The organism is Paenibacillus turpanensis (genome assembly GCF_011421635.1).
Classification (GTDB): domain Bacteria; phylum Bacillota; class Bacilli; order Paenibacillales; family YIM-B00363; genus Paenibacillus_AK; species Paenibacillus_AK turpanensis.
The window spans coordinates 1-57671 of record NZ_WTLI01000020.1 but is presented as its reverse complement, the minus strand read 5'-3'; the positions used below and the strand labels follow the sequence as shown (position 1 = coordinate 57671).

49 protein-coding genes and 1 pseudogene (1 of these 50 running past the window's edge) are annotated in these 57671 nt (G+C 51.1%); 20 read left to right on the top strand and 30 right to left on the bottom strand.

Annotation, left to right across the window (positions count from 1 at the left end; all coding sequences use genetic code 11):
• Both GQS10_RS17765 and GQS10_RS17760 read right to left on the bottom strand, forming a co-directional pair.
• Nucleotides 1–948, bottom strand: partial view of an extracellular solute-binding protein gene (locus GQS10_RS17765; protein WP_243735244.1) — the 5' portion only. 654 nt of this gene lie to the left of the window's left edge; 948 of the gene's 1602 nt are visible here — the first part of the coding sequence; it begins with the start codon at nucleotides 946–948; the stop codon falls past the left edge of the window.
• The gene (locus GQS10_RS17760; RefSeq protein WP_166244660.1) at nucleotides 945–3284 is read right to left on the bottom strand and encodes a helix-turn-helix domain-containing protein; all 2340 of its coding nucleotides are present in this window, start codon (nucleotides 3282–3284) and stop codon (nucleotides 945–947) included. Before GQS10_RS17760 ends, GQS10_RS17765 begins: the two co-directional genes overlap by 4 nt.
• A 349-nt stretch (nucleotides 3285–3633) precedes the next feature.
• Between GQS10_RS17760 and GQS10_RS17755 the strand changes: the two genes are divergently transcribed.
• From GQS10_RS17755 to cydS, 3 genes are read left to right on the top strand one after another with little or no spacing between them, the layout of a single operon-like run.
• On the top strand, nucleotides 3634–4968 hold the full coding sequence (locus tag GQS10_RS17755; protein WP_166244658.1) for a cytochrome ubiquinol oxidase subunit I: 1335 nt from the start codon (nucleotides 3634–3636) through the stop codon (nucleotides 4966–4968).
• 15 nt (nucleotides 4969–4983) lie between these two features.
• A complete protein-coding gene (locus tag GQS10_RS17750) occupies nucleotides 4984–6012 on the top strand; it encodes a cytochrome d ubiquinol oxidase subunit II (protein WP_166244656.1) in 1029 nt (342 codons plus the stop codon).
• A gap of 7 nt (nucleotides 6013–6019) precedes the next feature.
• Nucleotides 6020–6136: a cytochrome bd oxidase small subunit CydS family protein gene (cydS, locus tag GQS10_RS23805; RefSeq protein WP_424991802.1), complete on the top strand. Its 117-nt coding sequence runs from the start codon at nucleotides 6020–6022 to the stop codon at nucleotides 6134–6136.
• Nucleotides 6137–6182: 46 nt separating this feature from the next.
• Here the strand turns inward: cydS and GQS10_RS17745 are convergent, their stop codons facing one another.
• The 5 genes from GQS10_RS17745 to GQS10_RS17725 form a co-directional block, all read right to left on the bottom strand.
• Nucleotides 6183–7571, bottom strand: a complete 1389-nt coding sequence (locus GQS10_RS17745) for a DUF4179 domain-containing protein (protein ID WP_166244654.1) — start codon at nucleotides 7569–7571, stop codon at nucleotides 6183–6185.
• Nucleotides 7564–8100: a sigma-70 family RNA polymerase sigma factor gene (locus tag GQS10_RS17740; RefSeq protein WP_166244652.1), complete on the bottom strand. Its 537-nt coding sequence runs from the start codon at nucleotides 8098–8100 to the stop codon at nucleotides 7564–7566. Before GQS10_RS17740 ends, GQS10_RS17745 begins: the two co-directional genes overlap by 8 nt.
• A gap of 173 nt (nucleotides 8101–8273) precedes the next feature.
• Nucleotides 8274–8981: a response regulator transcription factor gene (locus tag GQS10_RS17735; RefSeq protein WP_166244650.1), complete on the bottom strand. Its 708-nt coding sequence runs from the start codon at nucleotides 8979–8981 to the stop codon at nucleotides 8274–8276.
• Nucleotides 8982–9061: 80 nt separating this feature from the next.
• Nucleotides 9062–10846: a two-component system histidine kinase PnpS gene (gene pnpS / locus GQS10_RS17730; protein WP_166244648.1), complete on the bottom strand. Its 1785-nt coding sequence runs from the start codon at nucleotides 10844–10846 to the stop codon at nucleotides 9062–9064.
• Between the two features lie 22 nt (nucleotides 10847–10868).
• A complete protein-coding gene (locus GQS10_RS17725) occupies nucleotides 10869–12425 on the bottom strand; it encodes a fumarate hydratase (RefSeq protein ID WP_166244646.1) in 1557 nt (518 codons plus the stop codon).
• A gap of 178 nt (nucleotides 12426–12603) precedes the next feature.
• Between GQS10_RS17725 and yfbR the strand changes: the two genes are divergently transcribed.
• The gene (gene yfbR, locus GQS10_RS17720) at nucleotides 12604–13188 is read left to right on the top strand and encodes a 5'-deoxynucleotidase (protein ID WP_166244644.1); all 585 of its coding nucleotides are present in this window, start codon (nucleotides 12604–12606) and stop codon (nucleotides 13186–13188) included.
• A 91-nt stretch (nucleotides 13189–13279) separates the two neighbouring features.
• Here yfbR and GQS10_RS17715 read toward each other — a convergent pair whose 3' ends face one another.
• The 4 genes from GQS10_RS17715 to citZ form a co-directional block, all read right to left on the bottom strand.
• Complete coding sequence (locus GQS10_RS17715; RefSeq protein ID WP_166244642.1) at nucleotides 13280–13711, bottom strand: hypothetical protein; 432 nt, start codon at nucleotides 13709–13711, stop codon at nucleotides 13280–13282.
• 216 nt (nucleotides 13712–13927) lie between these two features.
• Nucleotides 13928–14872, bottom strand: coding sequence for a malate dehydrogenase (mdh, locus tag GQS10_RS17710; protein WP_166244640.1), 945 nt, complete (start codon nucleotides 14870–14872; stop codon nucleotides 13928–13930).
• A gap of 139 nt (nucleotides 14873–15011) precedes the next feature.
• The gene (gene icd / locus GQS10_RS17705; RefSeq protein WP_166244638.1) at nucleotides 15012–16313 is read right to left on the bottom strand and encodes an NADP-dependent isocitrate dehydrogenase; all 1302 of its coding nucleotides are present in this window, start codon (nucleotides 16311–16313) and stop codon (nucleotides 15012–15014) included.
• A gap of 33 nt (nucleotides 16314–16346) precedes the next feature.
• Nucleotides 16347–17459: a citrate synthase gene (citZ, locus tag GQS10_RS17700; RefSeq protein ID WP_166244636.1), complete on the bottom strand. Its 1113-nt coding sequence runs from the start codon at nucleotides 17457–17459 to the stop codon at nucleotides 16347–16349.
• A gap of 305 nt (nucleotides 17460–17764) precedes the next feature.
• On the opposite strand from citZ, the gene GQS10_RS17695 reads away from it, so the two are divergent.
• Nucleotides 17765–19285 (top strand): Ppx/GppA phosphatase family protein, encoded by a 1521-nt coding sequence (locus GQS10_RS17695; protein ID WP_166244634.1) that lies wholly within the window; start codon nucleotides 17765–17767, stop codon nucleotides 19283–19285.
• Nucleotides 19286–19293: 8 nt separating this feature from the next.
• Here GQS10_RS17695 and ppk1 read toward each other — a convergent pair whose 3' ends face one another.
• Nucleotides 19294–21369 carry a polyphosphate kinase 1 gene (ppk1, locus tag GQS10_RS17690; protein ID WP_166244632.1) on the bottom strand — a complete coding sequence of 692 codons (2076 nt, stop codon included), beginning with the start codon at nucleotides 21367–21369 and terminating at the stop codon, nucleotides 19294–19296.
• A 150-nt stretch (nucleotides 21370–21519) separates the two neighbouring features.
• On the opposite strand from ppk1, the gene ytvI reads away from it, so the two are divergent.
• Nucleotides 21520–22638: a sporulation integral membrane protein YtvI gene (gene ytvI, locus GQS10_RS17685; protein ID WP_166244630.1), complete on the top strand. Its 1119-nt coding sequence runs from the start codon at nucleotides 21520–21522 to the stop codon at nucleotides 22636–22638.
• 7 nt (nucleotides 22639–22645) lie between these two features.
• Here the strand turns inward: ytvI and GQS10_RS17680 are convergent, their stop codons facing one another.
• The 5 genes from GQS10_RS17680 to GQS10_RS17660 all read right to left on the bottom strand — a co-directional run bounded on the left by GQS10_RS17680 (nucleotide 22646) and on the right by GQS10_RS17660 (nucleotide 27026).
• Nucleotides 22646–23044 (bottom strand): FxsA family protein, encoded by a 399-nt coding sequence (locus GQS10_RS17680; protein WP_166244628.1) that lies wholly within the window; start codon nucleotides 23042–23044, stop codon nucleotides 22646–22648.
• A gap of 102 nt (nucleotides 23045–23146) precedes the next feature.
• Nucleotides 23147–24898 (bottom strand): pyruvate kinase, encoded by a 1752-nt coding sequence (gene pyk, locus GQS10_RS17675; protein WP_166244626.1) that lies wholly within the window; start codon nucleotides 24896–24898, stop codon nucleotides 23147–23149.
• A 26-nt stretch (nucleotides 24899–24924) separates the two neighbouring features.
• The gene (locus GQS10_RS17670) at nucleotides 24925–25887 is read right to left on the bottom strand and encodes an acetyl-CoA carboxylase carboxyltransferase subunit alpha (protein ID WP_166244624.1); all 963 of its coding nucleotides are present in this window, start codon (nucleotides 25885–25887) and stop codon (nucleotides 24925–24927) included.
• Nucleotides 25880–26749 carry an acetyl-CoA carboxylase, carboxyltransferase subunit beta gene (gene accD / locus GQS10_RS17665; protein ID WP_166244753.1) on the bottom strand — a complete coding sequence of 290 codons (870 nt, stop codon included), beginning with the start codon at nucleotides 26747–26749 and terminating at the stop codon, nucleotides 25880–25882. The genes GQS10_RS17670 and accD overlap by 8 nt, the downstream gene beginning before the upstream one ends.
• An 88-nt stretch (nucleotides 26750–26837) precedes the next feature.
• Nucleotides 26838–27026, bottom strand: a complete 189-nt coding sequence (locus tag GQS10_RS17660) for a glutamate decarboxylase (RefSeq protein WP_166244623.1) — start codon at nucleotides 27024–27026, stop codon at nucleotides 26838–26840.
• A 236-nt stretch (nucleotides 27027–27262) separates the two neighbouring features.
• Between GQS10_RS17660 and GQS10_RS17655 the strand changes: the two genes are divergently transcribed.
• The 5 genes from GQS10_RS17655 to GQS10_RS17635 all read left to right on the top strand — a co-directional run bounded on the left by GQS10_RS17655 (nucleotide 27263) and on the right by GQS10_RS17635 (nucleotide 33245).
• Nucleotides 27263–28615, top strand: a complete 1353-nt coding sequence (locus GQS10_RS17655; RefSeq protein WP_166244621.1) for a spore germination protein — start codon at nucleotides 27263–27265, stop codon at nucleotides 28613–28615.
• A gap of 18 nt (nucleotides 28616–28633) precedes the next feature.
• Nucleotides 28634–29764, top strand: a complete 1131-nt coding sequence (locus tag GQS10_RS17650) for a hypothetical protein (RefSeq protein ID WP_166244619.1) — start codon at nucleotides 28634–28636, stop codon at nucleotides 29762–29764.
• Entirely contained in the window at nucleotides 29757–30854 is a 1098-nt protein-coding gene (locus GQS10_RS17645; RefSeq protein ID WP_166244617.1) for a Ger(x)C family spore germination protein, read from the top strand. Before GQS10_RS17650 ends, GQS10_RS17645 begins: the two co-directional genes overlap by 8 nt.
• A 331-nt stretch (nucleotides 30855–31185) precedes the next feature.
• A complete protein-coding gene (locus GQS10_RS17640) occupies nucleotides 31186–31923 on the top strand; it encodes an HAD family hydrolase (protein ID WP_166244615.1) in 738 nt (245 codons plus the stop codon).
• Nucleotides 31924–31934: 11 nt separating this feature from the next.
• A complete protein-coding gene (locus tag GQS10_RS17635) occupies nucleotides 31935–33245 on the top strand; it encodes a sensor histidine kinase (protein WP_166244613.1) in 1311 nt (436 codons plus the stop codon).
• A 97-nt stretch (nucleotides 33246–33342) separates the two neighbouring features.
• Here GQS10_RS17635 and lepB read toward each other — a convergent pair whose 3' ends face one another.
• Complete coding sequence (gene lepB, locus GQS10_RS17630; RefSeq protein WP_166244611.1) at nucleotides 33343–33894, bottom strand: signal peptidase I; 552 nt, start codon at nucleotides 33892–33894, stop codon at nucleotides 33343–33345.
• Between the two features lie 37 nt (nucleotides 33895–33931).
• Complete coding sequence (locus tag GQS10_RS17625; protein WP_207952329.1) at nucleotides 33932–37648, bottom strand: DNA polymerase III subunit alpha; 3717 nt, start codon at nucleotides 37646–37648, stop codon at nucleotides 33932–33934.
• A gap of 157 nt (nucleotides 37649–37805) precedes the next feature.
• Between GQS10_RS17625 and GQS10_RS17620 the strand changes: the two genes are divergently transcribed.
• From GQS10_RS17620 to GQS10_RS17610, 3 genes are read left to right on the top strand one after another with little or no spacing between them, the layout of a single operon-like run.
• On the top strand, nucleotides 37806–38132 hold the full coding sequence (locus GQS10_RS17620) for a YtrH family sporulation protein (protein WP_166244748.1): 327 nt from the start codon (nucleotides 37806–37808) through the stop codon (nucleotides 38130–38132).
• Nucleotides 38133–38138: 6 nt separating this feature from the next.
• A complete protein-coding gene (locus GQS10_RS17615; RefSeq protein ID WP_166244609.1) occupies nucleotides 38139–38624 on the top strand; it encodes a sporulation membrane protein YtrI in 486 nt (161 codons plus the stop codon).
• 48 nt (nucleotides 38625–38672) lie between these two features.
• A complete protein-coding gene (locus GQS10_RS17610) occupies nucleotides 38673–38984 on the top strand; it encodes a YtpI family protein (RefSeq protein ID WP_243735243.1) in 312 nt (103 codons plus the stop codon).
• A gap of 19 nt (nucleotides 38985–39003) precedes the next feature.
• Here GQS10_RS17610 and GQS10_RS17605 read toward each other — a convergent pair whose 3' ends face one another.
• From GQS10_RS17605 to GQS10_RS17595, 3 genes are all read right to left on the bottom strand, one after another.
• Nucleotides 39004–40341: a DRTGG domain-containing protein gene (locus GQS10_RS17605; protein WP_166244605.1), complete on the bottom strand. Its 1338-nt coding sequence runs from the start codon at nucleotides 40339–40341 to the stop codon at nucleotides 39004–39006.
• A gap of 182 nt (nucleotides 40342–40523) precedes the next feature.
• Nucleotides 40524–40787 (bottom strand): hypothetical protein, encoded by a 264-nt coding sequence (locus GQS10_RS17600; protein WP_166244603.1) that lies wholly within the window; start codon nucleotides 40785–40787, stop codon nucleotides 40524–40526.
• 68 nt (nucleotides 40788–40855) lie between these two features.
• On the bottom strand, nucleotides 40856–42019 hold the full coding sequence (locus GQS10_RS17595) for a DUF445 domain-containing protein (RefSeq protein WP_166244601.1): 1164 nt from the start codon (nucleotides 42017–42019) through the stop codon (nucleotides 40856–40858).
• Nucleotides 42020–42123: 104 nt separating this feature from the next.
• Between GQS10_RS17595 and GQS10_RS17590 the strand changes: the two genes are divergently transcribed.
• Genes GQS10_RS17590 through GQS10_RS17570 form a run of 5 tightly spaced genes read left to right on the top strand, consistent with a single transcriptional unit; the run spans nucleotide 42124 to nucleotide 48339 of the window.
• Nucleotides 42124–43497, top strand: coding sequence for a YheC/YheD family endospore coat-associated protein (locus GQS10_RS17590; protein ID WP_166244599.1), 1374 nt, complete (start codon nucleotides 42124–42126; stop codon nucleotides 43495–43497).
• 15 nt (nucleotides 43498–43512) lie between these two features.
• Nucleotides 43513–44679 (top strand): YheC/YheD family endospore coat-associated protein, encoded by a 1167-nt coding sequence (locus GQS10_RS17585; RefSeq protein WP_166244597.1) that lies wholly within the window; start codon nucleotides 43513–43515, stop codon nucleotides 44677–44679.
• On the top strand, nucleotides 44676–46049 hold the full coding sequence (locus GQS10_RS17580) for a YheC/YheD family endospore coat-associated protein (protein WP_166244595.1): 1374 nt from the start codon (nucleotides 44676–44678) through the stop codon (nucleotides 46047–46049). The genes GQS10_RS17585 and GQS10_RS17580 overlap by 4 nt, the downstream gene beginning before the upstream one ends.
• Entirely contained in the window at nucleotides 46046–47194 is a 1149-nt protein-coding gene (locus GQS10_RS17575; protein ID WP_166244593.1) for a YheC/YheD family endospore coat-associated protein, read from the top strand. The genes GQS10_RS17580 and GQS10_RS17575 overlap by 4 nt, the downstream gene beginning before the upstream one ends.
• Nucleotides 47195–47223: 29 nt before the next feature.
• The gene (locus GQS10_RS17570; protein ID WP_243735242.1) at nucleotides 47224–48339 is read left to right on the top strand and encodes a YheC/YheD family endospore coat-associated protein; all 1116 of its coding nucleotides are present in this window, start codon (nucleotides 47224–47226) and stop codon (nucleotides 48337–48339) included.
• A gap of 52 nt (nucleotides 48340–48391) precedes the next feature.
• On the opposite strand, the gene GQS10_RS17565 is transcribed toward GQS10_RS17570, so the two are convergent.
• Together GQS10_RS17565 and GQS10_RS17560 are read right to left on the bottom strand one after the other, a co-directional pair.
• On the bottom strand, nucleotides 48392–49072 hold the full coding sequence (locus GQS10_RS17565; RefSeq protein WP_166244591.1) for an HAD family hydrolase: 681 nt from the start codon (nucleotides 49070–49072) through the stop codon (nucleotides 48392–48394).
• Between the two features lie 84 nt (nucleotides 49073–49156).
• Nucleotides 49157–50974 (bottom strand): electron transport protein, encoded by a 1818-nt coding sequence (locus tag GQS10_RS17560; protein WP_341805093.1) that lies wholly within the window; start codon nucleotides 50972–50974, stop codon nucleotides 49157–49159.
• A gap of 374 nt (nucleotides 50975–51348) precedes the next feature.
• On the opposite strand from GQS10_RS17560, the gene GQS10_RS17555 reads away from it, so the two are divergent.
• Nucleotides 51349–51492, top strand: coding sequence for a hypothetical protein (locus tag GQS10_RS17555; protein WP_166244587.1), 144 nt, complete (start codon nucleotides 51349–51351; stop codon nucleotides 51490–51492).
• Nucleotides 51493–51546: 54 nt separating this feature from the next.
• On the opposite strand, the gene GQS10_RS17550 is transcribed toward GQS10_RS17555, so the two are convergent.
• The 6 genes and pseudogenes from GQS10_RS17550 to GQS10_RS17525 all read right to left on the bottom strand — a co-directional run.
• Nucleotides 51547–52116, bottom strand: coding sequence for a manganese catalase family protein (locus tag GQS10_RS17550; protein WP_166244585.1), 570 nt, complete (start codon nucleotides 52114–52116; stop codon nucleotides 51547–51549).
• Nucleotides 52117–52140: 24 nt separating this feature from the next.
• A complete protein-coding gene (locus GQS10_RS17545; RefSeq protein WP_166244584.1) occupies nucleotides 52141–52431 on the bottom strand; it encodes a spore coat protein CotJB in 291 nt (96 codons plus the stop codon).
• Nucleotides 52421–52648, bottom strand: coding sequence for a spore coat associated protein CotJA (locus GQS10_RS17540; protein WP_166244582.1), 228 nt, complete (start codon nucleotides 52646–52648; stop codon nucleotides 52421–52423). The genes GQS10_RS17545 and GQS10_RS17540 overlap by 11 nt, the downstream gene beginning before the upstream one ends.
• A 178-nt stretch (nucleotides 52649–52826) precedes the next feature.
• A complete protein-coding gene (gene yfkAB, locus GQS10_RS17535) occupies nucleotides 52827–53936 on the bottom strand; it encodes a radical SAM/CxCxxxxC motif protein YfkAB (RefSeq protein ID WP_166244580.1) in 1110 nt (369 codons plus the stop codon).
• A gap of 1204 nt (nucleotides 53937–55140) precedes the next feature.
• A pseudogene (locus GQS10_RS23280) lies at nucleotides 55141–55432 on the bottom strand (FGGY family carbohydrate kinase); the annotation flags it as partial.
• 399 nt (nucleotides 55433–55831) lie between these two features.
• On the bottom strand, nucleotides 55832–57671 hold a 1840-nt coding region (locus GQS10_RS17525; protein ID WP_243735241.1), incomplete at its 5' end, for a condensation domain-containing protein.

Here is a 57671-nt window from a genome sequence, read left to right as displayed (position 1 = left end):
CGCCCGCCCCTGCTCGTACTGCTTCCACGTTTCGGTAACGTCGGCAATGGCAAAATCCCGGTTCAGGAGCCCCTCCTCGTAAAGCCTTCGGAACAGCTGTAACGCTTCAAAAAATAGCTCCGTCATAAAGTCCGGCGTAAACGTTCCATCTGTCACCTGCCATGTATTCGGCCCGCCCTGCGACACCACGATCCGCGTCAATGTCGAGCTGACCCCTTGGTTATAACGTTTTTCCAAGATCAGGCCGTACGTATCATCCTTGCCATTGCCGTCAGGGTCGTCCTTAGTTAGTGCTTTAATGACCGTATACCAATCCTCAATCGTCACAGGGAGCTGTAAACCAAGCCGATCAAACCAATCCTTGCGGTAATGAATCGAGGCGCGGCCGAGGTCTCTGTATAACGGTACCCCATATAATTTACCGCCTACCCGTATATTGTCATAGTATCGCGTGTCCACAGCGGATAAGTTTTTGTAATCCTTAAGATAAGGGCCGATATCCCAAAATTGTCCCGATTTCAGCGTCGAAATGATCGTGGATGTATAGATCAGTTTAACCAGCTTTGGCAGCTCTCCGGAGGCGATCATCACCTTCAGCTTCTCATCGTAGGCAGAAAAAGGCACCCACTGAATCTGGAGCTCCGTATGGGTGTACTCTTCCATCGCTTGCTCCAGCAAATTGTCTTTAGCGGGGGTCTCGCCGACTTGATTCACAACCAAGGAAATGACTGGACGCCCCTGTACCGCCCCGTGATTTTGTTTCGATTGGGGTGCCGCACATCCTGCAGCGGTAAATAAAGCCAGAATCGTCGTACCAGCAGCTATGAAAAAGGAAACGCGTTTTGCCCCGTGGAGACGAATCCCTTGATCCGTATTTTGCTGCATGCGTGCGTACCTGTTTACATCCCTTTGCCGTTCCAAGCGTCCCGTCCTTTTTCCTGCCCTCATCCTTTTTCACCTAGCCTTTCACGGTACTGACCTGGGGTGACATCATACAGCTTCCGGAACCCTCTGATGAAAGCGCTTATATTTTTGTATTGCAGCTTCTCGCCGATTTCGGAAATTTTCATGTCTGTCGTTTCGAGCATCACCTTGGCCATCTGCATCCGATAATCGGATAGGTAATCGCTGAACGTTGTACCGATTTCTTTCTTAAAAATGCGGCTCACATAAACCGGGTGGTAATTGAGCTCCTCCGCAAGCTGCTCCAGCGTAATTTCTTGATCGTACCGCTCCTGAATCATTGCGATAAGCTTATCAGCAATTTTTACATATTGGCGCTCCGTCTTCTCCGAAAGCACTTGAATGATGGGGGCAAGGAGCTTCGACTCAAACCAGTGCCGGATTTCCTCACGTGTCTGCAGCTGAAGCAGCCTTTCGACCGCGCCATCGTCCTTCAGCACTCTTTTGACGGAAATGCCTTGCTCCTGAACAATAAAAAGTACACGGGACACCAGCTGCATGAGCAGAATCTGATGCCCGTGGAGCGTACCATCCTTATGGAGAAGCCCGTTTAAAAATTGGTCGAAAAGCTCAACCGCCTTCCCGAGCTCCATTTCCCGGATCGTATACACGAGCTGCTCCTCGAGCACCTTTATGTGGGTATACACATACTTTTCTTCACCCGGCTGGTTTTCTATGTCCTCGTAATGAATGATGACATCCGAGCCTAGACTGATCCTTGCTTTTAAAGCCGCCAAGCTTTCTCCATACGCTTTGACACTGTCGGTTAAGGCTTTATACGGCTTGCTTATTCCGATGCTCACCCGCAATTTCAAATAACGCTCCGCATGCTCTTTTATCGATTTGGCCGCTTCGTACAGCAATATTCTAACCTCTGAAGGATGCTCTACATCGGTCGCCACAAGCGATACCTGGGAATGATTTAAAATAATCGGCGTAAACCGGTACGACGAGGGCAGCACCTCTTGCGCAATATTGTTCACTGCATAAAGCAGCAGCTCGCGGTCCCGCTCCTCATACTTCGTATCCTGCAGGTTATCAATTTGCAGCGCCAGCACGCCGAGATGCTTCCAGCCGGTAGGAAAGCGGTATAAATCCGAGCGAAAAATATAATCGTTTTCCGTAAGCTGACCTGTAAATAGCTTCAGCACAAAAAATTCCTTGAGCTGTCCCGCCTGCCCGATCATCTGCTGCTGCAATCGGCTTCGGGAATCGGCGAGCGACTCGATGCTCTCTTTAATGAAGTCCAGCTCGTCGTTTCGCTGCGGAGCGGTTTCCTCCTCATGCTTTCGACCAACCCCTTTGGCAACCTCTAGCAGAGATTGGATCGGACGATACATTCTCCGGCTTCCATATAATGCAAAAGCCGACGCCAACAATAAAATGATAGCGCATACAATTATCGTCAGCTGAGCGATCTTGCGCGTCTCCTTCGTAATCTCCGCAATGGATATGACGGAGACATAAGTCCAGCCGTTATAGTCGGACGTTCGATAGATCACGGCTGCCTGATCATCCCCTGTATTTGTGTTAAACAGTCCCTCCCGCTTCGCCTGCTCCGCTTCGAGCCGCTTCATAATGGCCTCATTCATCAAGCGGTAATCGGTATCTGCTGCCGTTGCCGCTGCCGTTAGGATGCTGGAGCCCGAACGGTCCATAATGTAGTTGGAATCCGCAAGATTGCCCGGCGTCAATGCCTGGCGGAAATCGGAAGCGGCAATTTTTACAACCACTAATCCCTTCGGCGTGCTCGTCTGCGGTAAAATCGGTATTTTTACCACAAGTGTCAACGTATCCTTCGCGTCGTAGACTTCTGTCGCATCTTCAATTAAAAGCGGCCCTTTATGGCGCTCCCCCGCCGCAGCCGGAATCCACTGGATGCTGCGCGTTTCACGAGCGTATTGCTGAAACTGCTCCTTCTCTTCCAGCTGGTCAAACGGGCGCAGTGTGTTCAAGTCGAGCGACCAGCCCTGCTCTAGATTCACCAAGTACGCCTGTGTGATGACGGCATCGCTCGATTGAAGATTGTAAAGCTCAGACGAGAGCGCACGAACCTGCTCGAAGTCGCTCGTATCATAGGAGGCGTTCATCGCCGAATTTACTAATGAGGAATTGGCAACCTGCGTCACCGATCTTTCAATCGATTTGAGCATTTGCTCCACACGCATCTGCGTTTGGGTAAGCCACTGCATGTGGCTCTCTTTCACTTTGCTCTCCAGATCCCGGGACGCAATAGAATAGGAGACGATCCCGATCATGACTGCCGGAATCACGCCAAGAATAAAGCTGAATGCCAACAACCGCAGCAAATACCTTTGCATTCTATCCCTCCGAAGCACCTAGCATTTTCCACATATTGAATAAAATCATTATATCTTGAATAGCCGGCAGATGGGGAATTCTCACAAAAATAATTTCCAAAACAAAAGACCGCGCTAATGATTAGCTGCGGTCCTACTCATTCAACACATTGTCACACAATATTTGTGATTTATTTCACATACAAGTTGTATACTATATCTAAATACAATGGTACGGGCGGTGATCTACGCACATGAACCCTCACGAAAAACACGAAAAACGTCTTATTGCTCTGCTGATTGGTGTTGCTGTTTTTATGCTGCTTGCTCTCATTCGCCGGTTGTACTAATCGTTTTGGAGGGGACCGCCATGAACGCTTATGATCCTGTGCTCTACAGCCGTTTACTAACCTCGCTGACACTCGGTTTTCATATTATTTTTGCAACGATCGGTGTCGGCATCCCGATCCTCATTGCACTTGCCGAATGGATGGGGATCATTCGCAAAGATCCTCACTACACGCTGCTTGCTAGACGCTGGGCACGCGGCTTTACGATTACCGTCGCGGTCGGTGTCGTCACCGGAACGGCCATCGGATTTCAGCTCAGCTTGCTTTGGCCCTCCTTTATGAGAGTAGCCGGGCAGGCGATTGCGCTACCGCTATTTATGGAAACCTTCGCTTTTTTCTTCGAAGCGATTTTCCTAGGTATATACTTATATACCTGGGATCGGTTTTCCAAGCCGGTATATCATCTGCTGCTGCTCGTCCCGGTGATGATCGGCTCCTCGGCTTCGGCGATGTTTATTACGATGGTCAACGGATTTATGAATTCACCGCAGGGCTTTACCCTCGGACCGAACGGTGTCCTAACCGATATTGACCCGATCGCAGCAATGTTTAATCCAGCCGCTCCGACCAAAATCGCGCATGTGCTTGCATCCGCTTATGCAGCCTCGGCCTTTGTACTGGCTGCGATTGCCGCTTACTCGCTGCTGAAGGGACGGACGCATGTCTATCATAAAAAAGCGTTGCGGCTAACGGTGATCGCCGGCTTCGTGTTCTCCATTGCCACGGCTGTCGTTGGGGATTTATCCGGCAAATATTTGGCCGAGTACCGGCCGGATAAGCTGGCTGCGGCCGAATGGCATTTTGAAACGGAGAGCGGTGCCCCTTTAGTCATTGGCGGGGTTCTGCAGGAGGATGGCTCCGTAAAATACGGCCTGACGATTCCTTACGCGCTAAGCATTCTGGCTCACGGCACGCCGAACAGCACTGTTACCGGCTTACATGAGTTCCCTCCAGATGAAAGGCCTCCACTCGTCAGCCACTATCTATTCGACCTCATGGTGCTTGGCGGTATCTATATGACCTTTATCGGATTCGTTTACGTCCTGGCGATCCGGCTGCGCAGCTGGAATCCGCATCATCCCCTGCTGCTTCGTATGATTTTATGGGGCGGTCCGATTGCCATGCTTTCCATTGAGCTTGGCTGGATTTTTTCCGAGGTCGGACGCCAGCCATGGATCTTATTCGGTTATATGAAGACAGCGGAAGGAGCGACGACCTCGGGACAGGTAGATACCATGCTCGTCGTCTTTACCCTGCTTTATATCGTGCTTGCCTTTACCTGCATGAAGGTGCTTCAAGGGTTATTCCGCAAAAATACACCGGAACAGGAGCTTGCCGCCAAAGGCTTACTGTAAGGAGGGGGTTATGCAATGCCGTTAGAGCTCGTCGGAATCGCCGTCCTCTGGACGTTTCTTTACGGTTATATCATTGTCGCTTCGATCGACTTTGGAGCCGGATTTTTCAGCTCCTATAGTATGCTTACCGGAAAGAAGCATATCGTACACAACATCATTGAACGCTACCTTTCCCCCGTATGGGAAATTACGAATGTATTTCTTGTGTTTTTCGTTGTCGGGATCATCGGATTTTTCCCCAGCATTGCCTACTACTATGGAACGGCGCTGTTGATTCCCGGCAGCGTTGCCGTCATCCTGCTTGCCATTCGCGGCTCTTATTATGCTTTCAGCACTTACGGGAATCGCGAGCATAAAGGATATATGCTGCTGTACGGTGCCAGCGGCCTGCTGATCCCGGCCTCCTTATCGACGATTCTAACGATTTCGGAAGGAGGCTATATTCAGGTTGCTGAGGACGGCAGGGTAACGTTTCTCTATGAAAGGCTGTTTACAAGTCCCTATTCCTGGGCGGTTGTGCTGCTTTCTTTGGTGAGTGTTCTGTACATCTCGGCCATGTTCCTCACCTACTATTGCTCCCGCGCGAAGGATTACCGTGCCTTGGAGCTGGTGCGGGGTTATGCCTTAGCCTGGAGTTCGCCCACAATCGTATGCAGTCTCTTCGTTTTCCTTGCCATCAACCGCCATAATCCGGCGCACTTTCAAGGAATGCTTGATTACGGCTGGATGTTCGTGGGTTCGTTCCTCTGTTTTGTCGGAGCAGCCGTACTTGTTTATCGCAGGCAGCGCTACGGAATCGCTTTCCTGCTCGTTATGCTGCAGTACGCACTAGCCTTCTTCGGCTACGGGGCAGGGCATATGCCTTACCTTCTTTATCCGTATTTGTCGGTGCACGACCACTTTACGAATGCAACGATGGCCTCCTGGCTCATTGCCGCATTTATCGCCGGCCTGCTGCTGTTAATCCCTTCGATGCTTCTGCTCCTAAGGCTCTTCCTGTTCGATGCGAAGTATGTGGAAGGGAAATATCCGACGAAAGGATGAGGATGCGATGACGATGCAAGGCTTTCTTATTTTTATCGCGCCGCCTTTGGTCGTGGCGGCTTCGGTTGGATTTCTGTTTTATTGGTCGGCCAAAAGCAGTTTACGCAAACTAGATGAGCAGTAAAAAAAGAGGCACACCAATGAATTCCCATTGGCGAGCCTCTTCTCATCTATTTCACATCAATTTGAATCATCGTCGAATTACGCTCCCACTCCTTTTCCGCTTCGGTAACAAGAGTGAGCGCCTCCGAATCAGGAACAGCCGGATACGTATGCACAAACCTTCCATCCTCCGCTTTTTCCGGAATATAGTGCTTCGCCTGTATGACTTCCCCTCTGCTGTCTTGAAGCATCATAGCATGAAGCTGAAGCACTGCAGGGCCGTCGAGCTTAAAATAAAGCTTCGTGCTGTCCGGTAAACGTTCTACCTCGTCAATGGTAAGCTTGTACCGCATCTTGCCAACCTCGAACGTATAGGGCAGCTTTCCAGCCGTTAACGAAATATTGTGTGTATCGACGGGCGCATTTTCGTTATAAACGTTCCGAACAAACGCTTCTACGGTTAAGCTTTGCTTCTCCATCGGCGGCAGCTGAACCGAGTCGATAGTTGTGCCCCTGCCGTTCTCCGTATCGGAAATTTCCGCCCCAAATCCACCGGTGCTCATTGCGATTCCATCCTTGTTGTAGACCATAAATGCAACGTCATTTAGATTTTCCTTCGGACCGGTTTTCCGGATCCGAATCAAGGTGTTAGCAGGGTTAAACTGCACTTCTTCCACCGTTAATGTAAACCCGTCCAGCTTTGCTTTAACTCCCGGCTTTACTACAATTTTCTTTTGCTCTGTGTTCTTATTATCCAAAGAGAGCTGATAATTCCAATTTCCTTTCGTCCCATAAATCTCATCTACTTTAAACTCAACCTCATACGGCGCCTGCAGCGGCTCTTCGGTTTGAACCTGTAATTTGAGAAGTCCCGAGTAAAGCCCATTTCCCTCCGACTTTTGTTCTGTATCCCCAATGTAAGAGGGCTGCTGTCCGTTAATCCGTAACTGAAAATTCATTGGCGAAGCTTGATTTTCTTTAAAATAGGGAGCGATCAAGCGGTCGTCTGCGGCCTGCAGAGTATAACCAAGCGCCAAGCTTCCTTCATCAAAATACGCATCCTGAATCGTTAGTGTGATTCCTTGATCCGAAGCGCTTTTGGCCACTTGATCCACGAGCTCCTGCGCCATCACATCACGCATCACGGGATCAGAGGATCTTTCAAATATACTTCCCACAAAAGGAACCTGCTTTAACACCTCCGCCATTGCAGGCGACACGAAGCCGGATCCAAAAATGATTAGAGCAGCGCCGACGGCAGCAATTCCCTTGTAGTAACCCTTAACCCGAGTTCCTTTATCGTTTGTAGCTCGGAGTTTTATGTTATTGCTCTGATTCGAGCCTTCCGATTGAATTTCAGCCAGCACTTCATCTACGGCCTGGGTAAATTGCACCGGTATTTTGGTCTTACGTCCCTTCAAGCTCGCAAGCTCTCGTTCTAAATGATTCTCATTCATGTGCATACCTCCCTTTTGATGATGGATCCATCCATGCCGCCAGCTTCAGTTTTGCCCGATGCAGCCTTGACTTCACCGTACCCTCCGGAATCTCAAGCATTTCCGCGATTTCGCTGTACGATAGATCCTCCATATAAAACAATGTAATTACGATTTGCAGCTCATCCTCCAGCCTTTGAACGGCAGCTTGTAGATCCAGCCTGTCTTCCTCATTCATCGAGAAAGAAGGCTCTGCAACAAAGTCCATGGAAACAATTTTTGATCTTCGCCTCAAAATTCGATTGCACTGATGAATGAGGATCCGAATCAGCCACGTTTTAAAATATTTCGGTTCCTTTAGCTGGCCAATCGACCGGAACGCTTCAAGAATCGTCTCTTGGGCAGCATCCACACAGTCCGAATCCGATCGAAGCATCGCATATGAAACCTGATAAAGGGTTCCTTCATACGCCTTGATCAACTGTACAAACGCCTCCTGGCTGCCACGGACCGCTTCTGCCGCGAGCCGGCCGCTTTCTTCACTTTGCATTTGCTGTCTCCTTTGCGTTTGTTTTGTGTTTCTATGTATTAGAGCGCCGACATGGACCATTTGTTCACAGGCCCCATAATTTTTTTGCGAAACAGCTTTCCATAAAAAAAAGAAGCATATGCTCAGCGCCATAACAATCGGCAGCTAAGATATGCTTTAACGTATAATCAATATTATTTCTTGGATAATACCAGCTTGTATCCGACACCGCGGATGGAATCGATCTGTACCGTCTGCTGGTTCATCTCCAGTTTCTTGCGAAGCGAGCTGACATGAACGTCAACCGTCCGCTGGCCTCCGATGTAATCGAAGCCCCATACTACATTCATCAGGTCATCCCGCGTAATAACCATCCCTGGCCGCTGAACCAAATAAAGCAGAACTTCAAACTCCTTCGGCCGCAGCGGAATAACTTCGCCGCCAAGAACGACCTCGTACTTCTCCGGATAAATGTTCAGCTCGCCAATGGTAATAACTTTGTCATCGCTCGGCTTTGCCGGTTCCGCCGTATCCGTGCTGGTTCGCCGCAGTACAGCTGAAACCCGAGCAAGCAGCTCCGCTACACCAAACGGCTTCGTAATGTAGTCGTCGGCGCCATGCTTCAATCCCTGTACAACCTCATCCTCGGCGTTGCGTGCAGTCAAAATAATAACCGGTGTGCGGTTTCCCTTCTGCCGCAGCTTCGTCAGTACTTCAAACCCGTTCATCCCAGGAAGCATAATATCCAAAATGATTAAATCGTACACTGCTTGAAGAGCTTCCTGCAGCCCTTCCCCACCGTGCTCGACAACCTTCACTTCGTAGCCTTCTTGCGACAAATTATAGGATAAAAGTCGGGATAACGTCGGTTCATCTTCAATTACTAGGATCTTGTGAGGCATCGATTTCCCCCGCCTAACAGTTTTTGCCTTATTCTGCATGTATGTGGACAATCCCATCATATCACGATTTTCTCAGATCGTCACTGCAAAACAGGCATTTCGATAATAAAACGGGAACCGATGCCGATTTCACTTTCGACACGAATCGTCGCTTTATGCAGCTCCACGAGATGCTTAACGATAGAAAGTCCTAAACCGGTGCCCCCGGAGCTTCGCGACCGCGCCTTATCCACGCGGTAGAAACGCTCAAAGATCCGCGGGATATCCTTCTTCGGAATGCCGATGCCGGTATCGTAAATGATAATCCGAACCTTCTCGTCCCGGCCGGATCCGACCGATTCCATCTTTATCCCTACTGTACCGCCTTCCGGCGTGTAATTGACACCATTCGAAAGCAGGTTGATAAAAATTTGCCGCAGCCGGTCTTCATCCGCTTCAATATACAAGTCCTCAGGAACGTACGACTCAATATTGATTTTTTTCTTCGTCGCCTCGGCCTGCATCATATGCACGATTTTATCGGTGAAGCCGGACAAATGAACCGGTGAAAACTGCAGCGGAATTCGTTTCGACTCGATTTTGGAAAGCTCCAAAATATCGCCGATCAACCGGTTCAGGCGCTCTGACTCATCAAAAATGATCTGTAAAAACGATTTCGCCGTTTCTAAATCGTTGACAGCCCCGGCCAGCAGCGTTTCTGCAAAGCCTTTAACCGCTGCAATCGGCGTTTTCAGCTCGTGGGAAACGTTAGCCACAAACTCGCTGCGAATCCGCTCCAGACGGCGTATTGCCGTGATGTCGTGCAGCACGATGACGACGCCATGCCAATCGCCAAACCCATCGGTCATCGGCGCCAGGTTAATATCCAGCGTCCGCTCCTCCGGAAAATAAAAAACAATTTCGTCGCGAATCGGCTCGCGCCGTTCAAAGCAGTCCTCGATCATACGCGTTAATTCAAACTGCTGCTTTGCTTCATCGTATTTTTTGCCCAGCAGCTCTTGGCTCGTGAACCCGATCAGTTCTTCCGCTGAGCGGTTAAGAAGCACAAAGTGGCCTAACCGGTCAATCATCAAAACGCCGCTGATCATATTATCCAGCACGCTTTTCATCCGGCTCTCGTCTTCTTGAATCCGGTTCACCTGAAACTGCAGCGAATCCGCCATTAAGTTAATGGCATTCCCGAGCTGGCCAATCTCATCCTTGCTTCGCACCTTCACTCTCGCACGGTAATTCATGCGGGAAATTTGCTGCGCAACCTTCGTCATACGCTCCAGCGGCCGGGTCAACCCCTGCGCAATACGGTAACTGATCAACCCGCTGAATAAAAATACGATGATTAAGCCGCTTAGCAGGTAGGACCACAGCCGCCAAGTGGCCTGCTCTACGTCCTGCAGCCCGACGGCGAGCCGTATGTACCCGACAATTTGTCCGCCTTCAATGACGGGCCTTGCCACATACAGCATATTATGCTTGACCGTGTTGCTAAACCGAACAGATGTGCCGCTGCCATGTTCCTTGGCCTGCTGAATTTCTACACGGGACAAATGATCATCCATAGCCTCGGCTTCCTCATCCGAGTCGCCAAGCACGAGTCCGTCCGCTCTGATAAACGTAACTCGTGCTTCGGCAAACTGCTTAATCCGCAGTGCTTCCGTTTCAAAATATTCAACAATTTCATCATCCGATCCGCTTGATTTCCATTCCACCGTCGCTGAAATAATGTTCAGCTGCCGAAACATTCCTTCGCGCATTTCAGTAAGGTGGGATTCCTTCAGCACCGACATCATAAAGATGCCGGCCGCGGTAACCGATAAGCCGATGATCGTTATAAAAATAAGGGTCAACCGGACTCGAAACTTCAGCACGCAGACGTCACCTCAATCAAGCCTATTTGAATACGGGCTCTTTAAATGCCGCCAGCTTTTCGCGTGATTCCTTCTCTACGTCCGCATGAAGACTATTGCCGTGCGAGTCCATCGTAACGATCGCGGCGAAGCCCTCCGCCTGCAGATGCCACATCGCTTCCGGAATACCGAATTCCTTCAAGAAATGAACACCGTTTACGTTTTTGATCGTTTCCGCATAGTATTGCGCCGCGCCGCCGATCGCGTTCAAATACACAGCGCCATGCTCCTTCAAGCCGGCCAGCGTTTTCGGACCCATACCGCCTTTACCGACTACGGCGCGGATGCCGAATTTTTTAATAACGTCGGCCTGATAAGGCTCCTCGCGGATCGAGGTAGTCGGCCCTGCCGCCTTCACGTGGTAGTTGCCTTCCTCATCCTTCAGCATTACCGGTCCGCAGTGATAGAGCACCGCACCGTTCAGATCGACCGGAGAGTCATGATCCATTAAGTAATGATGAAGCGCGTCGCGGCCGGTGTGGATTTCGCCGTTAATAATAACAACATCTCCAACGCGCAGCGAACGAATTTGCTCCTCGCTGATCGGTGTCGTAAGCACGACTTCGCGGCGCTTCGCAGACTCGTCCTGTTCCCCAGCCACAGGCGCTTCAGAAGCCTGCGCCGCTTCCATAGGAAGCTCGGTGCCGCGCGGATAAGCCCACTCTTTAATGGAGCCATCCTGCGGGCTCACAACGACACCCATGCGGCGGAACGCCCAGCAGTTGTAAGCAACGGATACGAAGAAGCTTGCCGGCAAACGGTTGGCTACGCCAATTTTGCAGCCCAGCAGCGTCACTTGGCCGCCGAAGCCCATCGTGCCAATGCCAAGCTTATTTGCATTGTCCATCACGTATTCCTCGAGCTTGCGCAGATCCTCATTCGGATTTACATCATCCGCTTCACGGAACAGCTGATGCTTCGCCAGCTCATAACCGCTCGTGCGGTCGCCGCCGATTCCCACGCCGATGAAGCCGGCGCTGCAGCCTTGTCCCTGCGCCTGATAAACCGCATGCATGATGCATTTGCGGATGCCGTCCAAATCGCGGCCCGCTTTACCGAGTCCATCCAGCTCCATCGGAAGGCTGTATTGAATATTTTTATTTTCACAGCCGCCGCCCTTCAAAATCAGGCGAACGTCAATATCATCCTTTTCCCACTGTTCAAAATGAATAACCGGCGTTCCCGGTCCCAGGTTGTCCCCTGTATTTTCTCCAGTCAAGGAGTCTACGGAATTGGTGCGCAGCTTGCCGTCTTTCGTCGCCCGCGCCACCGCATTACGGATCGCTTTTTTCATTTCGATTTGGTTCGCGCCTACCGGCGTATGAACGATAAAGGTCGGCATCCCCGTATCCTGACAGATCGGAGACACATTGCATTCCGCCATCGTAATATTATTAGCAATCGTAGATAAGGAAAGTGCGGAACGAGTTCCTTTGTCTTCAAGCTCCTGAGCCCGCTGGATCGCTTTGCGAACGTCTGCCGGCAGATTTGTTGAAGTCTCGACAATCAAATCATACATGCTTTGTTCAAACCGGTTCATGAAAAAAGCCTCCTGCTATTTGCATTTTATAATAGAAAAAATAAACTTTATAATAGCCAATATCTATAATATCATATTGAGATGACAATCTCATGAATATTTGCTCAACCCAACGAGCAGGATGAGAAGCTTTAGCCCGCTATCATTTTTTATCTAGATCAGCAAGAGGAGACCTGTTATGTCCAGCCATTTCTACGCTTATATGTTCCGCCTGCGCTACATTGAGCGCTGGAGCTTAATGCGAAATACGATGAAGGAAAATGTCGCGGAACATTCGTATCACGTTGCCCTGCTTACGCATGCGCTTTGCACGATCGGTAACGAGCTGTTCGGCAAATCGATTCCGACGGAGCGCGTCGTTACGATGTCTCTGTTTCACGATGCAACCGAGGTGTTTACCGGCGATATTCCGACACCTGTTAAGCATCAGAACGATGAGATTTTAAAAAACTTCCGCCATATCGAAGGCCTCGCAGCCGAGCGGCTGCTGCGCATGGTGCCAAGCGAGCTGCAGCAGGTGTATGAGCCTTTAATCGCCGGCAGCCCGGAACCCGATCCTTACAAAATGTATGTCAAAGCCGCGGATCTTCTAGATGCATATTTAAAATGCAGCATGGAGCTCTCTGCGGGAAACCGGGAGTTTGCCCGCGCCAAGAAGCAAATCGAAGAATCGGTGCAGGCCCTGCAAATGGAAGAGCTCAACTGGTTCATCGAGCATCTCGCTCCTAGCTTTGAAAAGACGCTTGACGAGCTTTCCGAGTAACAAGGAAAGCAGTCATCACAATAAAGGGCTGTTCCCCGGGTGGTAGTAACCATTCCGGAAAACAGCCCTTCTATTGATAAGCGGGTTTCAATTAAATCAAATCACGATAGTACATCAGAACAATTTCCGCCAGCAGCACGACAAAGCCAATCACCGCAAAGGTTTGTACTTTGCCCGCGTCACGGCTGGCAGCATCACCGTTGCTGATTCCATTGGAGATTCGGCGAAGCGGAGCCCCGATCATGCCGGACATCGCGCCGACAATGACGAACAAAACAACGACAACGATCATCCATGGTACCGAATAACCGCCCCCTGTTGCACTAATCAAGTAGCCGCCGGTTAAAAACTGCGGCACTAAAATCCACTGGGAAATGCGGTTGCCCAGATACAGCCCCTTCGCATATCCTTTCAGCGTTTCACCGCTGCTTCCCTTCAAACGGTTCGCCAAAAACGGAAGAATGAGATAGAATCCTACCGCAATTGCTCCAAGCGTGTGCAGAAAGAGCAAAAACTGAAGCATACAATACCCTCCAATACAAAATCATCCTATGTAATCTTATCTTATTATAGCGGAAAACAACACTGCTCGTCTAACCGATGCCGCCTCCAGCCTAGGCAGGTCACGAAACAGCCACATTTTCAGCCCTGAAAATTAAAAAGCCGCCCCGAAGGACGGCTGGTTCGGCATCGATTCCACAGGTGTGAATACTCATGATGCCTATTTCTATCTATATAATTAGCCTTTGTCAACAACTGCAATCACATTACGCACGGATTGTGCGGACTTATCCAGTCCTGCTTTTTCTTCCGCCGTAAGCTCGATTTCGATGATCTTTTCAATGCCGTCTCCGCCAAGGACAGTTAACACGCCTATGAACAGGTTATCATAGCCATACTCGCCTTGAAGAAGAGCGATCGTCGGAAGAATACGTTTCTTATCCTTCAAGATGGCTTCTGTCATCTGTACAAGCGAAGCCGCCGGAGCATAGTAAGCACTGCCGTTGCCCAGCAGGTTTACGATTTCGCCGCCGCCAGTACGCGTACGCTGAACGATCGCGTCGATTCGCTCCTGCGGTATGAGCTTTTCGATCGGGATGCCGCCGACGTTCGTATAACGAACAAGCGGTACCATATCGTCGCCGTGACCGCCAAGCACAACGCCGCGTACGTCTTCTACAGACACGTTCAGCTCTTGAGCGATAAAAGTGTTGTAGCGCGCTGTATCCAGCACACCGGATTGGCCGATTACGCGGTTTTTCGGGAAGCCTAGCGTGTTGTACGCGACATAAGTCATGGCGTCAACCGGGTTGGACAGGATGATTACATAGGAATCCGGACAGTATTTCTTCACGTTTTCGCAGACGGATTTCACGATGCCCGCGTTTGTGTTCACGAGGTCATCGCGGCTCATGCCTGGCTTGCGAGCAATACCTGCTGTGATAATTACGATATCGGAGCCTGCTGCGTCCTCATAGCTTGAAGTACCTACAATATTGCTGTCAAAGCCTTGAACCGGGCTTGCTTCCAGCATGTCCAATGCTTTCCCCTTCGTCGGGTTTTCCAACTGCGGGATATCCAGAAGAACAACGTCGCCGAGTTCTTTTTGGGCAAGCATCAGTGCTGTCGTAGCGCCGGTGAAGCCTGCGCCGATTACCGTAATTTTTTTGCGTTGGATAGCCATATGCAATTCGTCCTCCTAAATTTGGTTTATACCACAGTAGAGCCCCCGCTAATGGGGGGCTCTTGGTTTAGAAGATTCGATCCTGCTCCTGGTATGCGGCACCCTTACGGCCATACCGCGACATGCATTCGATTCTCAATTAGTCCATGTTTTTAATAAGTAGGTTTGCAAACTCGGAGCACTTCACTTCAGTAGCGCCTTCCATCAGACGTGCGAAGTCATAAGTTACCGTCTTGTCTGCGATCGTCTTTTCCATGCCTTTGTAGATCAGGTTCGCTGCTTCTACCCAGCCCAGATGCTCAAGCATCATTACGCCGGACAACGTAACGGAGCCTGGGTTCACGACGTCAAGACCTGCATATTTCGGAGCTGTACCGTGAGTAGCTTCGAAAATGGCATGATGCGTTACGTAGTTAATGTTTGCTCCCGGTGCGATACCGATACCGCCAACTTGCGCTGCAAGAGCGTCGGACAAATAGTCCCCGTTCAGGTTCAGCGTTGCAATTACGTCGAAGTCGGACGGACGAGTCAATACCTGTTGAAGCGCGATGTCGGCAATCGCATCCTTCACGATGATCTTGCCTGCCGCTTCCGCATCCTTCTGAGCCTTGTTCGCAGCGTCTGCACCCTGCTCTTCTTTAATGCGGTCGTACTGCGCCCAAGTGAAGGTCTTGTCGCCGAACTCGCGCTCAGCCAGCTCGTAACCCCAGTTCTTGAACGCGCCTTCTGTAAACTTCATGATGTTTCCTTTATGAACAAGCGTTACGCTCTTGCGGTTGTGCTGGATTGCGTACTGAATTGCAGCGCGGATCAGGCGCTCGGAGCCCTCGCGGGAAACCGGCTTAATTCCGATACCGGAAGTTTCCGGGAAGCGGATTTTCTTAACGCCCATTTCCTTCTGCAGGAACTCGATTACTTTCTTCACTTCCGGAGTGCCTTCCTGCCATTCTACGCCTGCGTAGATATCCTCTGTGTTTTCACGGAAAATAACCATGTCAACGAGCTCAGGACGCTTAACCGGCGAAGGAACGCCTTTGAAATAGCGAACCGGACGGGAGCAGACATAAAGGTCAAGCTCTTGGCGAAGCGCAACGTTCAGGGAACGGATGCCGCCGCCTACAGGAGTTGTCAAAGGACCTTTAATCGCAACGATATATTCACGGATCGCTGTCAATGTGTCGGCTGGCAGCCAGTTATTGAACTTGTTAAATGCTTTTTCGCCTGCGAATACTTCGTACCAAGCAATTTTCTTCTCGCCCTTGTACGCTTTTTCAACTGCAGCGTCAAGAATGCGCTTCGAAGCTGCCCAAATATCCGGGCCCGTGCCGTCACCTTCGATGAACGGGATGATCGGATTGTTCGGAACGTTCATTTGTCCGTCCGCTGTTAATGTAATGCGTTCGCCTTCAGTCGGCATTTCGTAATTTTCAAACAAAGACATGTGGAATGTCCTCCTACTCGATAGTTTTATTGTTTAGCGATCGTTGATCGGGATAAACTTAGCATTAACCGGTCCGGTGTACTCCGCACGAGGACGGATCAGACGGTTGTCTTCAAACTGCTCCAAAATGTGAGCGGTCCAGCCCGATACGCGGGAAATCGCGAAAATCGGAGTAAACAGGTCGCGCGGAATTTGCAGCGCGGTGTACACAGACGCCGAGTAGAAGTCAACGTTCGGCTTCAGACCCTTCTGTCCGGTTACGAGCTCTTCGATCTTAATGGACATATTGTACCATTCCATATTGCCGGTCAGCTTGCCCAGCTCTTCGGACATCTTCTGCAGATGCTTTGCGCGAGGATCGCCGTTTTTATATACACGGTGGCCAAAGCCCATGATCTTCTCTTTGTTGTTCAGCTTTTCGTTAATGTAGCTTTCCACATTGGAGGCGGAGCCGATTTCTTCGAGCATCGCCATAACCGCTTCGTTCGCGCCGCCGTGCAGAGGGCCCTTCAGCGCGCCGATTGCGGAAGTCACGCCGGAGTAAATATCGGAAAGCGTTGCAACCGTTACGCGTGCAGCAAACGTAGAAGCGTTCAGCTCATGGTCCGCATGCAGGACAAGCGCCTTGTCCAACGCTTCAATTGCAATTTTGTCCGGCTGCTCGCCTGTCAGCATGTACAGGAAGTTTTCCGCTACCGTTGCGCCCGCTTTCGGAGCAATCGGCTCTTTGCCTTCGCGGATGCGCGCAAAAGCGGCCACGATGGTAGTCAGCTTCGCCTGAAGGCGGATCGCTTTGCGGTAGTTCGCTTCGCGGTTCATTTCATTGGCTTCAGCGTCATACAGCGCAAGAGCGGAAACCGTTGTGCGGAGCATTGCCATCGAATTCGCATCCTTTGGCGTGCGCTTCAGCAGGTCGATAATTTCAGCTGGAATTGCAGCGTTGTCGCTAAGTTCGGATTTCAGCTGATCAAGCTCAGCTTGTGTAGGCAGCTTGCCATTCCACAGCAAATAGGCAACTTCTTCATAGGTAGCGTTTTCAGCGAGCTCGTCAATATTAATACCGCGGTACGTTAAAACGCCGTCAATGATCGAACTGATCGAGGACTGCGCCGCTACGATTCCTTCCAGACCTTTCGTGGCCGTCATGCGTGATCGCTCCTTTATATTCCAAGTTTATTACTGTACCTTAATAAAGCCTGCCTTTAGTGTAGCGAATTTCGTCTAATAAGTGAAGGAATTGTGGCATAAAAGTTGTTTTTCAGCACAATAAAGATTTTTTTCATCTATTTCTGTATTATTCATCACACTAGAAACAATTTTTTAAATCTTTCTACCCTTTTCAGTTTCCTCGGGGTTTCCTAGGGATTCATATGTTTCCGTTAACAAGTTATGGTACAATGAAAATCGACAAATTATGACCCTTGGTAAAAAGAATCGGAGGTAGACCTAGTATGAACGAACGGATTGGCATCATCGACATCGGCTCGAACTCCATTCGTCTCGTCGTATACGAGCAGCTTAGCAGCGGTGCTTACCGCGTCATCGACGAGAGTAAGGAATCCGCCCGTTTGAGCGACAAAATTGACGCCGACGGCTTCATGAGCGAAGCCGCCGTGAAAGGCGTTATCGATACATTGCTTCATTTCCGCATGCTCTGCCGCACGCATCAGGTGCATCGGCTCCGGACGGTAGCAACCGCGGCTGTACGCAATGCCGCCAACAGCGCCGACATTCTGGCAAGAATCCAAACCGAGACCGGACTGCCCATTGAAATCTTATCCGGGCAAGGGGAAGCATGGTACGGCTTTTTAGGCATGGCGAACACCATCGATATCCAGCATGGTTTCCTGATCGATATCGGCGGAGGCAGTACGGAGGTTTCCTATTTCCGCAACCGCGGCCTGCTTCACAGCATTTCGTTTCCTTTTGGCGCCGTGAACACGTCTAAAGCATTTTCACGCGGCGGCAATGTTACGGACGCCGATCTGGCTGCGATTCGAAGCATGGTCCTGAAAGCAGCAGAGAATGAGTCCTGGCTGCGTGCCCATCCTGGCCTTACCCTCGTCGGACTCGGCGGTACGATCCGCAATGTCGCTAAAATTGACCAAAAGGCAAAGCGCTATTCGCTTCAGCACGCACACAATTATGTACTTTCGCCGGCAGACGTAAACCAGCTTTTGGATCAGCTCGCCAGTCTTTCCATAGATCAGCGCAAAAAGGTGGACGGGCTGTCGAAAGAGCGGGCGGATATTATCGTGCCCGGCATGGTCATCATGAAGACTCTCTTCGAGCTGATCGGCGCTTCCCATTATCTCATAAGCGGGGCCGGGCTGCGGGATGGATTATTCCATGAAGCACTGCATCCCGAGCAGCCGATTCTTAGCGACGTGCTGGAATATAGTGTGCGGAATTTACTGCTGCTTCATCCGTCCGTCCCGGTAAAACATGTGGAACAGGTTAATCGGCTGACTACGCACATTTTCAACGATCTGATGAATGTTCACGAGCTTGAGCCACGAGCGAAGACCTATTTAAGCGCCGCTTCCCTCCTGTATCGCATCGGGATCTCGGTCAATTATTACGATTACTACAAGCATACCTTTTATTTGATTGCCCATTCGAGGATTAACGGTCTAAGCCACCGCGAGGTTCTCCTATGCGCCTTAATCGCCTCGTTTAAAACTGCTAAAAAGACCCGGCAAATGTTCCAAAATTACCGGGACATTTTATCCGAGTCTGATTATCACATGATATTAAAGCTGGGCTCGATGCTGCAGCTTGGGGTTGCGTTGGACCGCAGCGAAACGCAGCCGGTCGAGCACGTTCAAGCGTCCATCCATGGACGCGAGCTGGAGCTGCAGCTGAATTGCAGTCATTCTCCTTCGATTGAACTACGGGAGCTGCAAGCGCTCGAGAAGGACTTCGCAAAAATGTGGGGATTGAAGCTTAAGCCCGTGCTGAAATCCAACTAGCATGACTGCTAAACCTTCCACTGCTCGATTCTTTGCGCTACAAACTGGCTGCGGAACGATGCCTCCGGTGTAGTGACATGCAGGTATACGCCGTTAGGCAGCAGCTCTCTCGCTTTGACGTTATCCCTGAGCGTCATATTCAGGATTTGAATGATACTCTGCTGCAGCTGACGGTCGAAGACAGGACACATCAGCTCCACTCTGCGCGTTAAATTACGCGACATCCAATCGGCGCTGGATAGCCAAACATCCGCCTTTCCGCCGTTTTCGAAATAGAAGATACGGGAGTGCTCCAGAAAGCGGTCGACGATCGATATGACACGGATGTTATCGCTTAATCCTGTTACGCCAGGGCGAAGACAGCATACCCCGCGCACGATCAGGTCGATTTTTACCCCGGCCTGTGAAGCGGCGTACAGTTCATCCACCATTTCCTGATGTGACAAGGAATTAATCTTAGCAATAATACGCGCTGGCTTACCCTCGAGCGCGTATTTTTTTTCCCTGCGGATGAGCTCAAACAGCTTTTCGCGCATATCGGTCGGCGCAACGCCGAAAGCCTGCCACTGATGCGGCGCGGAATACCCCGTAATTTCATTAAACAACGCAGAGGCATCCTCGCCGATGACCTGGTTGGAGGTAAACAGTCCAATATCGGTGTACAGCTTTGCCGTGCTGTCGTTGTAATTCCCCGTCCCGACATGCACATACCGCCGCAGTCCTGTTTCCTCTTGACGGACGACCAGCATGATTTTCGCATGCGTCTTCAGACCGACGAGACCGTAAACGACATGACAGCCGGCTTTTTCCAGCTTCCGCGCCCAAGCAATATTGCGCTCCTCGTCAAATCTCGCTTTCAGCTCAACTACCACCGTAACCTGCTTCCCCGATTCCGCCGCATGGGCCAGCGACTGCACTAATAACGAATTGCCGCTGACACGGTAGAGCGTCATCTTGATCGCCAATACGGAAGGATCATGCGCGGATTGATACAAAAAGTCGTTCACCGCGTCGAACGATTCAAACGGGTGATACACAAGCACATCGCGCTGCTGAAGCACCGTGAACATATCCTCTTCCGTTTTGAATTCCACCGGGTATCGCGGAGTAATAGGCGGATACCGCAAATGATCCTTGCCGGAAAGAGACATGGAAAATTTCATAAAGTACGTTAAATCGAGCGGCCCGTCAATTTCGAATACGCCCTCGCTCAGCTCAAATTCCTCCTGAAGCGTCTCCAGCGCCCACGGATGAATCCCCTTCTGCACCTCCAGCCGAACCGGGGCTCCCCAGCGGCGCTTACGCAGCTCCTTCTCGATTTCCTCAAGAAGGTCCTCCGCGCCCTCTTCGTTCAGCGTCATATCCGCATTCCGGGTCAAACGGAAGGCGTCGACGGCAACCGGAGTGTATCCGCTAAACAAGGTATGAATATGCTGCTTAATTACATCCTCCAGCATGACGAATTCCAGCTTCTTGCTGTTCGTCCGCATCGGCACCTGAATCCAGCGAGGAAGGATGGAAGGAACTTGAACGATTGCAAAATACGGCTCGCTGCAGGCTTCGTCGCTGTTCTTGCACAGCACAACCGACAAATAAAGTCCAAGGGTATGAACCAGCGGGAACGGACGTGACTGGTCAACGGCCATTGGCGTTAATACCGGAAAAATGATGTCGTGATAGTATTCATCCATCGCCTTCTGCTGTGAATGATTCAAATCGTTATAAGAGGTGAAGACGATGTTTTCCTTGGCTAGCTGCCGCATCAAATCACGGTACGTTTTATACTGCTCTCCGATCATGAGCGATGTGCGGGCCATCAGCTTCTTTAAAAGCGCAGCAGGCGTATATCCGGTAAAATCCTTCTTCGTATAACCCGCTTTAATTTGATCGCGGATCCCTGCCACACGAACGCTCATAAATTCATCCAAATTGGATGAAACAATGGATAAAAATTTAATCCGTTCGAGCAGAGGCGTCTCCGGGTCCTGCGCCTCTTCCATCACTCGACGGTTAAATTGAATCCAGCTTAAGTCGCGATTAATATATTTAGACGAAACATCCTTTGGAGTGATTTGATTTTTCATGCTGTTCCCCCTTACTTCGACGCACGACGACATTGATAAATAGTATTCTTGGAGGAAATCCGAATATCCTGCTGAACTGTGTAAATTTAACATTTGAAGCGATCATGATACAATAATGATTGTTCGACTTTGCTTAAAACGGAGGGATCTATGGATAAAATAACCGTCAACCGCATCTTGCGGGGGCTGTGGGTCGCACTCGTGCTTGTCATCATTGGATTTGTTATGTATTTTTCCGTTCCGCTTGTGTATCCCTTCCTCATTGCCTGGGTCGTTGCGTATATGATGAATCCTTTAGTTAACGCCCTGCAAAAGCAAGGAAAAATGCCCCGCTGGCTTTCTGTAACTATCAGCTTATCGATTTTTCTTGGGGCCAGTATCACCATTATCAGTCTAGCCATCACAAAGCTGATCGCCGAAATCGGCTACTTAGTTCAGTCTGTGCAAAGCTATCTCCGGATCTGGATCGATGAATTCATCTTATTTATTAATTCCGAATTTATCCAAGATATTATTGCGCAGGCCAATACCTTCTATACGGAAAATCCCGGCTATCAGCAGGCCATACGGGACAACCTGACGAGCCTTTCCAACAAAGCGGCAGCCGTTGGCACGATGCTCGTTGACACTTCTTTTGACAGTGTATTAAAAATGATCGCATCTCTTCCCAACATTTTGGCCGTACTGGTCATCGTTGTGCTCGCCAGCTTTTTTATCAGCAAGGACTGGTACCGCATTATCGATCTTATTTCAGGTATGTTTTCAGAAAAAACAAGCCGTTCCGCTAAAACGGTTTGGGACGATTTACAAAAAGCGTTATTCGGCTATCTTCGTGCGCAGTTCATCTTGATTTCGATTACCGCAATCGTCGTGATTCTCGGCCTGCTCATACTTAGGGTTGACTACGCCGTTACGATTGGGCTGCTGATCGGACTTGTTGACCTGATGCCTTATCTGGGCACCGGTGCCGTATTCGTTCCATGGATCGCGTTCAGCTTTTTGTACGGAGACATGCCCTTAGGCATTGGGCTTACGATACTGTACAGCGTAATCCTAGTTGCTCGTCAAACGCTCGAACCGAAGGTGCTTGCCTCTAGCATCGGCCTGGATCCACTAGCTACATTAATCGCACTCGTTGTTGGCCTTAACTTGTTCGGCTTCCTTGGCCTTATCATAGGGCCGGTCACACTCGTCGTATTGATGGCCTTCTACAGGGCAGGGATTTTCCGCGACATTTCACGGTATATCATGGGCGGAACGGCGAGATAGCTTTCGTCTACTTGCGCCATTGAAAAAATTGAAAACGCCCTTGAAGAAGACGCTTGCTGATCAATGCTCCAATCCAGTACCGATGAAAGGGCCGGGTTGCCGGGAATACGAGTGTAAAGCCTAAAATATCCGTTAGAAACCCCGGAGTCAGCAGCAGCAAGCCGCCGGCAAAAATACATATTCCGTCCAAGATGGACGACGCAGGGACACGACCAACCGACATATCGTAACGGGCGGCCTCCCAAACGCGTCGTCCTTCTCTTTTGGCCAAAAATGCACCTACAACACCTGTTAAAATAATTAGCGCGAACGTTTGCCACCCGCCAATCCAGCTTCCCACCGTGAGCAAACCTACGATTTCAAGCGCAGGCACAACAATCATGATCAGCAGCAAAATTCGAAACATCGGCGATCCCCCCGTCCCCTATTCCTTCTGTAACCCCTTGTAAAAGCAAAAAACGGGCCAGACTTTAACGTCTGTGCCCGTTTGGATGTGTCAAAGAATACATTAATGTGCTTTTTTACCCGAGTAGATTACGCCTACTTCGGCATAAACGGACACTTCGCTGCCTTCAACCAGCAGCTCAGTCGCTTTTTCCACACCAACGATGACTGGAATCCCCAGATTAAGACCAACTACCGCGGAATGCGAAGTAATGCCGCCTTCTTCGGTAATTACAGCAGCAGCCTTTTCAAGTGCAGGCATGAAGTCCTTTGTTGTTGCTGGAGCGACTAAAATCGAGCCCTCCGTTACGCGCTCAACAGCTTCTTGTGCCGTGCGAGCAATAACCACTTTACCGGAAGCCGTCTGTGTGCCGATTCCTTGGCCCTTCGCTACCATTTCGCCAACCTGATGAACCTTGATCAGGTTCGTTGTTCCGGAACGGCCGACAGGAACGCCTGCAGTAATGACCACAAGATCTCCCGGGTGAACTTGTCCGGTTTTCACTGCGCTGTCCACAGCCATCTCGATCATGCTGTCCGTAGTATCAGCAACCTCACTGCGAACCGGAGTTACGCCCCAAACCAGGCACATACGGCGCATTACGCGATCGTTCGGAGTTACCGCAATAATCGGGCTCTTCGGACGGTATTTGGACACCATGCGCGCTGTAAAGCCGCTTTCCGTCGGAGTAATGATTGCTTTAGCATTCAAATCAAGCGCAGAGTTCGCAACCGCTTGAGAAATAGCCTCTGTAATCGTCGTTTGCTGCGCGCTGCTTTGCTTCAGGAAAATCTCGCGATAAGCAAGTGCCTCTTCCGCTCTCATTGCGATCCGGGACATCGTTTGAACCGATTCAACCGGGTATTTACCTGCAGCGGTTTCACCGGAAAGCATGATTGCATCGGTGCCGTCGAAAATCGCGTTCGCTACGTCGCTCGCTTCCGCGCGTGTAGGACGCGGGTTGCGCTGCATCGAATCGAGCATCTGCGTTGCCGTAATAACCGGCTTGCCTGCAAGGTTACATTTTTGAATCATGCGCTTCTGGACAAGCGGCACTTCTTCCGCAGGAATTTCAACGCCAAGGTCGCCGCGGGCAACCATTAAACCGTCAGAAACTTCAAGAATTTCGTCGAGGTTATCAACGCCTTCTTGATTTTCAATTTTCGAGATAATTTGAATATGCGATGCATTATGCTTTTCAAGCAGCTCGCGGATTTCAAGCACGTCTTGAGCTTTACGAACAAACGATGCCGCGATAAAGTCAATGCCCTGCTCGATACCGAAAACGATATCCGCTGCGTCCTTCTCTGTCATACCCGGCAAGGAGATTTTAACGTTCGGCACGTTAATCCCTTTGCGTCCCTTAATCGGTCCGCTGTTTACAACAGTACAAATGATATCATTGCCGCGAACTTCGTTTACGGTCAAGCCGATCAAACCGTCGTCAATCAAAATCGAGGAGCCCGGACGAACGTCATTAGCCAGTCCCGAGTAAGAAACCGATGCGCGCTCTCCGTCGCCGATAATTTCCTCTGTCGTCAAAATAAACTGCTGTCCCTGCTGAAGCTCGATCGGCTCTTCCTTCAGCTTGCCAAGACGAATTTCCGGGCCTTTCGTGTCAAGCAAAATCGCAACTGTTGTGCCGAGCTCCTGGCAAACTTGACGGATATTGCGGATCCGGCCGCCATGTTCCTCGAAATCCCCGTGCGAGAAATTCAATCTGGCTACGTTCAATCCGGCTTGGATCAGCTTCTTCAGGTTTTCCGGCGATTCCGACGACGGGCCGATGGTACATACAATCTTTGTTTTGCGCATGGTTCTTAAAGTCCTCCTCCGAATGGCTAAAGCGTTTCGTATATGTAACTTCCCACTTTGCGGAATTTATCGTAACGGTCATTGCGAAGCTCGTCCGCCGACATTCCGATTAATTCGCTTAAGTGTCGTTGTAACGCCAGTTTCATTGCTTCCGCAGTTTTTTCGACGTCCTTATGGGCGCCTCCCTGCGGCTCCGGCACAACTTCCTCTATTATACCAAGAGCTAGTATATCCGACGCTGTGATTTTCATCGCTTCTGCAGCTTCATCTGCTCTTCCAGCGTCCTTCCATAGAATGGAAGCCGCGCCGTTAGGCGTAATCACAGAGTAAATTGAATTTTCCAGCATTAGCACGCGATTGCCCACGCCAAGCGCAAGCGCACCGCCGCTGCCGCCTTCTCCGATAACAACGCAAATAATCGGCACGCCAAAACGGGCCATTTCGAGCAGGTTGCGGGCGATCGCCTCGGACTGGCCTCTCTCTTCCGCAGCCTTACCAGGATAAGCGCCCGGCGTATCGATAAAAGTGATAATCGGCCGCTTAAACTTGTCCGCCTGCTGCATAAGCCGAAGTGCTTTCCGGAAGCCTTCGGGATGAGGCATGCCGAAGTTTCTGGCGATATTGTCCTTCGTATCCTTACCCTTCTGATGTCCTACTACCGTTACCGGAATCCCATGAAGGGTCGCGATGCCCCCGACAATTGCAAGATCGTCACCAAATAACCTGTCCCCATGAAGCTCAATAAAATCGTCAAATATGTATTGAATATAGTCCAAAGTCGTCGGCCGCTGGGCATGCCTTGCGAGCTGCATGCGCTGAGCTGCGGTCAGCTTCCCATACATCTCCTGCTCCAGCTTCACATACCGCTCCTCAAGTCTAGCAATTTCGTCAGAAAAATCAATTCCTTTTTCTTCGCCGAATTTGCGTAATTCATCAATTTTTGCACGGAGCTCGACGAGAGGGAGTTCAAAAGGCATTTCGTTAGCCATGAAGCGCCTTTCCTCCTTTCACCGCATGCATCGACAGCAGCTGGGCCAGAACATTACGCATGTCCTTGCGTTCAACCACTTTGTCCACCTGACCATGCTCGAGGTTAAACTCTGCTGTTTGGAAATTCTCCGGCAGCTTCTGACGGATCGTCTGCTCGATGACGATTCGGCCGGCAAATCCAACGATCGCCCCCGGCTCCGCCAAGATAATATCACCTAGCATCGCGAAGCTCGCTGACACGCCGCCAAGCGTTGGGTCGGTAAATACGGAAATAAACAAACCGCCCTGCTCGCTGAAACGCTGAAGCGCTGCGCTTGTTTTCGCCATCTGCATCAAGCTTAGGATACTTTCCTGCATCCGGGCGCCACCCGATGTGGAAAAAACTATTAATGGGTAGCCCTTCTGCGCTGCTTTTTCGATCGCATTGGTAATTTTTTCCCCAACAACTGATCCCATGCTACCGCTAAAAAAATCAAAGCTCATGACCGCTACAACGACAGGAAAACCGCAAATTGTTCCCTCTCCGGTAACAACCGCATCCTTCAATCCGCTCTTATCCTTCTGCTGCTGCAGCTTTGCCGCATAGCCCGGAAACTCGAGCGGATCGACGGAAACCATGTTCGAATCGTATTCGAAAATACGGCCGTCATCGAGCGTCATGCCAATTCGCTCGTAAGCGTTAAGTTTATGATGATGTCCGCATTGCGAACACACTTTCAGTTGCTTTTCAAACTCTTTGCTCGTTTGAATCGTCCCGCATTTCCCGCATTTGTTCATAATGCCTTCCGGGATATCCCGTTTTGCGCGTTCTGCCGGGATGGTGGCGTAACGTTTTTTCGTTTGAAACCAGTCTTTTAACACGTCGACACCTCTCATGGCGTTAATTTCGGCTCGTAGCTGCCTCGATGAAAAACGCCGCTTCCTTCGGCCTGAGCCTGTACAAGTATGACTATGAATGTAAGATCGTGCTTAGAACTTCCTGCACTTCATCCAGCTCACCCTCGGGAACAAGGATCTCATACTGCTGATTGGTTAAGTTAATCGGACGGACCTGTACAAGGAATCCTTCATCGGTCAGTCTGCTGCGTATACGATCTGCGATTTTTTGAGTCGGAGCGATATAGATTACGGTCCACATTGACCTTCTTCCCTCCTGTAAGTGTCCTTCCGCATGTACATTGTTTCTATGATAACATATCCCTCTTTTTACCCGCAAGGAAGAACGAACCCCTTCAAAGCCCTTGCGGCGCTTGGAAGGATAGGATTCCATGCTTATTCGCAGTCTGCTTCCTGTAGAGGGATGATTTCCCTTCATTCAGGGGATAACACCATTAGCAAATTATTATTTTCTGCTTAAAACTTCCTATTCTGCCCATGAAAGAGGTGCCATCCGTGTCCCGTCAGCCTTCTGCATCGCTTTCCGATTGGATACGCGACCAGCTCTCCTCGCCCGAAACGTTATCCCAAACGGTGGTGCGTCAGGGCGGCTCCGAAGTGGCCATATCGTACATTAAATATGCCGCAGACGAGTCCAAGATTCAGCAGCAATTTATCCAAGTCTGCTTCAGTCTTGCTTCACAGCTTTCATTTGAGCAATATATCAAATCCCTTCCAAATAAGCTGGAGCCCGCCAATCAAGAAGAGGCTCTCCATCAGGCGCTTGCCGGAGCAGCCATTATCGAGTTCGGATCGAGAAGCTATGTCGTAGACATTAAAAAAACGTCAAAGCCGCCCAAAGCCGAGATGGAAAAGGTCATCCAAGGACCACAGGCAGGCTTCGACGGATCGCTTGAAACGAACTTGAACCTGCTGCGCTCACGTTACCCTCAAGCCAGTCTTACGATGGAATCCTATAAGGCGGGCAGTCTCACCCAAACGAACGTAACAGTTCTTTATGATAAGAAAAAGGTGAATGAAAAGGCACTAAAAGCGGTTCAGCAGGCCATTCAGGGCGTAAAAGCTGAGGTCATCATGTCCCTTAGCGAGCTGGGCAATGAATTCACGAAAAATAAACGGACCTTGTTTCCAACCTCCCTCGTAACCGAGCGGCCCGATCGGGTCGTGCTGAACCTTGCACAAGGCAAGGTTGTGCTATTGATGGAAGGAACGCCGTTCGCACTGATCGTACCGGCGGTTTATTACGATTTTATTTCCTCCATGGAGGATCGTTACCACACCTATTGGGTTTCCCATTTTATTATTCTGCTTCGCTATACCGGACTTTTTATTACCGTGCTTCTGCCTAGCTCATACGTCGGGATAACCGCTTATTTTCCGGAGCTCTTTCGGGTGCAGCTCGCTTTATCTATCGCGGGAAGCCGGGCGGCTGTCCCTTATCCGGCGTTTATGGAGGTGCTCTTTATGCTTCTCATGATGGAGATGCTGACCGAGGCCAGTGTCCGCCTCCCAAAGGTTATCGGCCAAACGGCAACAACGGTCGGCGGTCTGATCCTCGGACAAGCCGCAACCGCTGCGGGACTTGTATCCAATATTATGATTATCATCGTTGCCGCCGTCGCGATCGCCAATTTTGTTATACCTATTAATGCAATGAGCTTCTCCATACGCGTCAGCAAGTACATCGTACTTGTCTTAACCGTGCTCTTCGGAATGATCGGCCTGCTGATGGGCTTTATCGGATTGATTGCGGTCTTAACCAGCCTAGACAGCTTCGGCCAGCCCTTCCTCAAAATTTTTCCGAATGAATCCGTAAAGAAAAAAACGTAACTCAAGGAGGGACAGGGAATGGGCAGATATTTCTACTATCTTGTTATTTTAAATATGCTTGTCAACGTATTTGCCTATGTCCCCTCTCTCCTGCTCGAACACCGTTATGAAGGCTCGGTAGCCGCCATTCCGATCGGCGCCCTGCTCGGCTCGCTGCTTATGTTTGTTTTTGTATGGTCCATGAACAAGTTTCAGGGGATGACGCTTCCGGAAATTTTGAAAATCCAGCTCCCCCGGCGTTTAGCTTGGCTGCGTCATCCGCTGCTTGTTTATGTAAGCGTCATGTGGTTTTTCGCCGGACTGTTAACCCTGCTCGCCTTTAATGATGTCACCTACCGTTATATCAATCCGGAGGTTTCAGAGCTTCAATCGATGGCAGCCTTTCTCATCTTTCTTGCCTTTCTGCTGTGGATCCTTTCCACGGAAAAGCTTCTTTACCTGCTGGAAATTATATTGCTGCTGAACGTACCGTTCATTTTTATCATCCTGTATCAAGCGATACACAGCGAGTATTTATCATGGCACTCGATAACCGAGGTCGCCACGCATATTGTCGATGTCCCGAATATGGCTGCTGTCGCTGCCGCCACCTTCGTTTTTTCAGGCTATACCAACCTTATTGTTTATCATCGGGTGTTTTCTCAAAAAATCAGTCTTAAACGGATGAGTATCCTCCCATTTCTCGGCATGGCCAATTTGTTGACAACCTTTTTTATTCCTATCGGGATGCATGGAGCGGACGGCGTGTTCGATTACACCTTTCCTTGGGTTGCAACGGCGGATTCTCTGCGTATCGAGCTTGGTCCAATTGAACGGATTATCGCCCTCTTTCTCCTGCTGTATGTCGGTATATCGCTCACCAGTGTTGCCATTCATTGGCATATAGCAGTGGTCGTCCTCGGAAATTTACTGTCCGGAAGTAAAAATCATGGTGAGGCTGCCCCGGCTGCCAAGAGGTGGATCATCGGCGGCTTTACAGCTGCCTCCCTCTATATCGGCTCTTTGTTCAATGAGAAGCATATTTTCACCCTTGGCGAGGTCTGGCTCAGGCTTCGGCTCCCTAGCGAGCTCTTTCTCGTAACTATTGTTTTTCTGTTAGCAAGGAGGAAACGAAACAACCATGCCCCCGAAGATGCGCCAAATGTATAGAAGGTACCTTTGGGCTGGACTCAGCCTTCTTCTGCTGCTTTCGCTCGGCGCGTGCGGCTACAAAGACATCGATAAACGTTTTTTTGTCGTTAGTATCGGTATTGACAGTACGGATCACAAAGAAAAGAAATATAAGGTTCATTTGAAGCTGGCCATCCCTGCCTCGGAAGTAAAGGCCGGTTCTGGAAAATCGATTCTAATGACGGAGGATTCCCATTCCATTACGGAAGCGGTACGCGTAATTAAATCGAAGGTAGATAAAGAGCTCGACTTCAGTCATGCCAAGGTGATTATCATCGGCCAGAAGGCAGCTTCCAAGAACATGAAGCAAATGATCGATTGGTTTGTCCGAAGACGTGATATACAGAAAATTGCGTGGGTCGGTATCGGTAAGCCGGATGCGGAGAGTGTACTGAAGCTAAACCCGGAATCGGAGCGGATTCCATCCAATACTCTATTTTTGATTTTTGGAGAAAGCGGCACGGAAACCTCTTATGTCGTTTCCGAGTATTTATTTGATTTTCGCAAAAGGCTTTACGAACGGGGGCTGGACCCGATTCTGCCGCTGATCGAGGTCAGCCAACCAAAGCATTTTACGATCAATCAAGCCGTCGTATTCAATAAAGAGAAGAGCAAGCTTGTCCTGGAAAAGCAAAATACGAAGCTCTTTAACATTCTCTCCAACCGTATCGCCAAAGCGGATTTTCGCATTTCCGATCAGGGGAAAACGTTTTTCGTTAGCACTAGCAATGCATCGGCCAGCTATCGCTTTCAATTGGATCCAAGCGGAGCTCCGATGCTGCTCGTCAAGCTCCAATTAAAAGCTAACATTGAGGAAGCGCATGATCCGATTTCAAACCAAAAGCTGAGTCAATACGAGCAAGCAGCGGAGAAGCAGCTGGCTAAGGAAGTGAAAGCGTTCCTTGAAAAGCTGCAAAAGCAAAACCTTGACCCGCTTGGCTTCGGTCTCATGTACCGCTCCCAGAGTTTTTCCTCCCGTGACTGGGAGCAATGGAAGGAAATTTATCCTTCCTTAACATTTGAGGTGCAGGTTGACTATAACATTCAAAGCACGGGCGGAATTCGATAATCAACCGCCCTTTTTCTCTGTTCTGTCCCTCTGCTTGTCCAACTGTGCAGTTCTTATCGAGCCCTTCCCTGCATAAATAAAAAATACGAGCTTTTTGGACGGCAGCCTTCCTTCCTCACCATTATAGCCATGCCGTCATAAAATGAAGCTTAACACGAATACGTTTCAAAACTTCATTTCGTAAGGTTGGTATAGAAAGCATCGGCAAATCGCAGCAGGCTCAGGAACCCCTTGAGCTCCATTCGCGTCTCTGCGGTTTCTTCGAAAAACTGCTGCTGCCAGCGGAATCGCAAACGATAAGCTACTTTGAACAGATAAGGAGAGATCCCTATTGGCGAAGCCCCAAACCATCCTTTTTGACCTGGACGACACGCTTTCGCATTGCAACAAATATTTTGATCAGGTTAGCGAGCAATTTTCAGCTACGATGAATGACTGGTTCGGGAGCTACTCGGTTTCCCCGGACGAAATTAAAGATAAGCAGGTCGAAATCGATTTGACCTATGTGAAGCAGTTCGGCCTCACTTCCGAGCATTTCAAACGTTCATTCGTCGAAACCTATTACTACTTTTGCGAGCAAACCGGTAAAAAGGCGGAGCCGGAGGATGCCAGTTATTTAACGAACCTGGCCATGAGCGTCTACGACCAGCAGTACGAGCCATACCCTCATACGTATGAAATTTTACAGTCTTTAAAAGAAGCCGGTCATCAGCTGCATTTGCACACCGGAGGCGAGGAGCATATCCAAAAAAAGAAAATCAGCCAGCTTGAGCTCGCCGCTTATTTCGGAAACCGCATTTTTATATCCAAGCATAAAAATACGGACGCGCTGCGCGGTATTTTAGATACACTGCAATGTGATAAAAAAACGACCTGGATGGTAGGCAATTCGCTGCGCACCGACATTTTGCCTGCGCTGGAGCTGGGCATTAACGCCATCCACATCCCGGCCGAGAACGAATGGGAATATAATAATATCCGTATCGATATTCAGCATGAAGGCATTTATGAGACCGTCCCCTCCCTGCTTGATGTGCCTTCCATTCTCGCAAAGCACCAAAACGAATAAACCTATTCATATTGAAGGTAGTAAAGGAAGCGACCCCGCTTCCTTTTTTGCAGTTTATATCGCTGGGACAATTTGCAATCCTCTGTTATGATAAAGTGAAATGCAATGACGCGATCGCTGTACATGATCATAAAGGCAGGGAACCTATTTTGAGTGCTTACCAGTGGCTTTATACGTTTATCCGCCAGCACAAATCGGATGTCATCGAATATTGGCTATCGGAAATTTCCGGGCAATACCCGGGCCGCTACGATCTGGATCGTTTAGAAGAAAACGGGGACAGCTACTTTGACCTCGTTATCGATCTTACAATTCCCGTGGTTGAGCACCCGCTTTTCCCAATCATCCCACGAATGAGCCAGTATCACGCGGAACAAGGCACTCCGCTCACTCATCTTTTGAGCAGCTCGCATATTTGGAGAAAATCCTTCACTTTCATTTTAAAACGCTTCTTAGAATCAGTTCCCGTTTCAATTACGGAAGTTATGGATGTTTATTCGCAGATCAACAGCCGGATCGACGAGTTGCAGCAGAAGATCGGTGAAATTTATTGGGAGCGTTCCAATACGCTTGCGGCCAGACAGGAGGAAACGATCAGCATGCTTCATAATGATCGGCTTCAGCTCCTGGGCAAAATGTCGGCAAGCATGGCCCATGAGCTGCGAAATCCACTGTTTGCTATGGAAGGCTTCATAAAGCTGATAGAGTCCGTCATCGATCAAGAACCGTCGAATACGCGAAAAATCAAATCCTATCTTGCCGTCGTGAAGGAAGAATTCCGCAACCTGTACAGCCAGATCACGAGCTTTTTAAGCTTTTCGAAAAACAGCGGTGTAGACGAGCCCTTTATTGTCTGCGACTGTACAGAAGTGATTGAATCGGTGCTTGATCTCAGCGGTCCGAGGCTGAACAGCGAATCCATCGTCGTCAAGCTCAATTTGCAGCTTAACTTCACGATCACGATTCAAAAGGTAGGGCTTCAGCAAGTGCTGAGTAATGTTATCCACAACAGTATCGATGCCCTTGCGCAAAATAAAGGGGATAAAATTCTTTCCATTCATACTGCGGAAGATGAAGTCAACTACTACATCGAGATTATGGACAACGGCCCCGGGATCCCGGAAGAGCTGAGGAACAGTCTTTTTACCCCCTTCGTCACGTCAAAGGAATCCGGGACAGGACTCGGCCTAGCGATTTGCAAGCAAATTATGAGCAAAAATGTAGGCGACATTACGTGTATGAGCGAGCCCGGAAAAACCAAATTCGTATTATCCCTAGTCAAAAATTGCGGAAGCTGTCAGACGCCTGTCGAAGCTTCCTGATTTGCAGTGCTAACCACTCATCCAATCTATATCCATGAAAAAAAGCGAAGACTCCAAGTTGCGGAGCTTCGCTTTTTGCTGTGTTCTTGTCCGATATTTATTTATGAAAAATGACTTTGCCTAATACATGCGTTAACGGAATGCTTCCAATCGCTCTGCTGTCCGAGCTGTGATTGCGGTTATCTCCCATTACGTAAATATGGCCGTCCGGTACGGTTACGGTTTGATCGGGGTTTCCATACATTTCCTCTTTAATGTAATCCTCTTGGAGCAATTCACCATTTCGGAACAGCTGGTTCCCTTTGAATTCAAGAACATCACCGGCCTGACCGACCACGCGCTTAATAATCAAGTTGTCGTCCTCTGTACGGAAGACACGCTGAATAATCGGGTGCTCTACGAAGCGGTCCAGCCATTGCCGTTCACGGTCGATTCGCCGGTCCACAATAACAACCTCACCGTACTCGTATCGATCCTGAGGCTTCCATACCATCGTATAGTCGCTGTCGTCATAGCTTGGTTCCATTGAATGGCCCTTCACCTGATACGGCTGCAGCAAAAAGGCATTCACTACGACCGAGATGATCAGCGCAATCGCCAGCAGCTTTACCCAGTTCAGCACTTCTTTGATAACCTTTGCAGTTGTCATTGCCTATGGCGCTCCTTTCCAAGTTTGAGCTTTACTTCTATTTTACACGAGCTGACCCTTTGCCGAAAAGCGTCTCAATTCGTGCCATTAGAAGCGGATTCGGCTTGACGGCGTATTTCTCAGGAAGCTCCAGAAGCCTCTTACCGCGCTCGTAATAAAGCATCACCGGTAAGGGACCGCTATGGGAAAACAGCAGCGTCTGCAGCGCCTGCAGCGTTTCCTGGTCTTCCTTGTCCCCGGTAATTTTTATATATACGCGCTGGCTCAGGGGAGCGTTTCGTTTCATTGAAGCCGCTGTGCCGCCGCTCTTGTCGGCGGGTGCGCGCGATGGCTGAACGCTGCCAGCGCTGGCTGCAGCGTTGGCGTTGGCCGCGTCGGCGGCAGCGCCTGTTGGCCCCGGCGCCGCTTGCCCCTGGCGCTGCGGAGCGCCAGGGCGCTCAGCCGTGCGGCCGGCTGCAGGCGCTGCGGCCTGCGGGCGTTCCTGCCTGGCCGAAGGCGGAGCCGGCCTTCGGCCAGGCGCCCGATTCGGCTGCAGCTTCGCCGCCAAATCGGGATCGCTCAGCGGCACCAGCTGCTCCACGATCAGCTTCACTTCCTCCTCGTTCAGCTGAAGCTTCGCCCTTAATGCAACGAGAGAGCCCTTCGCCGCCGTTTCCGATACCCTCTTCCACAGCTCGGGGAAAACAACGACCTCAACCTTATCGGCATGATCCTCCAGCTCCAGAAACGCCATCGGCTGACCCTTTTTGGTCATAATCGGCTTGCAGGAGGCGATCATGCCCGCAGCCCTCACTTCACTCCCGTCCTCCAGCTCCGGGAGCGAATACAGGGGTGCGAAAGGAATGCTCTCGAGCAGACCAGCGTACGCATCGAGTGGATGACCAGAAAGAAACATCCCGATGTACTCCCGCTCCAGCTCAAGCTTTTCCATCGGGGTAAACTCGCGAACGTCGGGAATATCTAGGATCCAATTGACCTTCTCGGGGAGATCAAACAGCTGAATCTGCAAATCCTCCCGCTCCTTCTTCCATTTGACCGCCGCCTCCAGCGCATCGTCCAGCACCGCCAGCATTTGCGCACGGTGACCGGATAACGAGTCCATCGCTCCGCAAAGCAGCAGCGATTCGACAACCCGCTTATTGCACACCCGCAAATCGACGCGGCGGCAAAAATCCTCAAGCGACGTAAACGCTCCCTTCGCGCGTTCCTTCAAGATCGATTCGATCGCTTGCACCCCGACATTTTTGACGGAAGCGAGCCCGAAGCGGATCGCTCCTCCCCTGCCGCCGTCGGCGGCGGGAACCGGCGTAAACGTTACGCCACTTTCGTTCACATCCGGCGGACGTACAGCAATGCCGAGCCTGCGGCAGTCATCGACGTACTCCGCCGTCTTGCGGTGATTGCCCGTAACGGCCGTCAGCATCGACGCCATGAACGGCACCGGATAGTTCGCCTTCAGGTAAGCCGTCTGATAGGCAAGAACCGCATACGCGGTAGCATGGGCGCGCGGGAAGCCGTAATCGGCGAAGCGTACGATCATATCGTACACGCGGTCCGCCTCTGCTTCCGTGTAGCCCATTCTGACGCTGCCCGCCACGAATTTGGCGCGCTCCCCGTCGAGAATATCGCGCTTCTTCTTGCCGACCGCGCGACGGAGAAGATCGGCCTCGCCAAGGCGAAAGCCGGCCATCTGCGAAGCGATCTGCATAATCTGCTCCTGATAAACGATAATTCCATACGTATCGGCTAAAATCGGCTCAAGCGACGGATGAGGGTATTCCACCTCTTCAAGACCGTGCTTGCCCCGGATAAACTTCGGTATAAATTCCATCGGTCCCGGACGATAAAGCGCCAGCACCGATATGATATCTTCAAACCGCGACGGCTTCAGCTCGCGCAGCACGCGGCGAACGCCGGCCGATTCCAGCTGGAACAGCCCCGTCGTTTCGCCCCGGCCGAGCATATCGTAGGTCGGGCCATCCTCCTCGGGAATCGCCTTCACATCGATGGCCTCGCCGTACATTTCGGCAACCCAGCGCAGCGTTCGTTCCACAATGGACAACGTGCGCAAACCAAGAAAGTCCATCTTGAGCAGACCGATCGCCTCAAGATCCTCCATGGCAAATTGCGTCAGCGCGGTTCCTGCCGTGCCTTCCTGAAGCGGCACCACATCCGTCAGCGCATCGCGCGAAATGACAACCCCTGCCGCATGCGTGGACGCATGGCGTGGAAACCCCTCCACCTTGCGCGCCATATCGAGCATCTCCTGCACCTTCGGCTGCTTAGCAGCAAGCTCGCGCAGTTCCGGCACCTGTTCCAGCGCCTCGGCAAGCGTCCAGCCCGGACCGCCGGGAATCAGCTTCGCCGCTTTATCCACCTCGGCAAACGGCACATTGAGCACGCGGCCCACGTCCCGAACCGCTGCACGCGCAGCCATCGTCCCGAAGGTAATAATTTGCGCCACCCGGTCCGTCCCATACTTCCGCGAAACATAGGCAATGACTTCGTCTCTGCGCTCATCGCTGAAATCGATATCGATATCGGGCATCGTTACCCGCTCCGGATTTAGGAAGCGTTCGAACAGCAGCCCGTATTTCAGCGGATCAACGTCGGTGATCCGCAGGCAATAAGCAACAAGGCTGCCCGCTGAGGAGCCCCTGCCAGGCCCGACGGCAATGCCCTGCTCATGCGCGTAACGTATAAAATCCCATACAATTAAAAAATAATCGTCGTAGCCCATCCGATGAATCACTTCAAGCTCGTACGCAAGCCGCTCCTCCGCATTCGTGCGAAACGCGCCGTCCGCCCATTCCGGATGGCCGCCGTAGCGGCTTACCAGACCTTCTGCGCAGAGCTGTGCCAAATAATCCGCAGCGGTGGCAGTATGAACCGGTAAAGGCTCAAAGCGCGGCAGCAGCGGCTTACCCAGCTCAAGCTCGACGTTGCATAAATCGGCGATGCGGCCCGTATTGGACAGCGCCTCCGGGATGCGCCGGAACAAACGCTCCATTTCGGCCGGGCTTTTCAAATAAAGCTGGTCGGTCCCCATCTTCATCCGGCTCTCGTCGTCTACGGTCTTGCCTGTGCCGATACACAGCAGCACATCCTGAACGGCGCTGTCTTCGCGCCGAATATAGTGAACGTCGTTCGTCGCGGCAACGGGAATTCCCGTGCGCCGGTGAATGTCCATAATTCCTTCCATAACCCGCTTCTGCTCCAGCAGCCCGTGATCCTGCAGCTCCAAATAAAAGCGGCCTTCGAATATCCGGTTGTACCGCTCGGCAGCAGCCTTTGCTTCCTCCAGCTTGTCCGCCAAGATCAATTGGGCGATTTCCCCGCCCATGCATGAGCTTAAACAAATAATTCCCTCGGCATGCTTTTCAAGTGCTTTCAAATCAACGCGGGGCTTATAATGAAACCCCTCCAAATGCGCAACCGAGCATAACCGCAGCAGATTGCGGTAGCCTTCCGGATTTGCGGCCAGCAGAATCAAGTGGTAGATCGGATTGTCCTTCCGATTGCCCTTATCCGCCATGCTGCCTGTCGTCATATACGCTTCGCAGCCAAATATCGGCTTGATGCCTTCTTCCGTACAAGCCCGGTAAAACTCCACCGCGCCGTACATCACCCCATGATCGGTAAGAGCAATTGCCTTCATCCCTTGCTCCCGGGCCGTCCGCGCCAAGTCGCGTACGCGTGCGGCACCGTCCAGCAGGCTGTACTCGCTGTGGACATGCAGATGGACAAAATCCATAATCGCAGCCCCTTCCGTACCAAACATACGTTCCTTTCATTATAAACCAACGGCCGGTAACATTCCACTAAAGGAGATGGAATACCCCCCGAACCCCTGCCATACATTGTACAAAGGACAACCTGCATGGAATGGGGGGCCGAGCATGAATTCGGGCATGGTATATTTTCTAACGAAAGCGATTATGGACTTCTGTGTCGCTTTCGGAGTCGTTATCGGCGCATCGCTGCTCGTCGGGGTCGGAGCCGTGCTCACGCTGCAGCCGCCGAAGCTGATGATGACGAATATTTCGGAGTCCTTAAAAATTTGGGCGGTCGTTGCCGCCATCGGCGGAACGATCGACCCCATCCGGGCGATCGAGAGCAATATTTTGGACGGGCATATGTCGATCGTCCTAAAGCAGCTCCTCAATATCGGCGTTGCCTTTATGGGAGCCCATATGGGCTATGAGCTGATCCGCTGGATATGCCGGACGGGAGGATAGCGGCCGATGAGAGTTCCCCAGCTTCGCAGAGCGGCGGAATGGCTCCAAGGCTTCGGCTTGTTTTTAGCCGGCATGGTTGTTGGCGCTGCGGTGTTCAACGCGGTCCTGCACCATAACTTTGATCTAGTGGTCGAGATGAACTCGGCGCTGGAGTCGGAGCTAAGGGATTTAAAGGATAAGCTGGACAAAGAGCGGAAGACCAACAAGCAAACCGCCGTATCCAGCGTCGTTATTCATATCCAGAGTCCCGATAATCACGACCCGCTGGTTCCCTCCGTTGAGAGCGTGCTAAAGGAACGCATCCGCAAGGACCTAAAAACAGCCATTGGAAAACCAGCCGTCTACCCCGACCTCTATGAAGGACTGATTCAGGACATCTATTACGACGTCCAAGACAAGGATTACGCCGTAAAGCTTCGCTATATTGCGGTCATCTATTCCGAACTGAACGTTTGGGTAACGGCCGACCCGTTCGTGCGCAGTTCTCCGTAATTTGGTACAATATACGAGATTATCACTGATAAAGGATGTATGAATGCGATGCTGGAATGGATATCAAGAATCTTAGTTATTGTGATTGCAGTGTTTTCTGCACTTTCGATTTATTACAGCGTCATGTCCCGGCGTGCCGCAGATATGACGCGGAAAGCGCAGCTTTCCTCGAAGATGAACATTTGCATGGGCAGCATGCTGATCGCCGTTTCTGCGGTGCAGCTCGTCCTGTTCGAGGAATCGAAGGTGCGCAGTGTTGTCGGGATCGTCTTCCTGCTGCTCGGACTGTTTAATTTATTTGCAGGCATCCGCAACCTCAGCCTGCTGCGGACGGCGGACAAGCAGCAACAGCAACAGTAATCACGTTGGCATCGCTGCTTTACGCTTGATCGATTACCTGCGCTGTCATCATCGCCTTGCAGACGAGCGCTTCCCCGTGAAATACCTCTACATCAACTTTTCCGAACTTGCGGCTCACCTCAATAATGGTGGGCCGTATTTCAATTTCATTGTCGATTTGCAGCGGCCGGACCATATAAGTCGAAATATTATCAAGCACTAAATCGCCGCGCTTCACCCTTTTTACAACCCTAAAGGCCGCCTGAGTCATCAACGTCGTCAGGACGCCCTCCGATACCGTTCCGAGCTTGCTTGTCATCTGCGGCGTAATCGTGCCGACAAACACGGAGCGACCCTGCTCGTCGCGCAGCTCCTCGAATCCGCTCCAGATTAAATCCTCGAACGTTTCGCCGATTTGCGGCTGCTTTTGAATAAACTGCATTCCCCGCAGCACGTCCTGCCTGGAAATCACCCCGACCAGCCTGCGGTTCGAATCAATAACGGGCAAAATTTCGATGCCCTCCCACACCATCATGTGAGCCGCCGAAGCGACGGACGTTTGCATAGAGACCGTCAGCGGATTCCGCGTCATCAGCTTTTCAATGGAGGTTTCCCGAGGGGCACCGACAACATCCTTCGAGGTGATGACCCCGACTACGCGATTCCATTCATCGACAACAGGATACCGGCTGTGCCCGCTCTCTTCCATTTTTTTATGCCAGTCTTCCGCCGTTTGGCTGATTTTCAGCGAGAACATGACGTGGGAAGCTGCAACAATGTCTTCGACGAGCATTATTTTTTTCTTAATTAATCGGTCGTAAATGGCGCGGTTGATCATGGAAGCGACGGTGAAGGTATCATAGCTGCAAGAAATGATCGGCAGCTGCTTTTCATTCGCCAATTCGATCGCATCCTCATCCGCTCCGAAGCCGCCGGTCACCAGCACACCCGCTCCGTTGTGCAGCGCCGTCTCATGAGACCGAATGCGGTTGCCCACGATCAAAAGATCGCCGCTGCTGATATATTTCACCATGTCCTCTATTTGCATCGCGCCGATGACAAACTTGTTGAGCGTCTTTTGCAGGCCCTCTCCCCCGCCGAGCACCGTTCCGTCCACGATGTTTGCTACCTCGGCGAACGTCAGCTTGTCGATGTTATTGCGTTTTTGCTTTTCCACCCGGACGGTGCCGACCCGCTCTACAGTGCTGACGAGGCCCATATTTTCCGCTTCTTTAATCGCACGGTATGCGGTGCCTTCGCTGACCTCCATGTCCCGGGCGATTTTACGTACGGAGATTTTATTCCCCGGCTTCAGCCGTTCAATATGGCGAATAATTTGCTCGTGCTTGGTTACCGACTCAAAGCCGAAATCGCTCATTTGCTCCACCTTTTCGCATCCAAACTGTACTACTCTGTACTACTCTATCTTTTTCATTATAGGACTCCGGTCACCCAATCACAAGCGAATGGGCGGCATGAAACAGCCATATATACAAAAACACCGTTCAAGGCGGCGCGCGCCTTAAAAACGGTGTTCACACAGCTTCTTTCAAAAATGCCTTACCCCTGAAGCTTCTTCCGGAGACTTTGCTCCGCCTGCCATCTGCGGTATTGACGAATGCGGCGGTATTCTTTGGCGGTTTCCTCGTCCACCTTCAGCACCTGATACAAATTCGCTGACAGCAGCAGCAGCGCCATGCCGATCCAAACGATTCCGAATACGGTCGGAAGCGTCCAGCCTCCTCCCATTTCCAACCGAGGCACAGCATAAATCAGCATTCCGAGCAAAAGCCCCATATACACGATATGCTTGGTATCCTTCACTGAAAACAGCTCCTTTTCTCAAACTCGTCTGCTTCCAGTGTATGAGACAGGCCGTTGAAATATGATGTCTAGTAAAAGGCGTAAAAAAGAGACTGCAGCAGCCCGATGAGACCGCCAAGCACGGCGCCCAGCCACGTAATGGCGCGGAATTCCTTGCCGGACAAATCCAAAATGATGGATTCCAGCTTTTCCATCGGAAACGCACGTACCTGCTCTTCGACCAGCTCAGGGAGACGGACAGCGCCCATCAGCTTGTCCATGTTGCGGGCAAGCAGCGAAAATGTCCCCTCAACTAGTGCAGGAATCCGCTCAAGCAGACTGTTGCGGAACGGCCCGGTCAAATCGGCAATCCGCCGGCCGGCGAGAGCATCCAGCCATGCTCCTTCCTGTACAGCCGCCTGCAGCTTCCCCTCAAGCCATTCGCGAACGTCCACACCAAGCCATTCCCCGAGCTTTTCCACAATCGGACCTTCCTCCAGCTCGTCAAGCTTTCGGTAAAGGAAGCCGGTAACCGTGCCACGCACCTGCGGCGAAGCAATTGCTTCGTCCAATGCAGCCCGCACCTTGCCAATGATTTTGCTTTCGTCCATGAACATGCCGGCCAGCGCGCCGAGGAAGCCTCCGCCGGCTCCCTCCATAAATCTTCCGGTCAGCTGACGCAGCAGGCGTTCCCCTTCCGGAGACATCAGCTCGCTGCGCACCGCCTGCAGGATGCTGTCCGCTGCCCAGGTGACGAGCTGCTCCTTTCGGCTTTCCTGCCAATCCGGAATGAGATCGGCAATGGTTTTCCCGCCCAAGTCGTAGGTTTCCCAAAGCCATTCGAGCGTTCGCCCTGCTGCCCCCGAAGCAAAGGCGAGCAGCTTGGCGCGCTCCTCCGCGAGCCGTTCCTCCGGCCAGAAGCGAAGCAGCAGCTCCTGCAGCGTTTCTTCCTTGGCCGTCCACTCCTCGACAAGCAAGCGAAGCTTTCCCGCCGCGGCATCGCGCAGCGCCGGCTTTTCGAGCGCCTGTGCAAGCCCTTGCGACGTCACCAAATATTCGCTCACCACTTTGCCGAGCGCAACGGCAACCTCATCCCGCCTTTTGGGGATAAGTCCAGGGGTAAAGGGAAGCTTTCGGCCCGCCAAATATACCGCCTGACGCGGATGAAACAGCATTTTAATGGCAAGGTGATTTGTTACGCCCCCAATGAGAGCAGCCACCGCAATATTAATTGGTACAATCCAAAAATTCATATCGATTCCTCCCGAATCACCAAGACAATTGTCCCCTCATATGATGAATTAGCGTTTACCCATGAAGCCATCCGCAATGCCGGTTTGGGAAGGAGAAGCGGGACATGTTTAAAACGAAAGTTACAGTCCATCTGCAGCATACGGGGATGCTGCAGGGCGACAACATCATTATGCTGAGCGAGACCTTAGTGAAGAAATGGAAGCTCCCGGCCAACCAATCCGTTACATTTCGTTTCGGCGCCTACAGCACCAGAGCGATCATAGGAACTCACTCACGCCCCCGGACGATTCGCATCGGGACAGCGTTCGCGGAAGATCTTGGTCTAACGAACGGTGCCTCGCTCCGGCTGACCTACAAGCCAGGAACGAATACCATAACGGCAGGCCCCCTCATCGGTGTTCTTATGAGCCGCCGGTACAGCAGCATGCCGGATAAACCGTTCGGCTCGACGACAACGTACTGCAAAGAACTAACCGAGGCTAGCCGCCAAAACGGCGCATTCGTGTACTTCTTTACCCCGGAACAGCTGGAGCATTTCGACACCAGCGTCTCCGGCTGGATCTACACGGGCGGCCGCTGGGTACAGGGCCGTTTCCCCGTTCCGGATGTCGTCTACAACCGGCTGACATCCCGTAAGCTTGAGAACAAAACAAGCGTACAACAATTTTTTAAAGAAGTAAAATCCAAGCACGGCACCTCCATCTTTAACGAAAGATACCTCGATAAAACCGATGTATTCGCCGCTTTAAAGCAGGATGCCGCGCTGAAGCACTACCTGCCGGAATCCTATTTGCTGAAATCGTTCGCCACGATGAAATCGATGTGCGAGAAATACAAGGTTGTTTTCTTAAAGCCAATACGCGGCAGTCTGGGAAAAGGCATCATTCGTGTAACCCGGCAAGAAGGCGGCGGCGTGGTTGCCCACTATTCCGCGTCCTCCGGCTCCATCCGCAAAACATTTGCCAGCAGCGCTAAGCTGTTCAGCTCTCTCGCCGGAAAGCTGAAATCCCAGCGTTATCAAATTCAGCAAGGAATTCAGCTTGCATCTGTCGGCGGCCGCCCAGTCGATTTCCGCGCTCTCGTCCAGAAGGACGAAAACGGGAAATGGAGTGTAACGTCGATCGTCGCACGAATCGCCGGCAACAATCAATTCGTCTCCAATTTGGCCCGGGGCGGGACCATTTCGAGCGCTCCTGCGGCGATTGCACGAATGAAGCTAAATGGTGTTACCCGTAATAAGGCGCTTGCTAACTTACGAAAAGCGTCGCTCGATATCGCGGAAGGCATTGAAGAGAACATGGAAGGTCATTTTGGCGAGCTGGGCGTTGATTTAGGCATGGATACGAGAGGCCGCGTTTGGCTGATCGAGGTCAATTCCAAGCCTTCGAAAAACGATAATACTCAGCTGGACGAAAATAAAACTCGTCCTTCCGTCAAACAGCTTCTACTTTACGCCCGTTATTTATCCGGGCTATAGAAAGAAGGGGTGTCTATGCTAACGCATCGTACAGATTCTCACCAGCTTGGTACGGTTGGCGTCATGGTATGCGAAAGAAAGGGGTATCCCCCTTTTGCCGATCATGCCTTCTACCGAAGGCTGTGCGCAGCAGGAAAGCTGTGCGGAGTTACCGTGTTCGTATTTTCGCCCTTATGGGTGGACTGGAGTACCTTCACTGTACGCGGGTTCAGCTACCACACCCCGACTAAACGCTGGAGACAAAGCCTCCACCCGCTCCCTGGGGTGGTGTACGACCGGAGCTTCTGCCGCAGCCGGACAGAGCGCCGTAAATACAAAGAAGCCGCCGATCGGCTGCTGAATACGCCCGGAGTACGCCTTTTAAACCACGCGCTAAGCAGCAAATGGGAGGTGCAGCGGCTCCTCGCTCAGGATCACGAGCTTACGGCTGCACTGCCCGAAACAGCGGCGTACGGCGGCCCGCGGCAGCTCGCCGCCATGCTGCTGAAACGCAAGCAGCTGTTTCTTAAGCCGAGCGGCGGTAGTCAAGGCAAAGGCGCGCTTCATATGAAGCTCGTATCCGATTTATGGACACCCGAGCAAACCGAGGTTGAAATCACCGGACGCGGATTCCGCAATGAACCAATTCATCTCCGGTTTAATAAACTATCCGCAGCGGCGGATTGGTTCGGTCGGTTTACCGGCCGAAGGCGTTACTTAATCCAACCCTTTCTTCACCTGCAGACTTTCGACGGCCGTCCCTTCGACCTGAGGGCGCTCGCCCAGAAGGACGGCAGCGGCCAATGGCTGTTAACCGGAATTGCCGCCCGGGTCGGAAAATCGGGAGGAATCACCTCGAATTTGCATGGAGGGGGAAGCGCAGAGGACGCCGAGTCTTTTCTCGAAGAGCACTTCGGCCCGAAGGAATGCAGCCGCATTCTAGATGAAATCCGGCGAATTGCTGCCCTTGTGCCGCCGGCACTGGAACACAGCCACGGCCGGCTTGCCGAGCTGGGCCTGGATTTCGGGGTAACGCGCGAAGGAAAGGTGTGGCTGCTGGAAGCGAACTCCAAGCCGGGCAGATCCGCATTTTCGAAGCTGCTCCAGCCGGATATTCGCAAACGCTCGATCCTGCAACCGATCGAATATGCAGCGTACGTGTTACGAACTGCAAAAAAGCCATGGGAGGAACCTACTTCATGAGTCTGACGAGAAGTAAGATTCACGTCACCAAACGCTCGCAGCAGTCCATATTCATTTCCGGGGCACTTGCCCGGAAGCTGAATTTAAAGGGAAAGAAAAATTTAAAGCTGCAGCTTGGTCCGAATTCGATTTATACGTCCTTAAAGACTATTAAACGGAAAGGGAATCACTTATATATCCCGCTTGCCCTGCAAAATGCAATGCGGGTCCCGAGATTTACACAGGTGTATGTCAGAAGCGACTCCAGCGGCAATGTTAAAATCGGCCCGCTGGTCGGCATCATCACCTCGGCCACCGGGAACATGTCGCGGCCATTCGGCTCGCGGACAGCACTTATTCGCCAATATTTATCGGTCGGGAACGGCAAAGCATTTTATTTTGCCTTTACCCCAAGCGGCATTAACTGGCAAAACGAAACGGTCGTGGCCTATTTCCCGAATTCGGAAGGCGGCTGGTCCCGTAAAATCGTACCGCTGCCCGACGTCGTATATAACCGGCTGCCGAGCCGTAAAGCGGATGCCTCCGCTTCAATGGAGTCGCTGAAGCAAAACTTTGTGAGGCGGAATATTCCATTTTTCAACTGGAGCTTCTTTAACAAATCGGATGTGTACCGTCTGCTTGAGGATGAACCTGAATTTTATAAGCATGTGCCGGAATCGGTCACAAACCCATCCCCTGAAAAAATCAAGGAGCTGCTCGAAAAGCATCGCTTCTTGTATTTAAAGCCTACCGGAGGCAGCCTGGGACAGGGCATTTACCGGCTGACCTACCATCCGCAGCGCGGCTATTATTTGCGCTTCCGGCGCGGCGGGCAAAACGTCCTGCTGCGTTACCGCAAATTCTCCAGCCTAGTCGCGGCGCTCAAAATCAAACGCGGGAAGCTGCGCAGCTATATTGCTCAGCAGGGAATTCGTTTGATTGAAATTGACGGATGCCCGATCGACTTCCGTTTTCATATAAACAAAAACAAGGAAAACCAATGGGTCGTCACCGCAGTCGGAGCGAAAAAAGCCGGCAAAGGCAGTGTAACGACACATTTGCGCAACGGCGGACAGCTGCTGACTCCGGAGCAGGCGCTGGGCCAAGTGTTTGGCTCGCGTTCCGGCGAGGTGCTCTCCAAGTCAAAAGCCGTTGCGATCCGGCTTGCGGAAGCAATTGAGAAAAACTACAAGCACCATATCGGCGAGCTTGGATTCGATTTTGGTATCGATAAAAACGAAAACATTTGGATGTTCGAAGCAAATTCCAAACCGGGACGTTCGATTTTTAAACATCCGGGATTAAAAGAGGCGGGACGGCAGGCCCTCGTCCATGTGTTCGAGCATTGCTTATATTTAGCCGGTTTCCGCAATAGGGGGAACGGTTCATGAAGGTAACCAGAAATATCGGCAAAAAGCTGGTTCGCGTGCGTAACGGCAATGAGAAGCCCGTCGTCGCCATTTTAACGTATGTGGATGACAGCCGCGTATTCCGCGGAGACAAACAAAATTATTTGGATATTACCCGCGTGGGTCAAGAGAACGGCGTACGGATCTATATTTTGCCAACCTCGCAATTCTCGCCCTACTCCTCAAAGCTAACGGGCTTTGAATACGATTTTTCGTTGAAGAAATGGGTTAAGCGTGAGGTTCCGTTTCCGAACGTGGTCTATAATCGGATTCCGTACCGCAAATTCGAGCAGCTTCCCGAGGTGCAGCGGGTGCTTTCCGAAATTGAAAGTCACCCTCAGCTGCGCATGTTTAACCCGCATTTCTTTAACAAGTGGCAGCTGTTCGAATGGCTCCGCCAATCCGAGGAAACAAAAGGCCTCGTTCCGAACACTCGTAAATATAAGGATGCGGTGACACTCGGGAATATGCTTAAATCACATCCATCTTTATATTTAAAGCCGGTCAAAGGAAAAGCCGGTAAAGGCATTATGCGGATCAACCGCAGCATATCCAAAGGAAAAACGGTCTACACGCTGATCGTTCAGGAAAAGGAAGGCACCACACGCCACCATTTCGGCAGCATCTCCGAGCTTACCGAACAGCTTGAGGAGCTGAAGGGCAATAAAGATTACATTGTCCAGCAGGCGATTAAACTCGCCGTCCACCAAACCCGTCCGTTTGACCTGCGCGTGCTCGTGCAGAAAGACGGCAAAGGCTTATGGCGTCTGACCGGAGTCGGTGCCCGTGTTGCCGGAGCATCCAGTATTACGACCCATGTGCCGCGCGGCGGCTCCATCGATCGTCCGTCGAAGCTGCTGTCCGGCGCCTTCGGCGCTCGTGAAGGCAAGCGGATCCTCGCGAAAACGAAGTCGACAGCACTGCGGATTGCAAAGCAAATCGAGCGGAGCTGCGGCCAGCCGCTTGGAGAAATGTCCATGGATCTGGGAGTAGACCGCGGCGGAGCGCTATGGTTTTTCGAAGCGAATTCGAAGCCGATGAAATTTGATGAACCGAAGATTCGTGCAAAATCATTAACAAGACTTGTACGGTATTTTGCATATTTGGCTAAAACGACAGGCAGGTGAGCCGATTGCCCAACCCGTTACTTGGCATAATGGCATTATATTTGAACGGTAAAAAGCTGGAGGAGCGTTCGATGTTCCGTAAATTTACCGTTAAGGGACAGCGTATGGGGATCGATGTATTCGCATTTACGCCGGAGGACGTCGATTCGGAGAAAAAGCGGATTTATGGACATTTTTACGATACCGGACGAAAGGTTTGGCTCCGCAAATGGACGCGGTTTCCGGACGTCGTATTTGACCGCTGCCGCTACCAGCCGAACGAACGATTCGCCCAGCTTCGCAAGTTCCGCGATAAATATCCGAATCTGAATTATATGAATCGTCCTATGGCTAATAAATGGGCGATTCATCAGCTGCTCTCTAAGGACAGCAAAGTAGACCGCTGGCTTCCGGCGACAAAAATTTACCGGGAGTCCGCGGACTTAACACAATTTGTGAAACGCTGGGATCTCGTTTATTTGAAGCCGAAGAACGGCACCGGCGGGCGCGGTATTCTAAGGATTGAGCGGATATCTGATGGATTATGGTCGATTCAAGGCCGTAACCAGGCCCGTAAAATCATCCCTCAGCAGCGTGTTTCGACCGCCGGTCTTCGCAATAAGCTGCAGGGCTGGAAGCTTAAGGACCGCTACTTGATACAGCAGGGCATCGACTTAAAGCTAAAAAGCGGCAGGGTGCATGACTACCGGCTGCTTATGCAGAAGGATGGCACCGGCGAATGGACCGTCACCGGCTGCGCCGGCCGTGTAGGGGCCAAACGAAGCGTAACCTCCAATCTTCATGGAGGCGGCCACGCCATCTCGATGGAGCGGCTCCTGCGTCTGCGCTTCCGGGATCCGGCCAAGGTGGAATCGGTGAAGAAGGAAATGTACCGCATGGGCCACGAGATCATTGAATCGCTGCAGAAGCATTTCAGTGAAATGTGCGAGCTGGCCCTCGATATCGCCGTCGACCGCTCCGGGCATCCGTGGCTGCTCGAAATTAATCCGAAGCCGGCCAGAGAAGTATTTTACCGGATCGGGGAGAAGGAAACGTATCGCAAAGCAATCGAGCGTCCGCTCGAATATGCCTTGTGGCTGCACCGCAATCATTCGAGCAATAACTCGAGTAATAAGCCGAACAATAACGAAACCACGGAAGATTAATTGAACTGCCCCCCAATTGTTAGACAGCATCTAACAGTTGAGGGGCAGTTTATTAACGCCGTCCGGGGTTATCTATCGTTAGAAGCTCCTTGAATGCTGTAATGCGGATATCGGCTCCGCTCAGCTCTTCCGGCTTGCCGAAGCTGGCATAATCGCATCCGACGACCAGCAGTCCGTTTTCCTTTCCCGCTTCTACATCGGAAGAACGGTCGCCGACCATCCAGCCGCTGGCGACCCCGTGCTGTTCTTTCAGAATTCGCACAAGATCCACCTTGCTGGACGTCCGGTATTCACCCGCACTGTACAAGCCCTCGAATAACGGGGCGATACCTTGGTATTGCGCCACCTCTTTAACGTAAGCTTCCAGCCCGTTACTGGCAACAAACAACCGCACGCCGCGGCGCTTCAATTCCTCCAGCGTCTCCTGTACGCCCTCGTAAAGCTCCCCGACACCTTCGCGCAATCCTTGCCGCTGATATTCCAGCAGCAGCTCGTCCGCTCTACGCCTGCATGACGCGCTGGTGCCTGGTATAACCTTTTCCCAAATCTCTTCAAGCAGCATGCCGAGCCCGCTTAAAATACGCTCTTCCGGGGGCGTGTCCCCTTCATAAAGCCCTTCCTGCCGAAGCTGCTCAAAGGTGCGGTGATACGCGGGCAGCAGCAGCGTTTCGGTTTTAAACAAAGTACCGTCCATATCAAAGATAGCGGCTTCAGGCATTTGAATCGTTGTCATAGCTCTCTCTCCTTCTCCGTCCCGTGCTCTGATCATTATACAATAATTGGATCCGAGTTCGGCATTATTTTTCTTGAGAAGACCCTATTCTGCGATTGCCCGCGGCCCTTCTTCCGGAAGATGGAGTAAATATTCAATCAACGCGTCCTGCTGCTCTTTCGTATATCCAGCTTCGGTATCCACCCAATACTCATGTCCAACCCCTTCCATATGCAGCGAGGAAGGAAGTCCGGCCCGGCGGTTTGCGGCAATCGCCTTTTCCCGCAGGTTTCGATCAAGCAGCACACGAAGGCTGTTGGCCGGATCTGCCTTAATTCCTTTCAATACGGTACCGGGCAATCCCAGCTGAGACGTTACGTCCTCCCCAGCCGCAGCACCGCCATCATGCAAATACGGCGCAGTAAAAGCAAGGGCGCGCAGCGACGGCACCTTATACCCGCCCTGCTTTCCTTCAGGCCCTCCGATCCCCCAAGCCAGCTTCACCTCTTCCTCACTCCAGCCTCGCGGTTCCGCCTCGATTACTTTCGCTCCCGGCGGAACTGGGATCGGCGTGTCCTCACTGTAAAATAATGTCGCATCAAGCCGAGTAACGATCCTCTGAAACGCTTGAGAACGCGAAGGCTCTGTTCCGAGTTCTTCAGCAGGCAAAATACGATGGTTCGTATACGCCGGACCGGCGTGACAACGGATGCAGTCCGCCTTCCGGAAAATTTGTTCTCCTTGTACCGCAGCTTCAGGCAAGATCGTTCCGCGGGTCGGCACACGAAGCGTTTTTTGCCAAGCGGAGCTTGCATTGATCTGCTCTCCAACGCGATAACCCGGACTGCCGGAAAAAAGACCTGACGGACCAATCATTGAAACACGGGGATAAGAAGGCAGCTTGAACACCTCGAGTATTCCCGGTGCATCCGGCGTAGGATCTACTTGACGAAAAAACTCGGACGGCAGAATTCCGCTGGCCGGATCATACCGATAGCGCGGGTTGGCCGAATTTTGCAAAATGGTTCCGAAGTAGACCTCCTTATCGATCCCAAGAAATGGTTTGGCGTGCTCCGCTATCGAAGTCGTATCCGTACTGAACGAATGGACGTTGCTGCCGAACGCGCTAAGTCCCTGATGCGGCCCCGCCATTGCGAATCCGCTCCAGCTGTAAGGCTCCGCATCCCGGGCAAACGTATGCGGAATATCCGTCGGATTCGCCACCAAATCAATCGTTGTATCGAAAAAACCGGGCGGCCACTGCAGCAGCACTCGATCTACCGCGTCCTCCAATGCTTTCGGGTCGGGCAGCGCCGCCTGCCCCCCATCTTCCTTAGGGACCACACGGGTCACGTCTTGAATATATTGCTCCAAACGATCGGTGTTGGCATGAGTAAAAAACGCCGCCGAATTTGTTGCCATCGCAAGCAATAGGCCCGAGTTCAAATCCGTATTTTTCACACCCTCGATGACCTGCTTCGTTTCCGGATCAACCGTGGCATGGCAAGCGATACAGGTTAGCCCGATCTTAGGCTTTCCTTCCCGAAACACGACCGGCATCCCTAACGGCACCATGGAGCCTTTGACTACGTCGATACCTGTATCGATTTTTTCGCCCTTTTTAAAAGCTCGCCCGCCAATCACGGCATCCTTAGCAAGCTCAACTTGAAGATTCGACGTCCCTTCGCCTTTTAAGGCAAGGATCGCTTTTGCCATCTGGACAAATGTAAGAGGACCATCCGTGACCCCAAGAATATCGGTTAAGAATACCTCATTGCCGAACGTTTCCTTGTAATATACTTCTCGCCCCAGCTGTAAAAACGGAGTCTCCGGCGGCTCGGAACGCTGCTGCGCCATCAGACCGCCCGTTTTTTTAGGAGCGGGCATTGAAGCGAATTCAAAATGAATTTGTTTTATAGACACTCCCGCAATAACCAAGAGGAGAACTGCTGCAATAAGGAACAAACGCCGCCGCTGCATTCGAATTGGAGCCCCCCCACCCTATCCTGAAGTATCTTTACAAAATATCTCCGATTCCACTCAAGAATATCCAAGTCCGATTTTGTTCAAAAAAAATGACCTGCAGCAACGGGCCGCAGGTCCAAGACTTATATGTTAAAAGGGGGTCATGTAATAAGGATAACCGACGAACATTAACAGAGGGTGAAGGACAGATTACAGTTATGTTACAAATGAATCGACTGCGCTTGAAGAGTTCGAATAGGTGTGTACAACCGGGTGCAATCTAACTTTGGAAACATTAAAACATGGTATTCAAAATAGGAGGCCGATCCGCAATGAACAAAGAAGTCCGCGATTTAAACACGCATGCCAATGGAGCGACCAATATGCACGAAACGCGCCATACCGGAAAAACCGTTTCTATTGAGCAGCCGGAATACCCGATGGCACCGATGAAAGAAGAAAAAACGAAAAAGTAACCAAACAAAGCGCCCCACGGCTGCTGTACGCTGCCGCAGGGCGCTTTTGTTTGGTTAAAATATCTTCTTTACATCCATATCGCCTTTTAAAATCTCCACGCATTCGCGGAACCGGAGGGAGTGCACAATTTCGCGCTCCCGTAAAAACTTCAAGCTGTCCTGCAGATCGACGTCATCGGTCATGTCGATCAGCCATTGATAGGTTGCTCTCGCTTTTTCCTCTGCCGCGATGTCTTCGTATAAGTCGGCGATCGGGTCGCCCTTCGCTTGAATGTACGCCGCGGTCCATGGAACTCCCGAGGCGTTATGATAGAACAACGCATGGTCGTGAACAGCGAAATGCGGGCCAAGTCCTGCCGCTTCCAGCTGCTCCGGCGTAGCATCCTTCGTCAGCTTGTAAATCATGGTAGCAATCATCTCGAGGTGGGCAAACTCCTCAGTGCCGATATCGTTAAGTACGCCGATTACCTTATCGGGAATCGTATAACGCTGATTTAAGTACCGGAGTGCCGCGGAAAGCTCGCCGTCGGCTCCGCCGTACTGCTCCATCAGAAATTTTGCCATTTGGGGATCGCATTTATTGACTCTTACCGGGTATTGAAGCTTTTTCTCATAGATCCACATTCGATAATCACCTCCGCGAAATTGCTACACTTGCCAAGGCCACGGGCCCTGGCTCCACTCAAACGGACTACGGGAGAAGCTGTGTCCATAATTCAACAGCGGTCCGTAAAGCTCTTCATATTGCCGGGATAGCTGCATCCGCTTTTGCGCAAATTGATTGTACTGAGCAATCGCCGATACATCGGACGGATGGGTATCCAAATACAAATTCAGCTCAACAAGCACAAAATCGACCGCCTGCAGCTCATGCAGCAGCTTATAATAGCGGTCGTCAATCGGAGCTTTGGCTGGCGCTTGCGGTCCTTTATTTTCCATCTTCAGGCCCCTCCCCTTTCGCAGTTTCATAAGGGCTGTAGAGTGCCGGCCACAGCGTACCGAGACGAAGCGCCTCCTCGGGCGAAAACTGCTGCAATCCAGGCGGCTGGAATTCCATAAATAAGTTCGGCGGAAGCACATACGTCTTTACCGGACGTGGAGGGCACGGATCGAACGGATTTGTAAAAACTTGATATGTTTTTACTTGATTCAACATGCAAACGACCTCCTTACACAGAGTCATACAATCTAGACATATGAGATGTGCCCAGGAATTGTTACAAAAAAAAGAAAGAACCCGTCCATGTGGATAGGCTCTCTTCATCATTATCGAATAATCTAATATACCATCGCGAAAAAAGCTCAACCGTTTAAGCTTTTCTATCGTACTGTTTTCAAACCGCTGTTCGTGCTTTGCGGCTTGTAAATGCAACGTCCTTATAATACATGTCGGCAACTAATAAATTCGGTCCACAGCAGGCCGCCTCCGGACAATGGCAGCTTACACTGTTTTGCAGCGGATGCTGCGTCCAGCGCCCGAAGATGTCGTCAAGTTTTTGCGTTTGCACGTTTCCAAAGGATGGCACCTCGGCAAAATCGGTAACGAACACTTCTCCCGTGAAAAGGTTGACGTTCAAGCGGTTGCGTCCGTCCGGATCGTTGCGTACGGTAACGTTCGGCTCGGCATGCAGACGCTGAACAAGCTGATAATGCTCGTACAAATCGCTGCAAGGAAAAAACGGGAGTGTCCCAAAAAGCATCCACATCTCCTTGTTTCTTGCGTTCAGCAGCGATTCGACTGCCGCACGGAACTGATCGAGCGACAGCATCGGCAAATCCTTGGCAAAGGCGCTTGGATACATCGGATGCACTTCATGGCGTTGGCAGCCCATCTCGTCGATAAGCCGATGAATCGCGGGAAGGCGGGTATGCGTGCGGAAGTTGATCATCGATTCTGCGGACACAAACATGCCTGCATCGCTTAAAAGCCGCGTGTTCTCTACCATATTTTCATACAGCTTCGCGGCGGTTTGCTTCGATACATTGCGTGTTGCTTTGGCAAAGCCGACCTCGTAGAAGTCATCCGCATTTTCATAGTTAAAGGAAATATGCATAACATCAAGATACGGGAGGAGAGGCTCATACCGGGAATAATCGAGCGTCACGTTCGAATTCAGCTGGGATCGAACGCCCCTCTCCTTCGCATAGCGAAGCAGCGGAACGATGTAATTTTTGACGGTGTCGCTGCGGAAGCTCGGCTCACCGCCGGTAATCGAGATCGTTTGCAGATGCTCCACTTCGTCTAAGCGTTTTAGAATCAAAGGGAGCGGCAGGTGAGCGCCCTCCAGCTCGCTCAATGAATCGCCTACAGCGCAATGCTCGCAGCGCATGTTGCATAAGTTTGTAACAGTAAATTCAACACTGGTGAGCACATGCTTACCGTACTTTTGCAAAGAATATATCGGATCCCACGGATCTTTAGCGGGACTAATATGAGCAGACAATAGCTTACACCTATCTTTCTTTCATGGGTTTCGCGGGCTTCACCCACTGTGGAGCCCACCAGTTCGCTTTACCCAGCAGCTTCATCAGCACCGGAACAAGCAGCACGCGAACGATCGTCGCGTCAATGAATACGGCTAATACATTGAGTGTACTAAGATTCTAACACCTTTTGTTGAGTGAATACCAATCATCTTTGAAAAGTTTAACTAGCGAGCACAAAACTACTTCGTCATAGATAACAGTATTCCGTTAACTATCACCGTAAGCATTTATCTGATTAATTTACCCTCCTTCCAAGTCCAACCGATGAAGTTTCTCTAAAGATGAACCTTGTTCCTTCTAAATCGGCAGCTTCACCGCAATTTCTTCCCCATCAAAAGACAACCATATATTTCATGCCATTGGGACGCTTCCTATGTGAAGCGTACCTTCTGCGCTCCGAAGATAAGCGGCACTTTAACTTCCGTATCCGCTAACGCGGCGTTCCATTCCACGATAGGCGTAATTGGCCTGTCACTTTGAAGAAACGTCTTATCGACAATGAGGGCAGGCAACGTAGGGACTAGGGTTGTTTTTTCGTAGAATCGGACGCAATTATGTACTCCGTTGTTGCCTGTGCCGGCTCTGTCTCCCTAAGACCGCTGCCTCAATGCTGAATCGTCCAATTGATCAAGATCACTGCGCTGCGCTCAAGCTCTTTAGCCCATCTCAGTACCAGCTTCGGATCGAGATCATCCATCGCTTTCCCCTCCGACTGATTTATTGTATCGGAATATGGGATGTACTGTCCAAGTCATTTGGGGGCTAAATAGCTTTTGTTCCCTGTAGTCTTTAGTCTGGATCCTCTGATTACTCACCAAGTCATCACGTAATGATATTACTGATTAATTCCTTTCTTAGAGACGTACTTATCCAAAATACTTTGCAACTGCTGAATATTAGGATCCATTCTCAGCTGAACGCCGAAATTAACGAACATACCTGCAGACGGAATAGAGCTGAAATTAAGTGCAACGGTATTCCGTTAATGATGTTGAAGAAGATTCTATGATTATCTAATCGCTTATCAGACATCAATGCGATCAGTCTCTAGTCTTGTATTATATATGATAAGATACGTAACTCAACTTGAGCATAGTCGCAAGATACTATCATGTTACCAAACTTAACTCTATCTCCTTATTGCTTTCTTTTGAAAACGTCCGCACGAATTGCTCCGCTCGTACCAATCGTTACCGCAACCGTTCCCGGCTCTATCGCATTAACACCGAGGTTTGACAGCACTCCGTCGCTCGCGCCCACGATAAACGGAGTATCTCCCGGCAGCCCTGTCACTTTGGCGTATTCCTCGTTCAACCGGGTCACGCTGTGCGTTATGGGCACCGGCACAGAGAACTGGTCCCGCCTGATGCCAATCAGCTCCAGCTTCCCAAATCAGCCTGCTAAAATTGAACAGTCCGGTCGCCGAAGCAATCGAGTAATCAACGTCGTATTGAACTCAGACCCAACAGGTACATATATAATTGCTGGTCTTCTCCCGCCAGATAATTTAGTGTCGGCTGCGTTCATAGGTTTATTATAGCTGTCGACGGTGACAGGAACGGTGACAGCTTCGTCACTTGGCCTTACTTAATTAAGAAGCCAAAAAAGCTGAGCGGTTCAGGAGTACTCCTGAACCGCTCAGCTTTGGTAAGACTAGATACTACAGATCCAATATCATGATGCGTCAAAATTCGGCAGCCTGTATCCCGGCCACTATACCATTCGGCAGTTGCCAGGAAAACCCTGGATCTGCTCGGCTCTGGCTGCGATTTATTTACTTTGATAACGAGTATAAACTGCTCATTATGGCGTACCGAGAGAAATACGGCATACACCCAAGCCGGGTAAAGGATTAGAAAATAATATCAATGGCCTCTAGCACGTCTTGCTCCTGTTCGAATTGCCCTTTCAGGGAAATATCCTTCAACAGCACTGAAGGCTGTTCGCAAATTTGGGTGATGATCACGAGCAGATCCTGAGCGAAATTGTCGATCAGATTGCGCCTAAACAACTTGGTGGCATATTCAAACTGCCCGTTCATTCCCTCATCCAGCAACGAAATGATCAAGGTAAGATCAAATTGGGAGACCGTATGAGTTTCCGGATAAGATTCGATCTTGATATCCCCGAAGCTTTGAACGTTATCTTCCTTGGTTTCCAGAGCAAACATGACATCGAATACAGGATTGCGGCTTTGATCTCGCGGCGCCTGCAGCTTTTTCACAAGCTCCTCGAACGGATAATCCTGGTGGTCGTAGGCCCCCAGCATCGTTTCTTTGACTTCGTTCAAGTAAGCGAGGAATGTCTTCTCCCCGGACGGATAATGACGAATCGCCAAAGTATTGACAAACATTCCGATGAGCGGCTCCAGATCGGCATGTGTGCGGCCCGAAACTGGCGTGCCTACAATGAAGTCCTCTTGCCCCGAGTACTTGCTGAGCAGAATCGAATAGGCCGCCAATAACACCATATAAAGGGTGGCGCCGTTCTCATCGGCGATGCGCTGCAAGCCGCCGGTCATCTGCTTGTCGATGCTGAAAGGCAGCACATCTCCCTCAAAGCTGCGAGCGGCAGGTCTGGCAAAGTCCGTAGGCAGTTCAAGCGTCGGCAGCTCGCCTTCCAGCATGTCCAGCCAGTAGGCTTCCTGACGTTTCAGTTGCTCTTTTACAGGTTCGGACTGCTGCCAAGCGGCGAATTCCTTGTATTGAATCCGAAGCGGTTCCAGAGTCTCGCCGTTATACAGGCGCAGCAGCTCTTCGACGAAGATGCCCATCGACATGCCATCAGTGATAATATGATGAATGTCCAGCATGAGCAGATGCCGTTCCGATTCCCATTCAACTAAGCCCACACGAAGCAGCGGCGGCCGCTCCAAATCAAAGACACGCACAAAGCCGTCTACAATGCTCTTCGTTTCACTATCCTTCGCTTTCGTATACTCGACGGCAAACTTAAAATCCGGATAAATTCGTTGTACCGGTTCCCCGTCGACCATTTCGAAACCGGTTCGCAAAATTTCGTGACGAGCTATCAATCCTTTTAGCGCCGCCTCGAATTGGTTCCGTTCTAATCGCCCGACGAGAACCGTCATGCCCGACATGTTGTAGCCAAGCTCGGCGCCTTCCATCTGCTGCTGGATGTACAGCCGTTTTTGCACGGAGGAAAGCGGGTAGTATTCCCGCTTATCCAGAACCGGAATGGAGAGGTGTTCCTGCCGCTCCAATTGACTGATCGCTTCGGCCATCGCTTCTATGGTCGAGTGCCGGAACACATCTCGCAGCGGCAAGTCCACGCTTAGCTCCTTGTGCACCTTGCTGACCAGCGTCGTCGCCCGCAGGGAATGCCCTCCTAGGTCGAAGAAGTTATCCGTCACGCCAATCGTGACCGGCCCGAGCACGTCCTGCCAGATAGCGACCAGTTTCGCCTCCAGTTCGGTGCGCGGCGCTACATATTCGCGGCCTGCGTTTGCTCCCCCTTCCGGCGCCGGCAGCGCCTTCCGGTCAATTTTCCCGTTCGGCGTCAGTGGCAGACGGTCCAGCTCGACGAAGTACGACGGGATCATGTAACCCGGCAGCTCGCTGGAGATCGTCCGTTTCAAGTCTACCGCCGTCAGTTCGCCTTCCGCTGTGTAGTACGCGCATAGTGCCTTCTGCCCGTTCGCGTCACTTCGAACCAGCACCACCGCTTCGCGC

Coding starts and splice junctions, on each gene's coding strand:
- GQS10_RS17760 (WP_166244660.1), bottom strand. CDS start 3,284: ATGCAAAGGTATTTGCTGCGGTTGTTGGCATTCAGCTTTATTCTTGGC.
- GQS10_RS17755 (WP_166244658.1), top strand. CDS start 3,634: ATGAACGCTTATGATCCTGTGCTCTACAGCCGTTTACTAACCTCGCTG.
- GQS10_RS17750 (WP_166244656.1), top strand. CDS start 4,984: ATGCCGTTAGAGCTCGTCGGAATCGCCGTCCTCTGGACGTTTCTTTAC.
- cydS (WP_424991802.1), top strand. CDS start 6,020: ATGACGATGCAAGGCTTTCTTATTTTTATCGCGCCGCCTTTGGTCGTG.
- GQS10_RS17745 (WP_166244654.1), bottom strand. CDS start 7,571: ATGAATGAGAATCATTTAGAACGAGAGCTTGCGAGCTTGAAGGGACGT.
- GQS10_RS17740 (WP_166244652.1), bottom strand. CDS start 8,100: ATGCAAAGTGAAGAAAGCGGCCGGCTCGCGGCAGAAGCGGTCCGTGGC.
- GQS10_RS17735 (WP_166244650.1), bottom strand. CDS start 8,981: ATGCCTCACAAGATCCTAGTAATTGAAGATGAACCGACGTTATCCCGA.
- GQS10_RS17725 (WP_166244646.1), bottom strand. CDS start 12,425: ATGAACCGGTTTGAACAAAGCATGTATGATTTGATTGTCGAGACTTCA.
- yfbR (WP_166244644.1), top strand. CDS start 12,604: ATGTCCAGCCATTTCTACGCTTATATGTTCCGCCTGCGCTACATTGAG.
- GQS10_RS17715 (WP_166244642.1), bottom strand. CDS start 13,711: ATGCTTCAGTTTTTGCTCTTTCTGCACACGCTTGGAGCAATTGCGGTA.
- mdh (WP_166244640.1), bottom strand. CDS start 14,872: ATGGCTATCCAACGCAAAAAAATTACGGTAATCGGCGCAGGCTTCACC.
- icd (WP_166244638.1), bottom strand. CDS start 16,313: ATGTCTTTGTTTGAAAATTACGAAATGCCGACTGAAGGCGAACGCATT.
- citZ (WP_166244636.1), bottom strand. CDS start 17,459: ATGACGGCCACGAAAGGTCTGGAAGGAATCGTAGCGGCGCAGTCCTCG.
- GQS10_RS17695 (WP_166244634.1), top strand. CDS start 17,765: ATGAACGAACGGATTGGCATCATCGACATCGGCTCGAACTCCATTCGT.
- ppk1 (WP_166244632.1), bottom strand. CDS start 21,369: ATGAAAAATCAAATCACTCCAAAGGATGTTTCGTCTAAATATATTAAT.
- ytvI (WP_166244630.1), top strand. CDS start 21,520: ATGGATAAAATAACCGTCAACCGCATCTTGCGGGGGCTGTGGGTCGCA.
- GQS10_RS17680 (WP_166244628.1), bottom strand. CDS start 23,044: ATGTTTCGAATTTTGCTGCTGATCATGATTGTTGTGCCTGCGCTTGAA.
- pyk (WP_166244626.1), bottom strand. CDS start 24,898: ATGCGCAAAACAAAGATTGTATGTACCATCGGCCCGTCGTCGGAATCG.
- GQS10_RS17670 (WP_166244624.1), bottom strand. CDS start 25,887: ATGGCTAACGAAATGCCTTTTGAACTCCCTCTCGTCGAGCTCCGTGCA.
- GQS10_RS17660 (WP_166244623.1), bottom strand. CDS start 27,026: ATGTGGACCGTAATCTATATCGCTCCGACTCAAAAAATCGCAGATCGT.
- GQS10_RS17655 (WP_166244621.1), top strand. CDS start 27,263: ATGAAAGAGGTGCCATCCGTGTCCCGTCAGCCTTCTGCATCGCTTTCC.
- GQS10_RS17650 (WP_166244619.1), top strand. CDS start 28,634: ATGGGCAGATATTTCTACTATCTTGTTATTTTAAATATGCTTGTCAAC.
- GQS10_RS17645 (WP_166244617.1), top strand. CDS start 29,757: ATGTATAGAAGGTACCTTTGGGCTGGACTCAGCCTTCTTCTGCTGCTT.
- lepB (WP_166244611.1), bottom strand. CDS start 33,894: ATGACAACTGCAAAGGTTATCAAAGAAGTGCTGAACTGGGTAAAGCTG.
- GQS10_RS17625 (WP_207952329.1), bottom strand. CDS start 37,648: ATGGATTTTGTCCATCTGCATGTCCACAGCGAGTACAGCCTGCTGGAC.
- GQS10_RS17620 (WP_166244748.1), top strand. CDS start 37,806: ATGGTATATTTTCTAACGAAAGCGATTATGGACTTCTGTGTCGCTTTC.
- GQS10_RS17615 (WP_166244609.1), top strand. CDS start 38,139: ATGAGAGTTCCCCAGCTTCGCAGAGCGGCGGAATGGCTCCAAGGCTTC.
- GQS10_RS17610 (WP_243735243.1), top strand. CDS start 38,673: ATGCTGGAATGGATATCAAGAATCTTAGTTATTGTGATTGCAGTGTTT.
- GQS10_RS17605 (WP_166244605.1), bottom strand. CDS start 40,341: ATGAGCGATTTCGGCTTTGAGTCGGTAACCAAGCACGAGCAAATTATT.
- GQS10_RS17595 (WP_166244601.1), bottom strand. CDS start 42,019: ATGAATTTTTGGATTGTACCAATTAATATTGCGGTGGCTGCTCTCATT.
- GQS10_RS17590 (WP_166244599.1), top strand. CDS start 42,124: ATGTTTAAAACGAAAGTTACAGTCCATCTGCAGCATACGGGGATGCTG.
- GQS10_RS17585 (WP_166244597.1), top strand. CDS start 43,513: ATGCTAACGCATCGTACAGATTCTCACCAGCTTGGTACGGTTGGCGTC.
- GQS10_RS17580 (WP_166244595.1), top strand. CDS start 44,676: ATGAGTCTGACGAGAAGTAAGATTCACGTCACCAAACGCTCGCAGCAG.
- GQS10_RS17575 (WP_166244593.1), top strand. CDS start 46,046: ATGAAGGTAACCAGAAATATCGGCAAAAAGCTGGTTCGCGTGCGTAAC.
- GQS10_RS17570 (WP_243735242.1), top strand. CDS start 47,224: ATGGCATTATATTTGAACGGTAAAAAGCTGGAGGAGCGTTCGATGTTC.
- GQS10_RS17565 (WP_166244591.1), bottom strand. CDS start 49,072: ATGACAACGATTCAAATGCCTGAAGCCGCTATCTTTGATATGGACGGT.
- GQS10_RS17555 (WP_166244587.1), top strand. CDS start 51,349: ATGAACAAAGAAGTCCGCGATTTAAACACGCATGCCAATGGAGCGACC.
- GQS10_RS17550 (WP_166244585.1), bottom strand. CDS start 52,116: ATGTGGATCTATGAGAAAAAGCTTCAATACCCGGTAAGAGTCAATAAA.
- GQS10_RS17545 (WP_166244584.1), bottom strand. CDS start 52,431: ATGGAAAATAAAGGACCGCAAGCGCCAGCCAAAGCTCCGATTGACGAC.
- GQS10_RS17540 (WP_166244582.1), bottom strand. CDS start 52,648: ATGTTGAATCAAGTAAAAACATATCAAGTTTTTACAAATCCGTTCGAT.